Source organism: Staphylococcus sp. HMSC055A09 (genome assembly GCF_001809655.1).
Taxonomy (GTDB): domain Bacteria; phylum Bacillota; class Bacilli; order Staphylococcales; family Staphylococcaceae; genus Staphylococcus; species Staphylococcus capitis.
In genome coordinates, this window is the sequence record NZ_KV798362.1 from 1 (window position 1) to 57,671 (window position 57,671).

59 protein-coding genes and 1 pseudogene (1 of these 60 running past the window's edge) are annotated in these 57,671 nt (G+C 31.9%); 42 read left to right on the forward strand and 18 right to left on the reverse strand.

Features of this window, described 5'->3' with window-relative positions:
- On the forward strand, positions 1-1,408 hold a 1,408-nt coding region (locus HMPREF2642_RS02870), incomplete at its 5' end, for an LPXTG cell wall anchor domain-containing protein (RefSeq protein ID WP_141744473.1).
- Between the two features lie 47 nt (positions 1,409-1,455).
- On the opposite strand, the gene HMPREF2642_RS02875 is transcribed toward HMPREF2642_RS02870, so the two are convergent.
- Complete coding sequence (locus tag HMPREF2642_RS02875; RefSeq protein WP_064212373.1) at positions 1,456-2,745, reverse strand: aminotransferase class I/II-fold pyridoxal phosphate-dependent enzyme; 1,290 nt, start codon at positions 2,743-2,745, stop codon at positions 1,456-1,458.
- 193 nt (positions 2,746-2,938) lie between these two features.
- On the opposite strand from HMPREF2642_RS02875, the gene HMPREF2642_RS11805 reads away from it, so the two are divergent.
- The 7 genes from HMPREF2642_RS11805 to pmtD all read left to right on the forward strand — a co-directional run bounded on the left by HMPREF2642_RS11805 (position 2,939) and on the right by pmtD (position 7,171).
- Positions 2,939-3,034, forward strand: a complete 96-nt coding sequence (locus HMPREF2642_RS11805) for a Trp-rich small protein (protein WP_016898690.1) — start codon at positions 2,939-2,941, stop codon at positions 3,032-3,034.
- Positions 3,035-3,267: 233 nt separating this feature from the next.
- Entirely contained in the window at positions 3,268-3,438 is a 171-nt protein-coding gene (locus HMPREF2642_RS11525) for an SE1626 family protein (protein ID WP_023350009.1), read from the forward strand.
- A 177-nt stretch (positions 3,439-3,615) separates the two neighbouring features.
- A complete protein-coding gene (locus tag HMPREF2642_RS02880; RefSeq protein ID WP_002453644.1) occupies positions 3,616-3,993 on the forward strand; it encodes a PSM export ABC transporter transcriptional regulator PmtR in 378 nt (125 codons plus the stop codon).
- Complete coding sequence (locus HMPREF2642_RS02885; protein WP_070597649.1) at positions 3,993-4,892, forward strand: phenol-soluble modulin export ABC transporter ATP-binding protein PmtA; 900 nt, start codon at positions 3,993-3,995, stop codon at positions 4,890-4,892. Before HMPREF2642_RS02880 ends, HMPREF2642_RS02885 begins: the two co-directional genes overlap by 1 nt.
- The gene (locus HMPREF2642_RS02890; protein ID WP_049427668.1) at positions 4,889-5,548 is read left to right on the forward strand and encodes a phenol-soluble modulin export ABC transporter permease subunit PmtB; all 660 of its coding nucleotides are present in this window, start codon (positions 4,889-4,891) and stop codon (positions 5,546-5,548) included. Before HMPREF2642_RS02885 ends, HMPREF2642_RS02890 begins: the two co-directional genes overlap by 4 nt.
- A gap of 19 nt (positions 5,549-5,567) precedes the next feature.
- Complete coding sequence (pmtC, locus tag HMPREF2642_RS02895) at positions 5,568-6,440, forward strand: phenol-soluble modulin export ABC transporter ATP-binding protein PmtC (RefSeq protein ID WP_002435900.1); 873 nt, start codon at positions 5,568-5,570, stop codon at positions 6,438-6,440.
- A complete protein-coding gene (gene pmtD / locus HMPREF2642_RS02900) occupies positions 6,440-7,171 on the forward strand; it encodes a phenol-soluble modulin export ABC transporter permease subunit PmtD (protein WP_002435946.1) in 732 nt (243 codons plus the stop codon). Before pmtC ends, pmtD begins: the two co-directional genes overlap by 1 nt.
- Before the next feature lie 32 nt (positions 7,172-7,203).
- Here the strand turns inward: pmtD and HMPREF2642_RS02905 are convergent, their stop codons facing one another.
- Positions 7,204-7,767 (reverse strand): thioredoxin family protein, encoded by a 564-nt coding sequence (locus HMPREF2642_RS02905; RefSeq protein ID WP_023350010.1) that lies wholly within the window; start codon positions 7,765-7,767, stop codon positions 7,204-7,206.
- A 166-nt stretch (positions 7,768-7,933) separates the two neighbouring features.
- Between HMPREF2642_RS02905 and HMPREF2642_RS02910 the strand changes: the two genes are divergently transcribed.
- From HMPREF2642_RS02910 to HMPREF2642_RS02920, 3 genes are read left to right on the forward strand one after another with little or no spacing between them, the layout of a single operon-like run.
- Entirely contained in the window at positions 7,934-8,419 is a 486-nt protein-coding gene (locus HMPREF2642_RS02910; RefSeq protein ID WP_002435934.1) for a hypothetical protein, read from the forward strand.
- A gap of 50 nt (positions 8,420-8,469) precedes the next feature.
- Positions 8,470-9,027, forward strand: a complete 558-nt coding sequence (locus HMPREF2642_RS02915) for an HAAS signaling domain-containing protein (protein WP_070597650.1) — start codon at positions 8,470-8,472, stop codon at positions 9,025-9,027.
- Positions 9,024-9,860: a DUF4097 family beta strand repeat-containing protein gene (locus tag HMPREF2642_RS02920; protein ID WP_002435918.1), complete on the forward strand. Its 837-nt coding sequence runs from the start codon at positions 9,024-9,026 to the stop codon at positions 9,858-9,860. Before HMPREF2642_RS02915 ends, HMPREF2642_RS02920 begins: the two co-directional genes overlap by 4 nt.
- A gap of 98 nt (positions 9,861-9,958) precedes the next feature.
- Here HMPREF2642_RS02920 and HMPREF2642_RS02925 read toward each other — a convergent pair whose 3' ends face one another.
- Positions 9,959-10,999, reverse strand: coding sequence for a C45 family autoproteolytic acyltransferase/hydrolase (locus HMPREF2642_RS02925; RefSeq protein ID WP_047796473.1), 1,041 nt, complete (start codon positions 10,997-10,999; stop codon positions 9,959-9,961).
- A 410-nt stretch (positions 11,000-11,409) separates the two neighbouring features.
- On the opposite strand from HMPREF2642_RS02925, the gene HMPREF2642_RS11530 reads away from it, so the two are divergent.
- On the forward strand, positions 11,410-11,580 hold the full coding sequence (locus tag HMPREF2642_RS11530; protein ID WP_002435939.1) for a hypothetical protein: 171 nt from the start codon (positions 11,410-11,412) through the stop codon (positions 11,578-11,580).
- Between the two features lie 73 nt (positions 11,581-11,653).
- On the opposite strand, the gene HMPREF2642_RS02930 is transcribed toward HMPREF2642_RS11530, so the two are convergent.
- Complete coding sequence (locus tag HMPREF2642_RS02930; protein ID WP_002435923.1) at positions 11,654-12,052, reverse strand: YolD-like family protein; 399 nt, start codon at positions 12,050-12,052, stop codon at positions 11,654-11,656.
- 117 nt (positions 12,053-12,169) lie between these two features.
- On the reverse strand, positions 12,170-13,459 hold the full coding sequence (gene arsB / locus HMPREF2642_RS02935) for an arsenite efflux transporter membrane subunit ArsB (protein WP_064212374.1): 1,290 nt from the start codon (positions 13,457-13,459) through the stop codon (positions 12,170-12,172).
- 183 nt (positions 13,460-13,642) lie between these two features.
- Here arsB and HMPREF2642_RS02940 point away from each other — a divergent pair, with 183 nt between their 5' ends.
- Positions 13,643-14,671, forward strand: a complete 1,029-nt coding sequence (locus tag HMPREF2642_RS02940) for a 6-phosphogluconolactonase (RefSeq protein ID WP_049427673.1) — start codon at positions 13,643-13,645, stop codon at positions 14,669-14,671.
- A 119-nt stretch (positions 14,672-14,790) separates the two neighbouring features.
- On the opposite strand, the gene HMPREF2642_RS02945 is transcribed toward HMPREF2642_RS02940, so the two are convergent.
- From HMPREF2642_RS02945 to HMPREF2642_RS02955, 3 genes are all read right to left on the reverse strand, one after another.
- Positions 14,791-16,170 carry an aldehyde dehydrogenase gene (locus HMPREF2642_RS02945; protein ID WP_049427675.1) on the reverse strand — a complete coding sequence of 460 codons (1,380 nt, stop codon included), beginning with the start codon at positions 16,168-16,170 and terminating at the stop codon, positions 14,791-14,793.
- Positions 16,171-16,363: 193 nt separating this feature from the next.
- On the reverse strand, positions 16,364-17,290 hold the full coding sequence (locus HMPREF2642_RS02950; protein ID WP_002435938.1) for a manganese-dependent inorganic pyrophosphatase: 927 nt from the start codon (positions 17,288-17,290) through the stop codon (positions 16,364-16,366).
- A gap of 54 nt (positions 17,291-17,344) precedes the next feature.
- Positions 17,345-17,899: a cysteine hydrolase family protein gene (locus tag HMPREF2642_RS02955; RefSeq protein ID WP_049427679.1), complete on the reverse strand. Its 555-nt coding sequence runs from the start codon at positions 17,897-17,899 to the stop codon at positions 17,345-17,347.
- Between the two features lie 197 nt (positions 17,900-18,096).
- Between HMPREF2642_RS02955 and HMPREF2642_RS02960 the strand changes: the two genes are divergently transcribed.
- Entirely contained in the window at positions 18,097-19,182 is a 1,086-nt protein-coding gene (locus HMPREF2642_RS02960; RefSeq protein ID WP_002469717.1) for a glycosyl hydrolase family 28-related protein, read from the forward strand.
- 108 nt (positions 19,183-19,290) lie between these two features.
- Here HMPREF2642_RS02960 and HMPREF2642_RS02965 read toward each other — a convergent pair whose 3' ends face one another.
- Both HMPREF2642_RS02965 and HMPREF2642_RS02970 read right to left on the reverse strand, forming a co-directional pair.
- The gene (locus HMPREF2642_RS02965; protein ID WP_023350016.1) at positions 19,291-20,094 is read right to left on the reverse strand and encodes a prephenate dehydratase; all 804 of its coding nucleotides are present in this window, start codon (positions 20,092-20,094) and stop codon (positions 19,291-19,293) included.
- Positions 20,095-20,111: 17 nt separating this feature from the next.
- The gene (locus HMPREF2642_RS02970; RefSeq protein WP_070597651.1) at positions 20,112-21,179 is read right to left on the reverse strand and encodes a nitric oxide synthase oxygenase; all 1,068 of its coding nucleotides are present in this window, start codon (positions 21,177-21,179) and stop codon (positions 20,112-20,114) included.
- Between the two features lie 207 nt (positions 21,180-21,386).
- Between HMPREF2642_RS02970 and HMPREF2642_RS02975 the strand changes: the two genes are divergently transcribed.
- From HMPREF2642_RS02975 to HMPREF2642_RS03020, 10 genes are all read left to right on the forward strand, one after another.
- Entirely contained in the window at positions 21,387-22,856 is a 1,470-nt protein-coding gene (locus HMPREF2642_RS02975) for a nicotinate phosphoribosyltransferase (protein WP_049427683.1), read from the forward strand.
- Positions 22,849-23,670, forward strand: coding sequence for an ammonia-dependent NAD(+) synthetase (gene nadE, locus HMPREF2642_RS02980; RefSeq protein ID WP_047796465.1), 822 nt, complete (start codon positions 22,849-22,851; stop codon positions 23,668-23,670). Before HMPREF2642_RS02975 ends, nadE begins: the two co-directional genes overlap by 8 nt.
- 85 nt (positions 23,671-23,755) lie before the next feature.
- Positions 23,756-24,382 (forward strand): DUF2179 domain-containing protein, encoded by a 627-nt coding sequence (locus tag HMPREF2642_RS02985; protein ID WP_002453623.1) that lies wholly within the window; start codon positions 23,756-23,758, stop codon positions 24,380-24,382.
- Positions 24,366-24,545, forward strand: coding sequence for an NETI motif-containing protein (locus tag HMPREF2642_RS02990; RefSeq protein WP_002469715.1), 180 nt, complete (start codon positions 24,366-24,368; stop codon positions 24,543-24,545). Before HMPREF2642_RS02985 ends, HMPREF2642_RS02990 begins: the two co-directional genes overlap by 17 nt.
- Positions 24,546-24,826: 281 nt before the next feature.
- The gene (purB, locus tag HMPREF2642_RS02995) at positions 24,827-26,122 is read left to right on the forward strand and encodes an adenylosuccinate lyase (protein ID WP_002435899.1); all 1,296 of its coding nucleotides are present in this window, start codon (positions 24,827-24,829) and stop codon (positions 26,120-26,122) included.
- Positions 26,123-26,245: 123 nt separating this feature from the next.
- A complete protein-coding gene (locus HMPREF2642_RS03000) occupies positions 26,246-26,548 on the forward strand; it encodes a YerC/YecD family TrpR-related protein (protein ID WP_002435940.1) in 303 nt (100 codons plus the stop codon).
- Positions 26,549-26,853: 305 nt separating this feature from the next.
- Positions 26,854-27,543: a heptaprenylglyceryl phosphate synthase gene (locus HMPREF2642_RS03005; protein ID WP_002435967.1), complete on the forward strand. Its 690-nt coding sequence runs from the start codon at positions 26,854-26,856 to the stop codon at positions 27,541-27,543.
- Positions 27,543-29,738, forward strand: coding sequence for a DNA helicase PcrA (gene pcrA, locus HMPREF2642_RS03010; protein ID WP_023350019.1), 2,196 nt, complete (start codon positions 27,543-27,545; stop codon positions 29,736-29,738). Before HMPREF2642_RS03005 ends, pcrA begins: the two co-directional genes overlap by 1 nt.
- 7 nt (positions 29,739-29,745) lie before the next feature.
- A complete protein-coding gene (gene ligA / locus HMPREF2642_RS03015; protein ID WP_023350020.1) occupies positions 29,746-31,749 on the forward strand; it encodes an NAD-dependent DNA ligase LigA in 2,004 nt (667 codons plus the stop codon).
- A gap of 12 nt (positions 31,750-31,761) precedes the next feature.
- Complete coding sequence (locus HMPREF2642_RS03020; RefSeq protein ID WP_023350021.1) at positions 31,762-32,970, forward strand: CamS family sex pheromone protein; 1,209 nt, start codon at positions 31,762-31,764, stop codon at positions 32,968-32,970.
- Between the two features lie 73 nt (positions 32,971-33,043).
- Here HMPREF2642_RS03020 and putP read toward each other — a convergent pair whose 3' ends face one another.
- On the reverse strand, positions 33,044-34,579 hold the full coding sequence (putP, locus tag HMPREF2642_RS03025; protein ID WP_070597652.1) for a sodium/proline symporter PutP: 1,536 nt from the start codon (positions 34,577-34,579) through the stop codon (positions 33,044-33,046).
- Positions 34,580-34,958: 379 nt separating this feature from the next.
- On the opposite strand from putP, the gene gatC reads away from it, so the two are divergent.
- From gatC to dinB, 7 genes are all read left to right on the forward strand, one after another.
- Positions 34,959-35,261 carry an Asp-tRNA(Asn)/Glu-tRNA(Gln) amidotransferase subunit GatC gene (gene gatC, locus HMPREF2642_RS03030; protein ID WP_002435888.1) on the forward strand — a complete coding sequence of 101 codons (303 nt, stop codon included), beginning with the start codon at positions 34,959-34,961 and terminating at the stop codon, positions 35,259-35,261.
- Between the two features lies 1 nt (position 35,262).
- Positions 35,263-36,720, forward strand: a complete 1,458-nt coding sequence (gatA, locus tag HMPREF2642_RS03035) for an Asp-tRNA(Asn)/Glu-tRNA(Gln) amidotransferase subunit GatA (RefSeq protein ID WP_049427691.1) — start codon at positions 35,263-35,265, stop codon at positions 36,718-36,720.
- Positions 36,721-36,732: 12 nt separating this feature from the next.
- Complete coding sequence (gene gatB, locus HMPREF2642_RS03040) at positions 36,733-38,160, forward strand: Asp-tRNA(Asn)/Glu-tRNA(Gln) amidotransferase subunit GatB (RefSeq protein WP_070597653.1); 1,428 nt, start codon at positions 36,733-36,735, stop codon at positions 38,158-38,160.
- A gap of 240 nt (positions 38,161-38,400) precedes the next feature.
- Complete coding sequence (locus HMPREF2642_RS03045) at positions 38,401-39,351, forward strand: diacylglycerol kinase (protein WP_002435922.1); 951 nt, start codon at positions 38,401-38,403, stop codon at positions 39,349-39,351.
- Positions 39,352-39,438: 87 nt separating this feature from the next.
- Positions 39,439-40,806: a 23S rRNA (uracil(1939)-C(5))-methyltransferase RlmD gene (rlmD, locus tag HMPREF2642_RS03050; protein ID WP_070597654.1), complete on the forward strand. Its 1,368-nt coding sequence runs from the start codon at positions 39,439-39,441 to the stop codon at positions 40,804-40,806.
- Positions 40,807-40,957: 151 nt separating this feature from the next.
- Positions 40,958-41,500, forward strand: coding sequence for a DUF3267 domain-containing protein (locus HMPREF2642_RS03055; protein ID WP_049427700.1), 543 nt, complete (start codon positions 40,958-40,960; stop codon positions 41,498-41,500).
- Between the two features lie 158 nt (positions 41,501-41,658).
- A complete protein-coding gene (gene dinB, locus HMPREF2642_RS03060; protein ID WP_049427702.1) occupies positions 41,659-42,729 on the forward strand; it encodes a DNA polymerase IV in 1,071 nt (356 codons plus the stop codon).
- Positions 42,730-42,764: 35 nt separating this feature from the next.
- On the opposite strand, the gene HMPREF2642_RS03065 is transcribed toward dinB, so the two are convergent.
- Both HMPREF2642_RS03065 and ftnA read right to left on the reverse strand, forming a co-directional pair.
- Complete coding sequence (locus tag HMPREF2642_RS03065; protein WP_070597655.1) at positions 42,765-43,319, reverse strand: 3'-5' exonuclease; 555 nt, start codon at positions 43,317-43,319, stop codon at positions 42,765-42,767.
- Between the two features lie 311 nt (positions 43,320-43,630).
- On the reverse strand, positions 43,631-44,131 hold the full coding sequence (ftnA, locus tag HMPREF2642_RS03070; RefSeq protein ID WP_023350029.1) for an H-type ferritin FtnA: 501 nt from the start codon (positions 44,129-44,131) through the stop codon (positions 43,631-43,633).
- Between the two features lie 227 nt (positions 44,132-44,358).
- On the opposite strand from ftnA, the gene HMPREF2642_RS03075 reads away from it, so the two are divergent.
- From HMPREF2642_RS03075 to HMPREF2642_RS03085, 3 genes are all read left to right on the forward strand, one after another.
- Positions 44,359-45,672: a lipid II isoglutaminyl synthase subunit MurT gene (locus tag HMPREF2642_RS03075; protein ID WP_002435902.1), complete on the forward strand. Its 1,314-nt coding sequence runs from the start codon at positions 44,359-44,361 to the stop codon at positions 45,670-45,672.
- Positions 45,673-46,398, forward strand: coding sequence for a lipid II isoglutaminyl synthase subunit GatD (locus HMPREF2642_RS03080; RefSeq protein WP_002469718.1), 726 nt, complete (start codon positions 45,673-45,675; stop codon positions 46,396-46,398).
- A 228-nt stretch (positions 46,399-46,626) separates the two neighbouring features.
- Positions 46,627-47,169, forward strand: coding sequence for an immunodominant staphylococcal antigen IsaB family protein (locus HMPREF2642_RS03085; RefSeq protein ID WP_002435927.1), 543 nt, complete (start codon positions 46,627-46,629; stop codon positions 47,167-47,169).
- A 77-nt stretch (positions 47,170-47,246) separates the two neighbouring features.
- Here the strand turns inward: HMPREF2642_RS03085 and HMPREF2642_RS03090 are convergent.
- Positions 47,247-48,237: pseudogene (locus HMPREF2642_RS03090) on the reverse strand (aromatic acid exporter family protein).
- 173 nt (positions 48,238-48,410) lie between these two features.
- Between HMPREF2642_RS03090 and map the strand changes: the two are divergent.
- The 5 genes from map to vraR all read left to right on the forward strand — a co-directional run bounded on the left by map (position 48,411) and on the right by vraR (position 52,075).
- Positions 48,411-49,166: a type I methionyl aminopeptidase gene (gene map, locus HMPREF2642_RS03095; RefSeq protein WP_002435911.1), complete on the forward strand. Its 756-nt coding sequence runs from the start codon at positions 48,411-48,413 to the stop codon at positions 49,164-49,166.
- Between the two features lie 144 nt (positions 49,167-49,310).
- Positions 49,311-49,697, forward strand: a complete 387-nt coding sequence (locus HMPREF2642_RS03100; RefSeq protein WP_002453601.1) for a hypothetical protein — start codon at positions 49,311-49,313, stop codon at positions 49,695-49,697.
- Between the two features lie 14 nt (positions 49,698-49,711).
- On the forward strand, positions 49,712-50,413 hold the full coding sequence (gene liaF, locus HMPREF2642_RS03105) for a cell wall-active antibiotics response protein VraT (RefSeq protein WP_002435891.1): 702 nt from the start codon (positions 49,712-49,714) through the stop codon (positions 50,411-50,413).
- A complete protein-coding gene (locus tag HMPREF2642_RS03110) occupies positions 50,410-51,456 on the forward strand; it encodes a sensor histidine kinase VraS (RefSeq protein WP_002435929.1) in 1,047 nt (348 codons plus the stop codon). Before liaF ends, HMPREF2642_RS03110 begins: the two co-directional genes overlap by 4 nt.
- On the forward strand, positions 51,446-52,075 hold the full coding sequence (vraR, locus tag HMPREF2642_RS03115) for a response regulator transcription factor VraR (protein WP_002469716.1): 630 nt from the start codon (positions 51,446-51,448) through the stop codon (positions 52,073-52,075). Before HMPREF2642_RS03110 ends, vraR begins: the two co-directional genes overlap by 11 nt.
- Positions 52,076-52,139: 64 nt before the next feature.
- Here the strand turns inward: vraR and HMPREF2642_RS03120 are convergent, their stop codons facing one another.
- The 3 genes from HMPREF2642_RS03120 to HMPREF2642_RS03130 form a co-directional block, all read right to left on the reverse strand.
- Positions 52,140-53,393, reverse strand: coding sequence for a YihY/virulence factor BrkB family protein (locus HMPREF2642_RS03120; protein ID WP_002435884.1), 1,254 nt, complete (start codon positions 53,391-53,393; stop codon positions 52,140-52,142).
- A gap of 337 nt (positions 53,394-53,730) precedes the next feature.
- A complete protein-coding gene (locus tag HMPREF2642_RS03125) occupies positions 53,731-54,015 on the reverse strand; it encodes a hypothetical protein (RefSeq protein ID WP_002435890.1) in 285 nt (94 codons plus the stop codon).
- 6 nt (positions 54,016-54,021) lie between these two features.
- Positions 54,022-54,486, reverse strand: a complete 465-nt coding sequence (locus HMPREF2642_RS03130) for a low molecular weight protein-tyrosine-phosphatase (protein ID WP_002435947.1) — start codon at positions 54,484-54,486, stop codon at positions 54,022-54,024.
- 140 nt (positions 54,487-54,626) lie between these two features.
- Here HMPREF2642_RS03130 and HMPREF2642_RS03135 point away from each other — a divergent pair, with 140 nt between their 5' ends.
- The 3 genes from HMPREF2642_RS03135 (at position 54,627) to HMPREF2642_RS03145 (ending at position 56,721) form a co-directional block, all read left to right on the forward strand.
- Positions 54,627-54,833 (forward strand): DUF1128 domain-containing protein, encoded by a 207-nt coding sequence (locus tag HMPREF2642_RS03135; protein ID WP_049427714.1) that lies wholly within the window; start codon positions 54,627-54,629, stop codon positions 54,831-54,833.
- Between the two features lie 13 nt (positions 54,834-54,846).
- Complete coding sequence (locus HMPREF2642_RS03140; protein WP_070597656.1) at positions 54,847-56,088, forward strand: aminopeptidase; 1,242 nt, start codon at positions 54,847-54,849, stop codon at positions 56,086-56,088.
- A 102-nt stretch (positions 56,089-56,190) separates the two neighbouring features.
- Positions 56,191-56,721: an acyl-CoA thioesterase gene (locus HMPREF2642_RS03145; RefSeq protein ID WP_002453596.1), complete on the forward strand. Its 531-nt coding sequence runs from the start codon at positions 56,191-56,193 to the stop codon at positions 56,719-56,721.
- Positions 56,722-56,788: 67 nt separating this feature from the next.
- Here HMPREF2642_RS03145 and yfkAB read toward each other — a convergent pair whose 3' ends face one another.
- Positions 56,789-57,671: the 3' portion of a radical SAM/CxCxxxxC motif protein YfkAB gene (gene yfkAB / locus HMPREF2642_RS03150; protein WP_165764342.1), read on the reverse strand. 254 nt of this gene lie beyond the right edge of the window; 883 of the gene's 1,137 nt are visible here — the last part of the coding sequence; the start codon falls outside the window, past its right edge; it ends in the stop codon at positions 56,789-56,791.

Here is a 57,671-nt window from a genome sequence, read left to right on the forward strand (position 1 = left end):
AGTTACACCAAAAGGTGAATCAACAAAATTAGTGATCAATTATACAAATTCAGACGGCCAACCTGATTCAATCATCGCAAGCAAAAAAGAGGGAACATGGTCACTCAATAAAGAAGTGCCACATATTCAATTAGATGAATATACTGGAAAAGTCACACTAGGCCACCCAGTTGTACAAGCAGAAAGCGAAGTTGTAGCTACTGAAACAAAAGGTAATAGTAACACAAGTCCAGAAAGTAAAGTGACTATGCCACGAAAAGAGTCAACACCGGATTCTCCAACAATTGAAGCGAATGAAGAACGCGTCAATGTTGAAGTTACACCAAAAGGTGAATCAACGAAATTAATTATCAATTATACAAATTCAGAAGGTCAACCTGATTCAATTATCGCAATCAAAAAAGAGGAAATATGGTCACTCAATAAAGAAGTGCCACATATTCAATTAGATGAATATACTGGAAAAGTCACACTAGGCCACCCAGTTGTACAAGCAGAAAGCGAAGTTGTAGCTACTGAAACAAAAGGTAATAGTAACACAAGTCCAGAAAGTAAAGTGACTATGCCACGAAAAGAAGCAACACCAGATGCACCAATAGTTGAGAAAGATGAAAGTAAAGTAAATGTGAGTATAATACCAAGCGGTTTATCTACAAAAATTGAAATCGAATATATAAATCCAGAAGGGCAATCTGATACAATCATCGCAAGTAAAGATGAAGGTACTTGGAGCTTGAGTAAAGATATAACGGGCATCACTATAGAACCCGCTACTGGTAAGGTAACTATAGACTATTACGTTGTTTATCCTGAAAGTGAAATTACTGCAAGTGAAGTACATGGTAATAGCGACCATAGTAAATTAAATAGTGTGATTATGCCACGTAAAGAAAATGCACCTGAACCTCCAATTGTGACTGTAAATGAAAAAGAAGCTATAGTTATTATAAAGCCTAGAATTGAAGCAACTAAAGTTGAAATTAATTTTAAAAATAAAAAAGGTAAGGCGATATATATAAATGTTTATAAAAACGGTTCAGAGTGGTCTGTAGACCAAGTTATAGAAGGTATTATTTTAAACGCTCACACAGGAGAAATAAAAATAACTCATCTAGCTGTTAAAGATGGTAGTGAAATAATCGCTAGAGAGTATAAAGGCAATAGTGACGCAAGTATAGCTATTAGTATAAAAGCACCTACTAAAGTTACAAGTAAAGAAAGCTATAAAATTAAATCTTTAAAAGTGAAATTGAATGATAGAAGTAATGAAATGATGTATACCAAAAAGGATAAACTCTTAGAATTGCCACATACTGGTGAAAGTGAAAAAGCAAATAATACATTACTATCCAGTATTCTAATTCTTGGTTTAATGTTATTACGTAAATCACGTAAAAAAGAGATTTAAAAAAAGAAGAGTTGCTCTAAATATTTATGAGAGCAACTCTTCTTTTTCTATTTTAGATCATCAATAGCTTTAGCGATAGACTCAAACACGTGAGGAATATCGTCTTTTTCAACACAACTAAAGGCAATTCGAATATCCGTATCATTTAAGGCAATAATACCTATTGAATATTTATCAATTAAATGTTTGCGTAATATTTCTGGATCAACATGCTTAACTTTTAATGCCATGAAGTAACCTGAATTAAAATCATATGCTTTCCAATAGTCTGCATATTTCTCATCATAAACAACTTCCTTAGTAACTTCGTATCGATCTTTTAATGTTTGAATATTCTCCTCAATTTCTTTATCAAATTGTTTATTATTTTTTAGAACATGCTTGATAGCACTTTGGGATGGTAATGGCCCGCTTGAAATATTACTTCGAATTAAACCTTTAACTTTTGCTTCAAGTACATTTTGAGTTATTTCATTTTTAGTACCAAAAGTCATGAAGCCTACACGGAATCCCCAAGCAAAAAATTCTTTAGTAGCACCATCTAAGCGTACAGGTAAAATATTATAAGAATTCACCTGTGATAAAGCCGTAAAAATAGATTGTGTGTATACATCTTCATAGAATAAACCATAGTAAGCATCATCAACTACTGCAATCACTTTTGTTCCTTTATTAGCAAGTGTTTCAATAGCATTAACGATAGTTTTAACTTCTTCAGCTTTCGGTGTATAACCTGTTGGATTATTTGGATAATTTAGAATCATGATTACTTTATCTTTATTAAAGTTTTCTAAAGTTTCCACTAGTGAATCAGTTGTATAATGTCCTTCTTCATTGAAAATAGGATATGTTTCGATATTGGCTTTATGGCGAGTGTTGAACACTAGTTTATAGTTGCCCCAATTGTGCGTTGGTAATAAAATAGTATCATTTTCATCTACGAATAAGTCTGCAACTAAAGATAATCCATGAGTTAAAGCATTAGTCACGATGGGTCTACTTATCGCTTCTTTTGATAAATCAGGATTTTCATTTAGCATTTTAATTTGCCATAAGTCACGTAAGTCTTCAATACCTTGTGGAGGTGCATATGGAAAAACTTCATCTGGAGTTAATTCATTAAATATATTATTCAATGAATCAGCATACATTTTACCTTCATCATTTGTTGCCATACCAATCGTAGCATTATATTTAGTACTTTTGGCATCAGCAGATTGAGATAGAATACCTTTAGGATAGAACATTTCTTTACCTAAGTCAGATAACATGTCATATACTTCTGGATTGGATTGTTGTAATTCGTTATTTAAATTTTCGGCTAAAGGGCTTGTCATTTTCTAACCTCTCTTTAATAAAGTGTTTATATATATATTATCTTTAATTTGAATAAAGATAAAGCATTGATGATAGGGAATTAGGAAAATAAATTTTATCACTAATAGCGAACATATGTTCTATAATTTGTGTTAGAATATGTTTAGGTCATCAAATTATATGACACTAATCAATTCTGGGAGGTGTAGTATAATGACGTGGTGGCAAGATGGTTTAATAACATTGATTACAGGTGGCGTACTTGTCGTCTTTCGTATTTGGTTAGAAATTAAATGGAAAGACAAGTAGATGACCGAACACAAAAAACCCCAAGTCTGCTGGTACCAGACCTGGGGTTGTGTAGTATAATTCGTGGATACAAGTTTATTGTAACATTGTACTAAATTGACCGCAATCAATATTTAATTGTGGTAACTCCTAAATTTGATATCGTCTTCTAAATTATTGGAAAAGTTAAACTCATATACCGTTTTTATACCTGGTATTATTTGATATACTTTTTATGTGTTGAGGTGAATAAAATGAAGCACTTAACAAAAATATTCGTTGGACTAGCAATTGTGCTATTTGTAGTAGGCTATTATCTTCAAGCTACAGGTCATGAAGAGCAAGGAATTAAATTGCTACTTGCTGCAATTATGTTTATGATTTGTGCTTTTATCGATAGAAGTAATAAACGGAGAAAAAAATAGTGTACATTATTTAAGACTTAAGGGAAGTGTATCGTTCTCTTAAGTCTTTTTGTATATATTGTTTATACTCAATATTCTCTTGATATATAGGATTTTTCACAGAATTTAGTATATACACTTTACAAATCTGTATATATTGTATATATTATGTATATACAGAAGAAAAGGGGGACATCAATGAAATTAATTTTGAAAAACAACAGTGAATATCCCATTTATGAACAAATCAAGCAACAAATTAAAGAAAATATTTTGAAAGGTTATGTTGCTCCTGGCGAACACCTTCCATCAATGCGTGAGTTAGCTAAAGATTTACAAGTGAGTTTAATTACTACAAAACGAGCTTATGAAGATTTAGAAAAGGATGGATTTGTGACAACTATAAGAGGTAAAGGTACCTTTGTGAAGGAACAAGATAACTCAATTCTTAAAGAAAAGCAGTTCTTTGTAATTGAAAATTTGGCTAAAACAATGTCAAAAGAAGCAAAAACAATTGGGATGCCTTTAGAAGAATTGACTGAAATATTGTCTTTAATTTATGAGGAGGAAGACTGATGAATGCGATTGAGCTTAAGAATGTAAGTTATCAAACAAAAGATTTTCAGTTGAAAGATATCTCCTTTGAAGTTCCTAAAGGCTTTGTTACTGGTTTTATAGGTGGGAATGGTGCTGGTAAAACTACAGTTATTCGTTTAATTATGGATTTAATTCAATCTAAAAATGGTCAAATTTCTGTATTTAATGAACAAATGAAGGATAGTGCAGTAGAAATAAAAAATAAAATAGGCTTCGTTTATTCCGAAACGTATTTTAATGACAAATGGACCATTAAAAAGTTAGAGAATATCGTCGCCCCGTTTTATAAAAATTGGGATCATAAAATTTTTATGAGCTATCTTCAATTTTTTCAATTACCTTATAAGAAGAAAATCAAAACTTTTTCAACAGGTATGAAAATGAAATTGTCACTAGCTATTGCATTTAGTCACCATGCTGAATTATTCATCTTAGATGAGCCCACATCTGGACTAGATCCTTTAGTTAGAAATGAACTACTTGAGATTATTCAACAAGAATTAATTGATGAAGATAAAACAGTCTTCATATCGACACATATCATATCTGATTTAGAAAAAATTGCGGATTATATAGTTTATTTACGTGATGGTCAAATTATTTTTAATGAATCACGAGACACTTTATTTGAAAAATATAAAATTATTAGTGGTTCCAATGAAGACTTAGATGTGGAGTTGGAGGAATTGTTAATTTATAAAGAAGTTAGAAAAACTGGCTACATAGGCCTCACTGAACACTACCAAACATTTAAAGAATTATTTGGAAATAGAGTAGAAATTAAAAATCCATCAATTGAAGAACTAATGATATATTTAGAAAAAAATAAAAATCAACTAGATTTCAAATATCACCAACGAAATGAGAAACTAATATGAAACAATTATTAATAAGAAATCTTAAACTTCGAAGATGGACACTTTTGATTTATGGTTTATTACTCATATTCTTTCCGTTTTATCACTTAATCGATAGGCAACATTTACCGTATCTTGTTATTTCAGGACCTATAGGTATTATATTAACTATTATATGCTTAGTTGATGCTGGACATTTATTTAGAATCAATCGTAGATTAGGTGGATCTCAGTCTTACTTATTTTTTGGTAGTCTGCCAGTTTCAAGGAGAGATTTATTAAATGCAAATTACATCAGTTGCATAGTTTTAACAATTATTGGTGCAATAATCATAAGTTTATATGGCTATGAAACAAGTTCAATAAAGACAGATTCGATAACTTTTTCTACAACCTATTCTTTTATAATAGCGAATTTCTTTTCAATCCCTATCGCTTTTAATAAAAGTACAGAACAGAAACATAAAGACGTGCCTTATTTAGCATATGTATTTGGAGTTATCATTGTATTACCATTTGTCTTATCTACTTTATTTATCTTAATAAACGTTTTAGTTCACAAAGATAGTCATATTCCAGTTGTATATTCGTACTTCTTAAATTATGGCCTATTGATTATTAGCATCATAAGTTTAGTAGTGAATTATTTAATTCAAATTAGAAAAATAAAACATTAACCACTTAAGGGGGTCTACTATGAAATTAGAACAAATCACTAAAAAATATGGTCAAAATACAGTTATTGACGATATAAACTTTGATTTTGGAAATAGCCAAATAGTTGGTCTTATTGGTAAAAACGGTGTTGGTAAAACAACATTAATGAAAGTCATGAATGGTAATATTATTAATTACCAAGGGAAAGTTGATTTATCTAAAGATGAAAACGTAGGTTACTTAATCGAACATCCTAAACTTTATGACAACAAGTCAGGTTTATATAATTTAAAATTGTTCGCTCAAGTTTTAGGCAAAGGCTTTGATAAAGAGTATTCTGATCACATTATTGATGCTTTTGGTATGAGACCTTATATTAAGAAAAAAGTGAAAAAATATTCAATGGGTATGAAACAGAAATTAGCCATTGCGGTCTCTCTTATGAATAAACCAAAATATTTAATTTTAGATGAGCCTACAAATGGTATGGATCCAGATGGATCAATTGATGTTTTAAAAACTATCCAATCATTAGTCAAACAATTAGATATGAAAATATTAATTTCAAGTCATAAATTAGAAGATATTGAACTTATTTGTGATAGAGCTGTCTTCCTTAGAGATGGTAACTTTGTTCAAGATGTGAACATGAAAGATGGGGGACCAGAAGATAGTACAATCATTACTATTGAACATGATGATTTTAATAAAACTTTAGAATATCTAACTGAACATTATAAAGTGCAACAATCACAAAAAGATGCTGGTGAGATTATCATTAAAGCTCAAAGAGACTATAAACCACTATTAAAATCATTGTCTGAACAAGGTGTTTATCCTAAGTATATTGAAACGCGTAAAAGTTCTCTACGTGATACTTACTTTAATATTAATCAAAGAGGTGATAAATAATGAGAAGTTTACAGCTAGTCAAGTTCGATTTAATTAGTATTTTAAAAAGTCCTTTAACATATCTTGCATTAATACTAGTTATAGGAATGACAGTCTTCCAAGCAAGTATGCAAGCAGCATATAGCAAGTCTCATGAAGTAAATAACGAAATGGTCTTCGTACTGGCCAACTGGTTATTCTTATTCGCGGGATTATTATTTATCATTAAAACTATCACTAGAGATTATTCTCAAGGTACAATTCAATTATATATGAGTAAGGTAAGTAGTCGTATTGGTTATATTATTGCTAAAACAATTTCAATGATATTAATTTCTTTCTTATTTACTTTACTTCAATATCTTGTAATTATTGTTATTCAAGCATCTACAAAAGGTTCAAATGTTGACGGAGATAAATTCTTAAATAATATATGGTTTTACCTTATATTTTTCTTATTCTTTGGCTTATTCTTATTATTACTTACGTTAATTATTGAAAAGCCGGCAGTAATCTTTACTTTAGGTATTTTCTTATTACTTATCGTTCCATTTGTGCAACCTTTAATAGGTTTAATTCCAAATATTGGTGACGATATTCAAAAATCATTTAAATATATTCCATTTACTTATCTCACTGAGAAAATGACAGAGGAGATTAAATTCTCGCATTGGCAATGGTTTATTTCAATTGCTTCAATAGTAGTATTATTTGTAGCTAACATCTTATATGCTGCTAAACGAGATATTTAAGTTCAAAAATACTGAGGCTTTAGCCTCAGTATTTATTTATATAAAAGCTGATTAATTATGGAGTTATATACATTTTTCCAAAATGATGAATCTGTTTTAAATCTATTTGAAATAAGTAAGTGAGTTTCTTTAACTTTATCATCATATTGAGGATGATCTTTATCTGGTAATTTATCATTTCTCAAATCAACAACAAATTTTTCGACTTCCTTAGCTCTAGGTCCCCATACGGTTATTTGTTCATATGCACTGTTCATAAAAACAAAAATAGGAATCGATCTAGACTTACCATTTGTAAGATATTGATCAATTAAACGTGTGTCGTCATCTCTATGAAATACTCTAACTTCTAAATTTAATTCTTCACTTACACGTTTAAGTATTGGAAGGTTCATCATTGCATCACCACACCAATCTTCAGTGATGACTAATACCTTTGAGTAATTTGCATCTTTAAGCTTTGTAATACGGTCATCTTCTTCTGGTAATTTAAAGGATTTGTATATTGATAATAAATTATTTCTATTATCTTTCATTCGGTCAATGTACTCTTCTAGTGGCTGACTTTTTTTAAAATAAGTTTCTAAATTAGTCATAGAAATAACCTCCTTAATTATTTAGAATATTATAACAATTTTTTAACTTTAAAGATATTAAATTAACTCAATCATAATTTAATTATGAATGTGACTAAGTTGTTAGATGAAACTCCAAATTTCATATGCTATATTTAATAGAACAAGAGTGAAAGTGGTGACTCAAGTGCGTATACAAAACAGATGGGTGATTTCAACCCTTTTTTTAATTGGAGCAATTATTCTACTTTTCGGAATTATGTACTATAGAAGTATTAAAACAGTAGATTTATCCAATTATACTGTGAATGATATAGGTTTAAATGATCGTTTTAATCAGAAAGGGTATGTCATTAATAAAAAAATTAAATTAGATCGATTTAAATTTTATAATGACGAAAAGCATAAGGATTTAACGGTTAAAGTGAAAAATAAAAAGCACATTGTTAAAGGAATTGTTTTAATCAAGGATAAAAGTGTTAAAACGAATTTCGGAGTTAGAATAGGTGACTCAATTGATGATGTTATTAACGAGTTAGGAGATAGTTATAAAAGACATATGGTTGGTAAGCATTATAAATCTATTACATATACTGACCGCCAAAATAAAATGAAACTGAATATATTATATAAAGATGATATCGTAAAAAGAATAGAGTTTTTCAGTAAATGATAAATCTTGATAACTATTCTTTAATTCAAATTCAGGAAGAGTGACGATACATGGATAAAATTACTTTTTTAAATGAATTAGAATTAGCTTTAGATGATCTTCCTAGACGAGAAAAAGATAATAAAATGTACGAATATGAAAATTTATTCTATGAAGAAGAGTTAAAAGGTAGAAGTGAAGAACAAATAGTGAATAAATTGAAAGATCCGTATGATATAGCAAAAGAGATAAAAGCTAAAAGTGCTATCAGTTATGCTAAATCAAAACCAACAATCCAAAACATAACTAGAGCTATTATAGCCTCCTTAAGTCTAGGTATACTTTCATTATTTATTATATTAGTTCCAGTAGCGATTATTGCATTTCTGATTTTACTTTTGGTGTTTACAGCAGTCTGTTTACTATTCTCCCCATTGATCCTTATTAGTTATTCGATAATTAATGGGTTTTATAATTCACTGAGTAATATATTATTCTCTATCTCTTTAACAGGTTTAGGAATTATTTTTATTGTTTTAACATTAAAAATTATTGTATTAGTACATAATTTAATATTGAAATATTTATCATGGTACATTAAAACAGTTAAAGGAAGCGTTAGGAAATGAGGAAGCTTTTCATTAGCGGTTTAATTATATTTGCAATTTTCTTTATCAGTGGAACAGTTACTTGGTTTGCTTTTGATAAAGCTAAATATGAAAAGCAAAACTATAATAAGACTTTTAATAATCATTTCAGTCAGTTGTCAGTAAGTACAATTGGTTCTGAAATAAACATTGTTAAAGGTAATAAATTCAAAGTGGATTATCAAGGTGATAACGATGTATATGTATCTAAAAAAGGTAAAATGCTCAAAGTTACCGAGAAACGTGCTACTAATAGAGGATACGGATTAAACTTTAATCCTTTTCATTATAATAAGAAAAAACTCACCATTACAGTACCAGATAAACAATTGAAAGATCTTAGCGCTAAATCCGTAATAGGTGATGTACATTTGAGGAATTTTAATGCATCAAGTGCCACAATAATAAATAGTCGTCACTTTTCTATGGAACATTCAAATTTAAAATATTTAAATGTGGATGGTTCAAATAGCTTAGCTTATATTTGTGATTCATCAGTTAAAAAAGGAAACTTAAAAATCGATACTGGTAAGTTGACTCTTAGCCGTAGCGAATTCCAAGATTCAATCTTCCTATTGAATGAGGGAGATATTAATATGAATAAAATGAAATCTTCGAATGATATTAAAGCTTCAACAAAAAAAGGAGATATAAATTATAACTTTGAAGCTAAGCCTAAAAACACACTACTTAAGTTACATCCTGGACGTGGTGAAAAAGTAGTCAATAATAATAATTTTAAAGATGGTAAAGTAGGTAAGAGTAAAAACATTTTGGAATTTTATACGGTTGATGGTGATATTGTCATCAATTAAGTAACGCATTTTTTATTTAAATATTTGATTATTAACCCATAAATGAGTGTTGTACAATCACTCATTTATGGGTTTTATTCTATTTTTGAAAAATTATTTTAATATGTGGCAAATGTTAAATCGGTATCAATTTTTCCGTTTAGTTGATTTATTGTTAGAGTATTATTTTTAAGCCATTGATAAAAGTCTATTTTAGTCGGAGAACTATTTTCTCCAAGTCCTATCCACGTTGTTAAAGTTTGAGGTTCGTATAACGATGTGTGAATTGTTCCAGACCAACTCTTAAATAATTTACTATAAATATTATATTGAGGGTCATTAAATAATTTAAAAGCATTTTCTTTTCTTAAATCACTTCTTGTGGTGTTAATCACTCTCTCCAACCGTTCTTTAGATTCTTTAGTGTAGTTACGATTTTCATGTGTTAATAATTCAAAGTGATTCGTACATATAGGTTCATATCTAATATCTATAGAACGAGGTGTTACTTCGACAATGGCATAATTAGATTCTTTATCCATTAAAATATAACTAAAAGAGCTTCTATGAGGTAATTCTTTTAAAAGTTGTATAGCTTCATTAACGTTTTTACAATATTCAAGTATAAGTCTACCTATCATGTAGCATACAAAGCCATTTGCTGGTTTCTTGCGATGCATAAAATTATAAGCCATTGATAAACCATACTCATTCATTCCATCCATCCTGCCAGTTACTCTAGAAGTAGGTCCTATTTGAGCTAAACCACTATCATTTGGTTTGTATAGTAAATATCGACCATCATAAGTAGAGGGATGATAATCATAATTACGTAGTAAATAGTCTTTCCCTTTAAAAACTGTACAACCACTATCTTTTAAATCAGTAAAACGATAGTGTCCAAAATTTAATATAATTTGTTTAGTAGGTAGATTCAAAACGTCTTGCATACCTATTAGCTCGTCCCAAATTTTAGGAGCATAAATTTGAAAAATATTATATGTTTCTCTGACATCGATATCAAATCTTGGATTTCTTTTTTTCCATTCTTTTTCACGATTTTTTAATAAAGGAGTTCTTTGTAACCATTTCGCTGTTTCGACTCCTAAGTCATAATGAGAACCACGAAAAGTCATGATATCGGATTGAACATTTTGCATGTTAGTCATCCTTTCATTTCAAATATTTACTTTAATGTAATCGTAAATTAACTTAATGTTAATTGAATTACTATGGATGAAATATTACAATCGAATTGTATTTTAGTGAGGGAATTTTTTAATCTATGGGAGTGATATCTATGATTTCAGATAGTTGTAGAGCGATTGCTGATTCTGTTAAGTCATGGTGGTTAAGTTAATATTTATTTATAAGAGTAACAATTGGTTTGGAATCTCGTTATTAATTTCAGTTTGATTATTTAAATTAATCTTTAATTGACATATTACCATAAATATATATTTAGTTGAGAATGATTAATTTTTGAAACGGGTATTTATTTATTGATAGAGATAAGTATGCTATCATAGTGAATTGTAGATATGCATATTAATTTTAGAGGTGAAAAGTAATGTGGAACTTTATTAAAGGTTTATTTAAATTTGTATTTAGCTTATTAGCTATCACTACAGTTGTAGTAGGCGTAGGTGTAGTTGCCTTTGCTTATATCTTCAAAAAAGATTTCGAAGATATTGAAAGAAAAACTAAAGAAATTGTTTCAGATATTGAAAATAATAATTAATTAGTTCTAATAGTTTAGTACTAATTTGAGATAATTGTTGGCAATGCTTTAATAAGCTATTGCCAACTTTTTTTTATGAGAAAGTAATATCAACAATATCTAAAATAGGGACTTTCTGATGATAGGTAGTACCTGGCTTTATCCCTTCAATTTCAAGATTTAATGAATCAATGCGATGTATATTAAGATTAACAAAATTAATATAACCTTCTTCATAATATTTTATATTAACAGGTTGAGATTTTTGTAATGCTTCGTGCAAGCGGATATTTAATTGAGCTAATTGATCGTCTGAAAGTACTGGTCTATCTATTTTATTTTGATCAATCATGTATTGATGGATAGTTTCGAATTGTTCGGGTAGCGTAGCGAACGGCGCCCATTTAACCATGCCACGACCAGCCGGAATATTCCTATCTAACATTTCACGTGGAATATTTCGATAATCCGTTTCATTCTTTATATCCGTCATCTTTAGATCACCTCGTTCGATATAATTCTATTATACGAACATTTGTTCTATTTTGCAATACAAAATTGCTGGCTATATTTTTGTGATTTTAAGCCAGCTTGAGAGTGTATTCAATTTTTAAAAAATAATTAGAGTAAAATAGAGTCCTAGTAACGTTATAAATAGTACAGGAATAGTAATCACTATACCTGTTTTAAAATATGTTCCCCATGATATTTTAACACCTTTTTGAGTTAATACATGAAGCCACAATAAAGTTGCTAAAGAGCCAATTGGAGTGATTTTTGGACCTAAATCAGAGCCAATAACGTTTGCATAGACCATACCATCTTGAATTAATCCTTCAGAATTAGATTGAGCAATAGCAATTGCATCTAATAAAACAGTGGGCAAGTTATTCATAATAGAAGAGAGGAAGGCTGCAATGAATCCCATACCCATAATACTACTGAATAGCCCATGGTTTGAAATAGAATTCAAAATATTCCCTAGTACTAATGTTATACCTACATTTTTCAATCCATACACTACAAGATACATACCAATTGAAAATATAACTATATTCCAAGGAGCTTCTATTAAAACTTCTTTAGTATTAACTGCTTTAGAACGACTCGCTAAGAGTAGGAATACAAAAGCAATAATTAATGCTATGAAAGCCACGGGAACATGAATAAACTCACTTGTTAAATAACCTATTAATAAAATAATAAGAATAATCCAAGACGTTTTAAAAAGTTTCTTATCTCTTATAACTGATTGAGGTGTGGCTAAATCTTCAATATTTGTACTTTTAGGAAGAGATTTTTTAAAATAAAGCCAAAGCACAAATATGCTTGCTAAAAATGAAAATAAATTTGGAATTATCATTCTTAAAGCATATTGAATAAATGTGATGTTAAAGTAGTCAGCTGAAACGATATTGACTAAATTACTGACAGTGAGTGGTAGGGAAGTGGTATCGGCTATAAATCCACTTGCTATAATAAATGGGAATATTGTTTTTTTATCAAAACCTAAGCTCCTTACCATAGCTAACACTATTGGTGTAAGAATAAGCGCAGCACCATCATTGGCAAATAGAGAAGCTACTACAGCACCTAAAGTCATTATAAAAATAAACATTCTAAGGCCATAGCCTTTTGAAGCAATAATCATATGCAAAGCAGCCCATTCAAAGAAGCCAATACGGTCTAAAATGAGTGATATTAAAATTATAGCAACGAAAGTTAACGTTGCATTCCATACTATATTTGTAACTGTAACAATATCAGTTAGAGATACAACGCCTGTAATAATAGCTAAAAGTGCACCAGCTACAGCAGTAATTCCTATATTTAATCCTTTTGGTTGCCAAATAACAAAAATTAAAGTTATAACGAAAATAACAATAGCTATAAAGGTCATAAATGATTCACTCGACTTTCTCTATGCAAGAGTAAATAGATTATAAATTTAATGAACATACTATAGAATATCAATTTCCATATATTTTTTCTATAGTGGAAAGTGCAAAAGTTTTAATTGTAAATCGCTGACACTTATAGTTAAAATTAAACCAATAATGATTAATTTTACGGAGGGATAAATATGACTATTGGATATATTGGTTCTTATACTAAGCAAAATGGTAAGGGAATTTACCGTTTCGAATTAGAAGATTTAAAAGGGACAATAAAAGAAGTTCAAACAGGTTATGAAATAGAGGCGTCTACATATTTAACTAGAAATGAAAACTATTTATACGCCATTACTAAAGAAAATGAAAATTGTGGTGTAGCAAGCTTCAAAATAACGCAAAATAGTGATTTAGAACTAATTAATAAATGTTTAGCATCTAAAAATGGAACAGGATGTTATATACAAATTTCAAGTGATAACAATTATTTATTTGAAGCTGTTTATGGTGCTGGAATTGCACGAATTTATAAGTTAAATAAAGATACTGGAGAAATTGAAAAACTTATTGAAGAAATTGAACATGAATATCCAACAGGTCCACATGAAAGGCAGGAATCCCCGCATGTCCATTTTTTAAATGAAACGCCAGATAATAAATATGTAGTAGCAACCGATTTAGGCTCAGATAGAATCGTTGCTTATACATATGGTGACCAAGGTTTAAAAGAATATGCTGTTTCACAATTTAAAGAAGCGGATGGCACAAGGCACATTACTTTTAGTAAAGATGGTAAATACGCATATGTAGTTCATGAATTATCTAATTATGTAAGTGTAACTGAATATAATGATGGTGAATTTAAAGAAATTGAGAGACATCTTACAATACCTCAAGATTTTAAAGAAGAATCGAAATTAGCTGCGGTAAGATTATCTCATGATCAGAAACATTTATATGTAAGTAATAGAGGTCATGATAGCATAGCTATTTACGAAGTTGTTAATAACGGAAAATCATTAAAAATGGTGGATATTCAACCGACTAAAGATGAATTTCCTAGAGATTTTAATATTACGCCGGATGATAACTTAATAGTATGTGCTCATCAAGAAGGTGAGTCTAAAGTAACTGTGTTTAAAAGAGATAGTGTCACAGGAAAACTTGAATTTATTGATGACCACGAAAGTGCACCTGAAGGTGTTTGCGTCTTATTCTAAATGATTAAGCTCCATATGTAATTAATAAGCGATGCCATTCTAAAAGGTACACTAAAATTTTACCTTTCAGAAATGCATTCACACCAAATTACATATGGAGCGTTATTATAGTTAATTATTTAATTTTTAAAGAAGGCTTTAATATATTTAAATTTGCCTTTATAAGGCGGGAAATAGATACTTGATTCTAAACGTGTAGATTTAAATGTATATGATTTCATATGACTAAAGGTATCAAAAGAATATTTGCCATGATATTGACCGATACCTGAAGCCCCAATGCCACCAAATGGTAAATTAGGATTTGCTAAATGCATAAGTGTATCATTTATAGCTCCGCTACCGAATGATAATTCCTCTAATACGCGGTGTGTAGAATTTTCATCCTCACTAAAAAGATATAAACTTAAAGGTTTAGATTTACTCTGAATAATTTGAATTGCCTCATCGAAATCATCATAAGTAATAATTGGTAGAATAGGACCAAAAATCTCTTCCTGCATAACTTTATCTTGTAGATTAACATTGTCTATTAATGTAGGTTCAATATATAAATCTTCTTCAAAGCTTTTACCACCGAAAATAGTTTTACTCTCATGAGTTTCTAATAATTCATTTAAGCGGTTGAAATGTTTTTGATTAACAATTCTTCCAAAATCAGGACTTTCTTTGATGTTTTCCCCATAAAATTCTGTAATTGTTTGTTTTAGTGCATTAATAAAATCATTTTTTACTTTTCGATCAATTAGTATATAATCAGGTGCTACGCATGTTTGTCCTGCATTCGTAAATTTTCCGAAACTAATTCTTTCACTAGCGACTTTTAAATTTGCAGTTTGGTCAATAATGACTGGAGATTTACCACCTAACTCTAAAGTAACAGGTACCAGATTTTTAGCAGCCGATTCATAGATGATTTGACCAACTTTTTCGCTACCAGTGAAAAACATATAGTCGAACGGTAAATGAATTAATTTTTGAGTTTCCTCAATGCCACCTTTCACAACTGAAATATAATTCTCTTCAAAAGTTTCTTGAATTATATCTTGAATTACTTCTGCTACGTTAGGGGTAAGTTCAGAGGGTTTAACAATGGCAGTATTACCTGCAGCGATGGCTCCAATTAAAGGTTCGAATACTAGCTGTACAGGATAATTAAAGGGACCAATAATTAAAACAGTACCGTAGGGTTCATTTTTGATATAACTTTTAGTTGGAAATAAATAAAGCGGTGTTTCAACTTGTTTAGTTTTAGCCCAATTTTTTAGTTCTTTTCTGGCAAGTTTAATGCTTTTTAGTAATATACCAATTTCTGTAGCATAAGCTTCTACTTTGCTTTTTCCTAAATCTTTATTAAGTGCTTCTAGTAAAGCTTGTTCATGATTTTTGATACTTTTACTTAAAGCTTTTAATTGGTGCTTCCTAAATTTTAAATCTTTAGTTTTATTTGTTTTGAAAAATTGCTTGCTAATATTAAATTGTTGTTCAATATCGTTCATTTTAAAGTTTTACCTCCCTGAAATTTTTATGGTAGTAAAAGAGGTCTATGTACTCACTTAAATTTTTAATTAGGAAAACAATAAGACACTTAACAAATTTATACCCCAAAAAAGCTCTATTAATGTTATTTTTTATAATAAAAAAGGAGCATTTTAAAATGCTCCCAAATTCATTTAAAATTAATTCAAATAATTATGATAATACTTCAGTAATTTGAGGTACCACTTGTTTCTTACGAGAAACTACGCCAGATAAGAAGGCCATACCATCATCTAATTGAACATTAAATGCTTCGCCTACTTTATCTTTTTCAGCGCCGACAACTAAAATTTTAGAATCACTGTTGATAATATCAGTTACTACAAGTACGAATAAGTCATATTTTTCGTTTGCGCTTATCTCTAACATTACTTTTTCTAATTCATCTTTACGGTTAAGTACTTCGTCGATATCTACAGTGTTAACTTGTGCGATACGAGTGACATAGTCGCCCATAGTAAATGATTTAGCATCCATACCTAATAGGGTTTCTGCAGATTTATCAGTAGTAGAAGCACCAGCTTTTAGCATATCTAAACCATAGCTATCTAAATCAACATTGGCAATTTCTTTTAATGCTTGAGCTGCGTTAACATCTTCTTCAGTACATGTAGGTGATTTAAATAATAAGCTATCTGAAATTATAGCTGAAATCATTAAACCAGCAATTTCAGGTTTAATTTCAAATCCACGTTCTTTATACATTTTGTATAAAATAGTAGCAGTACATCCCACTGGTTCAGCTCTGTAATAAAGTGGGGAAGCTGTTTCGAAATTTGCGATACGGTGGTGATCAATCACGTGTCTTACAGATGCGTCAGCGATTGAATCAGCACTTTGTTGAAATTCGTTATGGTCAACTAAAATAACATCTTCATTATTTAAGTCTTCAGATAATAATTCTGGGGCTTCTACTTTAAAGTAATCTAAAGCGTATTGTGTCTCAGCACTAACTTCACCTAATCGGTAAGCTTTTGCTTCAGAGTTACCAGTTTGTTGTTCAAAATCAGCCATGATAATAGCTGAAGAAATTGCATCTGTATCTGGATTTTTGTGCCCAAAAATAAAAGTTTTTGTCATTTTCAATATCTCCTTATTCATTTATATTTAATCACATTTTAGCATGATTTTAGTTTAATCTTCTACCTTAGCACCTAGTGAGTTTTGGAAATGCGCTAGTGCCCAAATATGCCCTTCTTGGTTAAAGGATGCTACACCTCGGCTTGGAATTGTGACGTTATAACCTAAGTTATAGGCTGAAATCGCTGTATGTAACACACATATATCCGTGCAAACACCTACAATTTCTACATTTTTAATATCACGTTCCCTCAACAAACTATCTAATGGTGTACCATAAAATGAATCATATCTTGTTTTATCCAAGTAATGGACTTGTGAATTATGCTTGTTTTTCTCGTATATTTCACCAACTTTTCCATATAAACTACGGCCATTTGTTCCATAAATGTTATGAGGTGGAAAAAGTTGTGTCTCAGGGTGGTATAGGTCATTCTCATAATGGACATCCATTGTAAAAAAGATATCTTCTTGATGGTTAAGATACGTTTCAATTCTTCTTAAAATATAATCCTCTATTTCTTGACCAGGCTTCCCACAAGTAAGTTTTCCATCATTCGCAATAAAATCAATAGAATAATCCACTATAATTAGTGCGTTTTTATTCATTAAAACATCCTCCCTCTAATGTGTTTAAAAAGCACTATATTGGTATATTTATATATAAATAAGACTTTTTGATGTGTATTTATACTAAAATTAATTTTTAAAATAAATACAATATCATTAATGAAATATAACTTTAGTATATAGAGTTCACATCAAGCATACAATCATTATTTTTTATAAAACGGGGGGATTACCGAATGTTCATTAATGCCAGGGAATTTGGTTTAACTGGAGAAAATAAATATAAAGACACAAGAGCAATTCAAAAAGCATTAAATTATGCCAAAAAAGGTAAACACACTGTTTTTATCCCTAAAGGTACATATCATATTAGAAAAGCTTTAGTCATTTATGATTCTACAACGTTGCTACTCGATGATGAGGCAGTTCTTTTGCGAGTAGGGAAAGATGCATTGCTAAAAAATGGTAAACCTTATATTTTTTACCATAAATATTCTGGAAATAGTCATATTTATATTAAAGGTGGCACGTTTGATATGAATGGGGGCGACTTTCCATACAACAATACTGCTATGAGTATAGGTCATGCTGAAGATATTCAACTTATCGGCGTAACCTTTAAAAATATAGTTGGTGGACATGCATTAGATGCATGTGGTTTAAATGGCTTACATATTACAGATTGTTCATTCGAGGGTTTTCTCGACATAGATGGAGATCGTTCATTTTCAGAAGCAGTTCAATTAGACATTCAAGTGCCAGGTGCATTTCCTAAATTTGGCACAACTGATGGTACAATTACTAAGAATGTTGTTATAGAGAATTGTTATTTTGGTAATTCTGATCATCCGAAAATGAAAGCATGGAATCGTGCAATAGGTTCACACGCAAGTCGCTATAATAAATTTTATGACAATATTCATATTAGAAATAATGTGTTTGATAAACTAAAAGAATTTGCTTTAACACCGCTAAAGTCTAAGAATACATTTATTTCAAAAAATGAATTCAAATCATGTAATGGTGGTATACGATTTCTTGGCGTGAAAGATGGTAAAAATGCAGCAGACCCTCAAACAGGTCAAGTTATGGGTACACAAGCAGGGGAAAATTTCAATGTGATTGGTAATACCTTTACAGGAAAGATGGAGAGAGATGCAGTTCATATAAGGAGTTATAATGATGTGAAACATCAACATGTATTTATAGCAGGTAATCATTTCGATGATTCAACGCAAACTCTACATCTAGAGGATATAAAAGATCTAACTCTTAATCAGGAAGAGGAATTTTTAAAAGTCGAAAAAATTAATGTCGAATAGCTATGCAACTATATTAATAAATCTTAAGCATCATTAAAAAATAAATAAATTAAACAATAAACCCGCTAAATAACTTTTGTTTAGCGGGTTATTTAAATATTTGAATTTCTAAAATCTTTTATTAAACGAACCTATTAAATTCACTGTAAAATCTAACGTTTTTAAAATAGTAATTACTTTATTAACATCGTTGGTTACAGGTGTGTCTGCTTGTACGAAGAAGCGGTACATTCCCAATTGAGTTTTTAAAGGTCGTGATTCAATCCATGAGAGGTTGATATTAAATAATGCAAAGGTATTTAATACACTCGCTAACAAACCAGGTTTATCATACTGAGGGGTAATTAAGAACATGGTTGTATTAGTATCATCTTCAAAGTGTGTATGATTTTTAACAATTAAAAAGCGTGTGACATTATGCGGATAATCTTGAATATGCAAATCAATAGGTTGATATCCATAAGTTTCTCCACTACCTAAAGGCGCAATAGCACCTATACCTTTGGCTATTTTATCTAAACTTTGAATTGTACTGTCTGTATAATCGTACAGAAATTGATGTTGGTGTATATAATTGGTTGTTTGACTGATAGCAGGCGCGATTGAGTAGACTTTTTTAATGTCATGTAAACTATCAGAAGGATAGCCATACAATGCAAAATCAATATCTAAGTGAATTTCACCATGAGCATAAATTTTTTGTTCAGCTAATGCGTCAGCTACGATGTTAATCGTACCTTCGATAGAATTTTCTATGGGAACGATACCGATTGAGTTATCGTCACTTGAGACTGCTTTGATCACTTCGTGAAGGTTTGACTTAGCTAAATATTCGATATCATTTTCTAAAATAAGTTTTTGTGAAGCGAGATAAGAGAAAGTTCCTTTAGGTCCTAAATAATATAATCGCATGTTTCACTCCTAAAATTTTAATGAAAAGGGCACTTCATAGGTTCATTCTTTTTATAGTAGAAATTAGTTGATCGCATCGTATTATCATAACCATGATGATAGTTAGATGTTAACGTTGGCGATAAAGGTGGTGCTAACCATGACCATTTACCAGTCACGTGTCTATCATGCTTAAGTTCATTTCGTTCAAACATTTCAAACTGCTTTGAGGCAGTTAAATGGTCGACAATAGAAACGCCCTCAGCTTTAAAGGAATGATATACGGCATAGTTTAATTCTAAAAGTGCTCGATCCTTATTAAATGAATTATTTTTAAGTGTATCAAATTCGAAGGCTTCTGCAACTTTTTCTAAAAGATTATAACGATAACTATCTATGAAATTACGTACACCTATCTCAGTTACCATATACCATCCATTAAACGGTGCAGTAGGATAAATGATTCCGCCAATTTTTAAATCCATATTGGAAATGATTGGCACTGCATACCATTTTAAATTTAAATGTGCTAATTTTGGATACTGGTCATGAAATATAGGTACCTCTTTAATAAGATGTTTTGGATACTCATGAAATTTTAGTGCTTCATTAGGCATTTGATATATCAAAGGTAATATATCGAAATCTGTACCCTCACTGCTCCATCCTAGATGTTGAGCCAATCGTGTCACTTTTTTCTCAGATGGATCTCCTGCTTTGTCATAACCTGCGTAACGAATAAGCTGATTATTATATATTTTAGGGCCATTTTTGGGTGAATAAATTGTAATAAGTGGCTTGATTTTACCATTATTACTCGCTTTATTTATATGTTGGTGAATTGTATCAATGAATTCTTCTTCATTTTCAACATGACGCGCATCTTCCACATTTAGAGATTCCCAAAATAGTCTCCCAATACAACGATTAGAATTTCTCCATGCCATTTTCGATCCATATACCAATTCTTCATAAGTATGGGTGTAGCTTCCTGTTTCTTTAATTTCTTCTTCAATTTCATTAAGTCTTTGTTGAGTTTCACTTGAGCTATAATTTAATTCATTAAACATGGTTTGAATAAATGATTTAGCTTCATCTAATAACATTTAAAACACCTCATCCGTATTATAATCGAGGTTTTAAAAATACTCAGTTAAAATATTCAATTGTCATGAATTTGTCGTTGAGAGTTTTGTGACAACCAAATTTAAAAACTATTATAACATTCTGACTTCTTAGGTAAGTCGTTTACTTTCACAATGTGAATTATGATAAACTAGTCGTAAATGACTCGGTTGATTGGAGAGATTTGAGTGTACCAATTTAAAGATGACAGCTTAATGCTACAAAATGACTTATATCAAATTAATATGGCGGAAAGCTACTGGAATGACGGCATTCACGAAAGAACTGCTATTTTTGATTTATATTTTAGAAACATGCCTTTCAACAGTGGTTATGCGGTTTTTAATGGTTTAAAACGTGTAATTGACTTTATAGAGAATTTTGGTTTCTCTGATGCTGATATAGACTATTTAAAAACAATAGGCTATAAAGATGATTTTCTAAGTTATCTAAAGAATTTAAAATTTACAGGTAATATTCGCTCTATGCAAGAGGGGGAATTATGTTTCGGTAATGAGCCATTAATAAGAGTTGAGGCTCCTTTAATTCAAGCTCAACTTATTGAAACAATTTTATTAAATATAATTAATTTCCACACACTTATAGCGACTAAGGCGAGCAGAATCAGACAAATCGCTATGAATGATACATTGATGGAATTTGGAACTAGAAGAGGTCAAGAAATTGACGCTGGCTTATGGGGGGCTCGCGCAGCCTTTATTGGTGGATTTGACTCAACTAGTAATGTAAGAGCGGGTAAGCTATTCGATATACCAGTTTCAGGTACGCATGCGCATGCATTAGTTCAAACATATGGTGAGGAGTATACAGCATTTAAAAAATATGCTGAACGACATAAAAATTGCGTCTTTTTGGTAGATACTTTCCATACATTAAAATCGGGTGTGCCTACAGCAATAAAAGTAGCTAAAGAGTTGGGTGACACTATCAACTTTATTGGAATTAGATTAGATTCTGGAGATATTGCTTATTTATCTAAAGAGGCAAGACGTATGTTAGACGAAGCTGGCTTCACAGAAGCTAAAATTATTGCTTCAAATGATTTGGATGAGCAAACAATAACAAGTTTGAAAGCACAAGGAGCTAAAGTGGACGCATGGGGTGTGGGAACTAAATTAATTACTGGTTATGATCAACCTGCACTCGGTGCAGTATACAAACTAGTAGCCATTGAAACTGAGGATGGTACTTTTAGTGATAGAATCAAGCTTTCTAATAATGCCGAAAAAGTAACGACTCCTGGTAAGAAGAATGTCTATCGTATTATTAATAAAAAGACTGGAAAAGCAGAAGGTGACTATATTACGCTTGAAGGAGAAGATCCATCAACTGAAAAACCTCTCAAACTATTCCATCCAGTACATACGTATAAAATGAAATTTATTAAATCATTTGAAGCGAAAGATTTACATCATACCATCTTTGAAGCTGGTAAGTTAGTATATCAACTTCCTACCGAACGTGAAGCTCAGGCATATTTAACTAAAAGTTTAGATACACTTTGGGAGGAAAATAAGCGTTACTTAAACCCTCAAGAATATCCTGTAGATTTAAGTGCTAAATGTTGGGAAAACAAACATAAACGTATCTTTGAAGTAGCAGAACGTGTTAAAGAGATGGAGGAAGATCATGAGTAAATTACAAGATATTGTTGTTAAAGAAATGAAAGTTAAACAACAGATTGATAGTGAAAAAGAAGTAAATGAAATCAAACATTTCATTAAGTCTTATGTTCAATCTCATTCTTTTATTAAATCGCTAGTACTTGGAATTTCTGGAGGACAAGATTCTACATTAACAGGAAAAATTGTACAGTTAGCTGTAAATGAATTACGCTCTGAGGGACGTGAATGTAAGTTTATAGCAGTTAAATTACCGTATGGTGTACAAAAGGATGCTGATGAAGTAGAAGATGCACTGCAATTTATAGAACCTGATGAAACAGTTACAGTTAATATCAAACCTGCAGTAGACCAAAGCGTCCAATCTCTTAAGGAAGCGGGTATCGAATTGACAGATTTTCAAAGAGGAAATGAAAAAGCTCGAGAACGTATGAAAGTTCAATTTTCGATTGCTTCAAACCAAAGTGGAATCGTTGTTGGAACTGATCATTCTGCTGAGAACATTACTGGTTTCTATACTAAATATGGTGATGGTGCGGCTGATATTGCTCCAATTTTTGGATTGGACAAAAGACAAGGTAAGCAGTTATTAAAGTATTTAAATGCACCAAAACATTTATATGAGAAAGTACCAACTGCAGACTTAGAAGATGATAAGCCACAATTACCTGATGAGGAAGCTCTAGGTGTGACTTATGATCAAATAGATGATTATCTCGAAGGTAAAGATATACCCGCTGAAGCGCGAGAAACTATTGAGAAACATTATGTTAGAAATGCGCACAAACGTGAACTTGCATATACTAGATATACTTGGCCTAAAAACTAAAATTTGAAATAAAATTATTCTTAGTGACAAAATAATGTGTGACTGGTAAAATGATTTGGATTTATAGTTAGAAAAGAGGAATAATATGTCGGCAATCGCTCATAATCCATGGCTAATGGTATTGGCCATATTTGTAATCAATGTCTGTTATGTCACATTCTTGACGATGAGAACCATTTTAACATTGAAAGGCTATCGTTACATTGCTGCAGTGGTAAGTTTCCTTGAGGTACTTGTATATGTTGTTGGTTTAGGATTAGTTATGTCTAGTTTAGATCAAATCCAAAACATTTTTGCATATGCATTAGGCTTCTCAGTTGGAATCATCGTTGGTATGAAGATAGAAGAAAAACTAGCGTTAGGTTATACCGTAGTCAATGTGACTTCGTCAGAGTATGAATTAGATTTACCTAATGAATTAAGAAATTTAGGTTATGGTGTAACTCACTATGAAGCGTTTGGACGTGATGGTAGTCGAATGGTTATGCAAATTTTAACGCCACGTAAATATGAATTTAAGCTTATGGATACCATAAAAAACCTTGACCCTAAAGCGTTTATCATTGCTTATGAACCTAGAAATATTCATGGTGGATTCTGGGTTAAAGGGGTACGCAGACGTAAACTTAAAGCTTACGAGCCAGAACATCTAGATGTTGTAGTAGAACATGAAGAATTAGAAAGTGCGAAGACAAATGAGCAAAAAGTTTAAAGTTGAAGATAATGAGACCATTGCTGATTGCTTAGCTCGTATGCGCGAAGAAGGTTTTATGCCAACTCGTAGAATGGAAAAACCAGTCTATAAAGAAAATAAAGATGGAAGTATAGAAGTGCTCAAACAGGATATAATTTTTGTGGGTAAACCTATTAATTAAATCCATAATGCAAATTTCAATTGTGGTGCTTTTTAAAATTTTGAGTAGAACGGATATTTGTTTTGAAAGTCAGATATCTATTCTACTCTTTTTTTATAGTTAATTGAGTTTCTAAAGTAATTACAATAAAATATGAATATAAGGAAAAAACATTTATACATTTAGCTATAGTTTTGTTAAACTATAACCAACGAGTTAAATACGAACTTTTTTGAAAAAATCAAGTTTAATGTACAGTTTTTAAAATCTGCAATAATACATACGATTGGAGTTATTAAAGAATGATTGAACGCTATTCAAGAGAAGAAATGTCTAAAATTTGGACAGATCAAAATCGCTATGAGGCATGGTTAGAAGTAGAAATATTAGCATGCGAGGCATGGAGTGAATTAGGATATATCCCTAAAGAAGATGTCAAAAAAATTCGTGAAAATGCTAAAGTTGACGTTGATCGTGCAAAAGAAATTGAACTGGAAACACGTCATGATGTTGTAGCTTTTACAAGACAAGTGTCTGAAACGCTTGGTGAAGAAAGAAAATGGGTTCACTATGGTCTTACTTCAACAGATGTTGTAGATACCGCATTAAGCTTTGTTGTTAAACAAGCGAATGAAATTATTGAGAAAGACTTAGAAAGATTTATTGAAGTATTAGCTAATAAGGCTAAGAATTATAAATATACATTAATGATGGGGCGCACACATGGTGTCCATGCTGAACCGACTACTTTCGGTGTTAAAATGGCACTTTGGTATACAGAAATGAAACGTAACCTTAAACGCTTTAAAGAAGTGCGTAAAGAGATTGAAGTGGGTAAAATGAGTGGTGCAGTAGGTACATTTGCTAATATTCCTCCCGAAATTGAAGCATATGTTTGTAAGCACTTAGGCATTGATACTGCACCAGTTTCTACTCAAACATTACAAAGAGATCGACATGCATACTATATTGCTACTCTAGCGTTAATTGCTACTTCCTTAGAGAAATTTGCAGTGGAAATCCGTAACCTACAAAAAACAGAAACACGTGAAGTAGAAGAAGCTTTCGCTAAAGGACAAAAGGGTTCATCGGCTATGCCGCATAAACGTAACCCTATTGGTTCTGAAAATATTACAGGTATTTCACGAGTAATTCGTGGATATATTACTACAGCATATGAAAATGTACCTCTTTGGCATGAGCGAGATATTTCTCATTCATCTGCAGAAAGAATCATGTTACCAGATGTAACAATTGCTTTAGATTATGCATTAAACCGATTCACAAATATTGTAGATCGCCTTACTGTATTTGAAGATAATATGAGAACTAACATTGATAAAACATTTGGTTTGATTTTCTCACAACGTGTATTATTAGCTTTAATTAATAAGGGAATGGTTAGGGAAGAAGCCTATGATAAAGTTCAACCAAAAGCAATGGAATCTTGGGAAACTAAAACACCATTTAGAGAATTAATTGAACAAGACGATACCATCACAAATGTTCTATCTAAAGAAGAATTGGACGAGTGTTTCAATCCTAAACACCATCTTAATCAAGTTGATACAATTTTCGAGCGTGCTGGATTAGAATAAAAATGATAAACTAAATGTGATAAATGCGACTTAAATCCTATACTTTTTTCATTGAATCTACTACACTTTAACTAATTAGTACGTTAAAATGATAAAATAATAAGTGTATAGGGGTTGTTCGAGATGCAAATTGAAAAATTACGTGGGCAAGCATTGGATGAATTATTTGATGCGATCCTAGCGCTAGAAAATAGAGAAGAATGCTATCAGTTTTTCGATGATTTATGCACTGTGAATGAAATACAGTCGCTATCTCAGAGACTTCAAGTTGCTAAAATGATTAAACAAGGTTATACGTATGCAACGATTGAAGACGAATCTGGTGCATCAACTGCAACGATATCTAGAGTTAAGCGTTCGTTACAATGGGGTAATGATGCATATACTATGATTTTAGATAGACTTAATATAGAAACAAAGTCATAAAAGCATTTGAATGATTTAGTAAATGTTCTAAGAATTAATTTTTATGTTTTATATATTTAGGCTTCAAGAAGTGTTAATCCACTTTTTGAAGTCTTTTTAATATTTGTGGTAATAAGTGGTTAATCAAATATATTATCAAGATGTGCAAGATATAAAGATTTAACTTTGAAAAATCTAAGATTCAGTTATCTTTAAAATCATTAAGTTTTATCTGAAATGATGTATTATTATCTTTTTTACTCTTTAGAACTTAACACTTAAAAATGCTATAATTTAGGGTATGTTAAATAAAGGAGTTTCAGAAAATGTATGACATAACAAAGTGGAAACATATATTTAAACTAGATCCGGCTAAGTCAATATCTGACGATGATTTAGAAGCAATATGCATGTCAAATACAGATGCAATTATGATTGGTGGTACGGATAATGTAACCGAGGATAATGTCATTCATTTAATGAGTAGAGTGAGACGTTATCCATTACCACTTGCATTAGAGGTTTCAAATGTTGAAAGTGTAATGCCTGGATTTGATTTTTATTTTATTCCTACAGTGATGAATAGTAATGATACAACATATCATAATGGTATTTTATTAGAAGCTCTCAAACAATTTGGTCATGTAATAAACTTTGAGGAAGTAATATTTGAAGGGTATTTAATACTGAATTCAGATAGTAAAGTTGCACGCAAAACTGGAGCTCAAACGGAATTAAATATTGAAGATGTTGAAGCATATGCGCAGATGGCTAATGAACTCTATCATTTCCCTGTTATGTATTTAGAATATAGTGGGGCATATGGTGACATAGAAAAAGTAAAGGCCGTATCTCAAATGCTTACTGAAACACAACTCTTCTATGGTGGGGGTATCTCAAATTTAGGTCAAGCTCAAGAAATGGCTGACTTTGCAGATACGATTATCGTAGGAAATATTATATATACTGATATTAAAAAAGCGCTAAAAACTGTAAAAATAAAGGAGTCTAATTAATGAATTCGCTAGTAAAGAATATGAATACAGAACAAAGTGAAGCTGTAAGAACGACTGAAGGGCCATTGCTTATTATGGCTGGCGCGGGGTCAGGGAAAACACGCGTATTAACACATCGTATTGCTTATTTATTAGATGAAAAAGATGTGTCTCCTTACAATATTTTAGCGATTACTTTTACGAATAAAGCAGCTAAAGAAATGAAAGAACGTGTTGAACAATTGGTCGGAGAAGAGGCTCAAGTTATTTGGATGTCCACATTCCATTCTATGTGCGTGAGAATCTTAAGAAGGGATGCAGATAGAATTGGAATAGAACGCAATTTCACTATCATTGATCCTACTGACCAAAAATCTGTTATTAAAGATGTTTTGAAAAATGAAAACATAGATAGCAAGCGTTTTGAACCAAGAATGTTCATTGGAGCAATAAGTAATCTTAAAAATGAATTGAAAACACCAGATGATGCTCAAAAAGAAGCAAATGACTTTCACTCACAAATGGTTGCTACTGTATACAAAGGTTATCAAAGACAATTATCACGAAATGAAGCATTAGACTTTGATGATTTAATAATGACTACAATAAACCTCTTTGAACGTGTTCCTGATGCGCTAGAATATTATCAAAATAAGTTTCAATATATTCATGTCGATGAATATCAAGATACAAACAAAGCGCAGTACACTTTAGTGAAATTACTTGCTAATAAATTTAAAAATCTTTGCGTTGTAGGTGACTCAGATCAATCTATCTATGGTTGGCGTGGCGCTGATATACAAAACATTTTATCTTTCGAAGAGGATTATCCTGAAGCGAAGACCATTTTCCTAGAGCAAAATTATCGTTCTACTAAAAATATATTAAATGCAGCTAATGAAGTGATTAAAAACAATTCAGAACGTAAACCTAAGGGATTATGGACTGCAAATACAGGTGGAGACAAAATCCAATATTATGAAGCGATGACAGAACGTGATGAAGCTGAGTATGTTGTGAAAGAAATTATGAAACATCAAAGAAATGGTAAGAAGTATAGCGATATGGCAATACTTTATAGAACTAATGCACAATCACGTGTACTAGAGGAAACATTCATGAAATCTAACATTCCATACACTATGGTTGGAGGTCAAAAGTTCTATGACCGTAAAGAAATCAAAGACTTACTAAGCTATTTACGCGTAATTGCGAATAGTAACGATGATATTAGTTTACAGCGTATTATTAATGTTCCTAAAAGAGGGATAGGGCCTTCTTCAGTTGAGAAGATTCAAACCTATGCAGTTCAAAGCAATATAAGTATGTTCGATGCATTAGGAGAAGTGGACTTTATTGGTCTCTCTAAGAAAGTTACACAGGAATGCATTAACTTTTATGAGACAATAACTCATTTAATAAAGGAACAAGAATTTCTTGAAATAAGTGAAATTGTAGAGGAAGTCTTAAAAAAATCAGGTTATCGTGACATGTTAGAGAGAGAACAGACACTTGAATCACGTAGTCGTTTAGAAAACTTAGATGAATTTATGTCTGTACCGAAAGACTATGAGGAAAATACACCATTAGAAGAACAATCTTTAATCAATTTCTTAACTGATTTATCACTTGTCGCTGATATAGATGAAGCAGATACGCAAAGTGGTGTAACGATGATGACTATGCACTCTGCGAAAGGTTTAGAGTTTCCAATTGTTTTTATTATGGGTATGGAAGAATCACTATTCCCTCATATTCGAGCTATTAAATCAGATGATGATCATGAAATGGAAGAGGAACGTCGAATTTGTTATGTGGCAATTACCCGTGCTGAAGAATTATTATATGTCACGAATGCCACTACAAGAATGTTATTTGGACGTTCACAATCCAATATGCCTTCTAGATTTTTAAAGGAAATTCCAGAAGAGTTACTTGAAAGTCATACTGGTAATAAACGACAAACAATCCAACAACCAAAAGCTAAACCACAACAGAAAAGAGGATTTAGCAAACGAATGACTTCACCTAAGAAACAAGTTTCATCTTCAGAATGGAAAGTAGGAGACAAGGTGACTCACAAAGCTTGGGGTGAAGGAATGGTTAGCAATGTAAATGAGAAAAATGGTTCGGTAGAATTGGATATCATATTTAAATCTGAAGGACCTAAACGTTTACTTGCTCAATTTGCGCCAATAGAGAAGAAGGAGGACTAATAAGGGGATGAAAGATTTACAATCTCGTGTAAATGAACTACATGATTTATTAAACCAATATAGCTATGAATATTATGTACAGGATAATCCATCTGTACCAGATAGTGAATATGATAAATTATTACATGAACTTATAGATATTGAAGAGAAGCATCCCGAATATAAGACTGCTGATTCACCTACTGTACGTGTAGGTGGAGAGGCGCAGTCCTCATTTGAAAAGGTAAATCATGATACACCAATGTTAAGTTTAGGGAATGCATTTAATGAAGAAGATTTAAGAAAGTTCGACCAACGTATTAGAGAAAATATCGGAAACGTCGAGTATATGTGCGAACTAAAAATCGATGGATTAGCTGTTTCTCTCAAGTATCAAAATGGTAGATTCGTTCAAGGATTGACACGAGGTGATGGCACTACTGGAGAGGATATTACTGAGAATTTAAGAACTATCCACGCTATACCATTAAAAATTAAGGAACCACTTAATTTTGAGGTGCGTGGAGAAGCCTATATGCCTAGACAATCATTTATGAATCTAAATGCGGAAAAGGAAGAGAATGGTGAACAACCTTTTGCGAATCCAAGAAATGCAGCAGCAGGATCTTTAAGACAACTTGATTCTAAACTTGCAGCCAAAAGAAAGTTAAGTGTCTTCTTGTATAGCGTAAATGATTTAACTGAGTTTGATGCAACAACTCAAAGTGGGGCTTTACAAGAACTTGATGACTTAGGTTTTAAAACAAACCAAGAAAGAGAACGAGTAGCTGATATTGATGGTGTTCTCGACTATATAGAGAAATGGACTGAGAAAAGAGAGTCTTTATCATATGATATTGACGGTATTGTTATTAAAGTAAATGATTTAGATCAACAAGAGGAAATGGGGTACACACAGAAATCTCCAAGATGGGCAATTGCCTACAAATTTCCTGCTGAAGAAGTCGTTTCAAAACTATTAGATATCGAGTTAAGCATAGGGAGAACTGGTGTAGTAACTCCAACAGCTATTCTTGAACCCGTTAGAGTAGCAGGTACAACTGTTTCTAGAGCGTCTTTACATAATGAGGACCTCATACATGAAAGAGATATTCGTATTGGTGACAGTGTAGTAGTTAAGAAGGCTGGTGACATCATTCCTGAAGTAGTCAAGAGCATATTAGATAGACGACCAAAGGATGCCAAGACATATCATATGCCAACACATTGCCCAAGTTGCGATCATGAGTTGGTTAGAATAGAGGGTGAAGTTGCACTTCGTTGCATCAATCCTAAATGTCAAGCACAACTTATAGAAGGACTAATACATTTCGTCTCTAGACAAGCAATGAACATTGATGGACTTGGAACAAAAATTATTCAACAATTATATGAAAATGAGTTAATCAAAGATGTTGCAGATATCTTTTATCTTAAAGAAGAAGACTTGCTTCCTTTAGAACGTATGGGTAATAAAAAAGTTGAGAATCTATTAGCTGCTATAGAGAAAGCTAAAGATAACTCACTTGAACATTTATTATTTGGTCTAGGTATCAGACATTTAGGTGTTAAAGCAAGCCAAGTTCTAGCAGAGAAATATGAAACGATGGATCGTTTATTAAATGTGACTGAGGAAGAACTTGTAGCGATACATGATATAGGTGATAAACTAGCTCAATCTGTTGTCACTTATTTAGAAAATCAAGATATTCGTGCTTTAATTCAAAAATTAAAAGACAAAAATGTTAATATGAATTATAAAGGAATTAAAACTACAGAAATTGAGGGCCATCCTGAATTTAATGGTAAAACTATTGTATTAACTGGTAAACTAGAACAAATGACAAGAAGTGAAGCTACACAATGGTTAGAAATGCAAGGGGCTAAAGTAACAAGTAGTGTTACTAAAAGTACAGATATTGTTATAGCCGGTGCTGACGCAGGTTCTAAACTTGCTAAAGCTGAAAAGTTTGGTACAGAAATTTGGACTGAAGATGAATTTGCTAAAAAACAAAAAGAATTAAATAATTAGAGGAGTACGTCGATGAAGCGAACAATTATTTTACTCATTTCGACAATATTTTTATTAGCTGCATGTAATAACAATCAAAAAGATAACCAATCTGATAAAGATGAAAGTGGAAGTAAGAATAGTCAAAATACGAACCAAGTAAAACAAATTGCAACAGACAAAAATGTTCAAGGAGATAATTATAGAACAATTTTACCTTTTAAAGAAAGCCAAGCGAGAGGTCTCTTGCAAGATAATATGGCAAATAGCTATAACGGTGAAGATTTTGAAAGTGGCTTATTGACTTTAAGTAAAGAAGTATTCCCGACAAATAAATATCTTTACCAAGATGGACAGTATTTAGATAAGAAGACAATTAATGCCTATTTAAATCCTAAATACACGAAAAAAGAAATTGATAAGATGAGTGAGAACGAGAAGAAAAGTAAGAAAGCGAATGAAAACCTTGGTCTTAATCCTTCACACAATGGTGAAACAGACGAAGAAAAAATAGCAAAACAATCACCAGCTTATCTTTCAAATATACTAGAACAAGATTTTTATGGTAATAATGATTCTAAAGCTAAAAATATCAAAGGCATGACGATTGGACTAGCTATGAATAGTGTTTACTATTATCAAAAAGAAAAAGATGGAGAAACATATAGTAAAAAATTAGATGATAAAGAAATTGAAAAACAAGGTAAACAAATGGCAAGTGAAATGTTATCTCGCTTACGTGAAAATAGCGATTTAAAAGATATACCAATTCATTTTGCAATTTATAAACAATCAGGCCAAGATTCTATTACACCAGGTGAATTTATTGCTGGTGCAACTGCAGATGATGGTAAAACAAAAATTAATGAATGGGACGCTATTAAAGAAAAATCAGCCTTGCTTCCTTCCTCAACTGCAGAGGATTATAATGAAACATTAAATAATAATTTCAAACAATTTAATGATAATTTACAATCTTACTTCTCTAACTTTACTCAAGCAGTAGGTAAAGTGAAATTTATTAATAAGAAACCAAAACAATTAACTGTTGATTTACCAATCGATTATTATGGGCAAGCTGAAACTATTGGTATTACTCAATATGTTACAGAGCAAGCTGAAAAATATTTTGATAATATTGATGAGTATGAAATTCGCATCAAAGATGGTAATACACCTCGTGCATTAATTAGCAAATCGAAAGATGATAAAGAACCACAAGTTCATATCTATCATAATTAATATAGTTATAGGCGCCTTCGACTAGTATAAGTGATAAAGTCGAAGGCGCCTATTTTAATGTTTAATTTAGAATTTATTCTCGAACGATTTGCTTCACTTTGTTTAAATCATTTTCAACGAAAGTATCTGGCTTCTTAGTTAATTTACTTACAAAATAAGTAACCATTACGCTGATGATAAAGCCTGGAATAATTTCGTACATTCCAAATAATTCGTTGACCGAAGCAAGTGGTTTAATCCATGCTATCCAAATGATAACGACTAGAGAACCTGCAATCATACCACTCACGGCTCCAGCACGTGTGAGGTCTTTCCAATACAGTGAAAATAGTACAAGTGGGCTAAATGCAGCACCAAAACCTGCCCAAGCATTACCCACAAGGTTAAGAATTGTGTCATTTGGATGCCAAGCGATAGCTATTGCAACAATGGCAACAACTAGTACTGACAAACGGCCTACCATTACAAATTCTTTTTGATGAGCTACTGCTTTATCTTCACCCCGTACAAGTTTATAAAAATCTTCAGTTAAAGAACTAGATGTTACTAATAGTTGGGAAGAAATAGTGCTCATAATTGCAGCTAAAATTGCCGCTAACAAGAAACCACCAACAAGAGGGTGGAATAAAACTTGGCTCATAACAATAAATAGTGTTTCTGGATCTTCTAATTTGATGTGTTTTTCAGAAATAAACGCGATACCTGTTAAACCAACTCCCACTGCACCAAGTAAACCTACTGCCATCCAACTAATTCCTAAACGTCTTGCTTTAGGTAATAACTTATGAGATTTAATAGACATGAATCGTACTATGATATGTGGTTGTCCAAAGTAACCAAGCCCCCAAGAAAATAGAGATATAATACCAATTACAGTTGTCCCTCTAAATAAATCTAAATTTGTTGGTTTCATTTGTGCCACTTCATGAAACGTGTCCCATCCATTTAATTTTAAAAGGGCAACAATAGGTACCATTACCATTGCTATAAGCATAATCACGCCTTGGAAAAAGTCAGTTATTGATACAGCTAAATAACCTCCGAAAAAGGTGTATAGGATAACGATGACTGCAACTAATATCAATCCAAAATGGTAATTAAGTCCGAAGGCACTTTCAAATAATTTACCACCTGAAACGAATCCAGAATGAGTGTATAAAGTAAAGAAGACAACAATAATTAATCCGGAAATAATTTTAATCACATTTTGTTTATCATTCAATCTATTCTTGAAGAAATCAGGTAAGGTGATGGCATCCCCAGCAATTTCTGTATAGACTCGTAATCTAGGAGCGACGACGAAATAGTTTATATAAGCACCAAGTGTTAAACCTATTGTTATCCATATGGCAGAAAGACCTGTGCTATAGACTGAACCTGGAAGTCCCATAATCATCCAGCCACTCATATCAGAAGCACCTGCTGATAGAGCTGTAATATTTGGTCCTATATTACGTCCTCCTAGCATAAATTCACTTAAATTGCCCGTAGCTTGTTTGTAACCGTAAAAGCCGATAACGAGCAGAATAATAAAGTAAGCAGCAATCATAATGTATGTTTGCCAATTCGCATCGACTTGGTTACTGAGTGTAGAACCTAATGTCAGCATATGAAACACTCCCTTTACTTTGTTTTTAAATAAGTTATTTGTAATATTATACATGATAATGAAATGTTCAGAAAAGTAAAAATTCAATATTTGTAAAATAATAGCTTTAATACCAGTATAGAAAGCGCTTACTCGAAAGTTTGAAATTAACTTTCGATTGTATAAAATTGCATATTATTTAAAATTTAAAAGTAGAAGTTGTATGAATGTTATTATGTAAGATTGAATTAACTTAAATATGTAACCTAATTTAAGGAAGTTTATAAAGGCTGATATATCAAGCCTTTATTTTATCTAACATCGTTATAAAAACTTAGATTTTTATAGCGAAATTTGATACAATTTGATGATGAATGAGTATTAAGGAGGCTTTTATTTAATGACTAAAGTTACACGTGAAGAAGTTGAACATATTGCTAATTTAGCTAGACTTCAAATTTCTTCTGAAGAAACAGAAGAAATGGCTAATACCTTAGAAAGTATTTTAGATTTTGCGAAACAAAATGATAGTGCTGATACTGAAGGTGTTGAGCCAACTTATCACGTATTAGATTTACAAAACGTGTTACGTGACGATAAAGCAATCGAGGGCATTCCTCAAGAATTAGCATTGAAAAATGCAAAAGAAACAGAAGATGGACAATTTAAAGTGCCATCCATCATGAATGGGGAGGACGCTTAAGATGAGTATTCGCTATGAATCTGTTGAAAAATTAACAGAAATGATTAAGAACAAAGAAATTAAACCTTCTGAAGTTGTTAAAGATATTTATGCAGCTATTGAAGAAACAGACCCAACTATCAAATCTTTCTTAGCTTTAGATAAAGAGAATGCTATTAAAAAAGCAGAAGAACTAGATGATTTACAAGCAAAGGATCAAATGGACGGTAAATTATTCGGTATTCCTATGGGAATTAAAGATAATATTATTACCAAAGATGTAGAAACTACATGTGCGAGTAAAATGCTTGAAGGATTCGTACCAATATACGAGTCTACTGTAATGAATAAATTACATGGAGAAAATGCCGTACTTATTGGTAAATTAAATATGGATGAGTTTGCAATGGGTGGTTCAACTGAAACATCTTACTTTAAGAAAACGTTAAACCCATTCGATCATACAGCAGTACCTGGAGGTTCTTCTGGTGGTTCAGCGGCAGCTGTTGCAGCAGGTTTAGTACCATTTAGTTTAGGATCTGATACAGGAGGTTCTATCAGACAACCAGCAGCATATTGTGGTGTCGTAGGTATGAAACCTACATATGGACGTGTATCACGTTTTGGGTTAGTGGCTTTTGCTTCTTCTTTAGATCAAATTGGTCCTATTACACGCAACGTTAAAGATAACGCAATTGTACTTGAAACTATTTCAGGTGTAGATGCAAATGATTCAACTAGTGCACCAGTAGAAGATGTTGATTTCACTTCAGATATTGGTAAAGATATCAAAGGTCTTAAAGTAGCTTTACCTAAAGAATACTTAGGAGAAGGTGTAAGTGAAGAAGTCAAAACGTCTGTTAAAGAAGCTGTTGAGACGTTAAAATCTTTAGGTGCTGAAGTAGGAGAAGTTTCATTACCTAACACTAAATATGGTATTCCTTCTTATTATGTAATTGCATCATCTGAAGCATCTGCAAACTTAGCTCGTTTTGATGGCATCCGTTATGGCTACCATTCAAAAGAAGCTCAATCGTTAGAAGAGTTATATAAAATGTCAAGATCTGAAGGCTTCGGAGCTGAAGTTAAACGTCGTATCTTCTTAGGAACATTCGCTTTAAGCTCAGGTTACTACGATGCTTACTATAAAAAGTCTCAAAAAGTGAGAACATTAATTAAAAATGATTTTGATAAAGTATTTGAAGAATATGATGTAGTGGTAGGACCAACTGCGCCAACAACTGCATTTAATTTAGGCGAAGAAATTGATGATCCATTAACTATGTATGCAAATGATTTACTAACAACACCAGTTAACTTAGCTGGTTTACCTGGTATTTCTGTTCCTTGCGGACAATTTAACGGACGACCAATTGGTTTACAATTTATCGGTAAACCTTTCGATGAAAAGACGTTATATCGTGTAGCTTATCAATATGAAACACATTACAACTTACATGACGCATACGAAAAATTATAAGGAGTGGAAACCATGCATTTTGAAACAGTTATAGGACTTGAAGTTCACGTAGAGTTAAAAACAGACTCAAAAATGTTCTCTCCATCACCAGCACATTTTGGAGCTGAACCTAACTCAAATACAAATGTTATCGACTTAGCATATCCAGGTGTATTACCGGTTGTAAATAGACGTGCAGTAGATTGGGCTATGAGAGCTTCAATGGCTTTAAATATGGATATCGCTACAAATTCTAAATTTGACCGTAAAAACTATTTCTATCCTGATAATCCAAAGGCATATCAGATTTCTCAATTTGATGAACCAATTGGTGAAAATGGTTATATTGATATTGAAGTAGATGGAGAAACTAAACGTATTGGTATTACACGTCTTCACATGGAAGAAGATGCGGGTAAATCAACACATAAAGATGGTTATTCTCTAGTTGACTTAAACCGTCAAGGTACGCCTTTAATTGAAATTGTTTCTGAACCTGACATTCGTTCACCTCAAGAAGCTTATGCTTATTTAGAAAAGTTACGTTCAATTATTCAATATACAGGTGTTTCTGATTGTAAGATGGAAGAAGGATCACTACGTTGTGATGCTAATATTTCATTACGCCCTTATGGACAAGAAGAATTTGGTACCAAAACTGAATTGAAAAACCTTAACTCATTTAACTATGTAAGAAAAGGTTTAGAATATGAAGAAAAACGCCAAGAAGAAGAATTACTTAATGGTGGCGAAATTGGGCAAGAAACACGTCGCTTTGATGAATCAACTGGTAAAACTATTTTAATGCGTGTTAAAGAAGGTTCTGATGATTATCGTTATTTCCCAGAGCCAGATATTGTACCTTTATATGTTGATGAAGAATGGAAAGAACGTGTACGTCAAACGATTCCTGAGTTGCCAGATGAGCGTAAAGCTAAATATGTGAATGATTTAGGTTTACCTGAATACGATGCACATGTCTTAACACTTACCAAAGAAATGTCAGATTTCTTTGAAGGTGCCATTGAACATGGTGCTGATGTTAAGTTAACGTCTAACTGGTTAATGGGTGGCGTAAATGAATATTTAAATAAAAATCAAGTCGAATTACAAGATACACAATTAACAACTGAAAATCTTGCAGGAATGATCAAATTGATTGAAGACGGTACTATGAGTAGTAAAATTGCTAAAAAAGTCTTCCCAGAACTTGCAGAAAATGGTGGAGATGCTAAACAAATTATGGAAGATAAAGGTTTAGTACAAATTTCAGATGAAGCGACGTTATTAAAATTCGTTAATGAAGCTTTAGATAATAATCCTCAATCTGTAGAAGACTATAAAAACGGTAAAGGCAAAGCTATGGGCTTCTTAGTTGGACAAATTATGAAAGCTTCAAAAGGCCAAGCTAACCCTCAAAAAGTTAATGGTTTATTAAAACAAGAATTAGATAAACGCTAATCCGTCACATATCATTTTCAAAGCTTCTATTACATGTCAACAAACATGTGATAGAAGCTTTTTTAGATTAAAAGATCCAAATAAACATCTTTGATGTTAAAGTTCTTAAAAATAAAATCATTTTGAGCCTCTCTAAAATTAATATTGTCGATAAGTTGAGAGAATTAGTAATAAATACTTTTAACTGATGTTTAAATCATTTAATATAATGTATGAGTATATGAAGTCGAGGGATTAACTATGAGAAAACGTGCAAGAATTATATATAACCCGACATCAGGGAAAGAACTATTTAAACGCGTATTACCAGATGTATTAATTAAATTAGAGAAAGCTGGCTATGAAACAAGTGCGTTTGCTACTGAGAAAGCTGGCGACGCAACAATAGAAGCGGAAAGAGCATTGAGTAGTCATTATGATTTGTTAATTGTAGCAGGTGGTGATGGTACTTTAAATGAAGTTGTTAATGGTATCGCTGAGCAACCAAATCGTCCTAAATTAGGAATCATTCCAATGGGCACTGTCAATGACTTTGGGCGTGCATTACATTTACCAAATGATATTATGGGTGCTGTTGATATTATCATAGAGGGTCATACTACTAAAGTAGATATCGGTAAGATGAATAACCGTTACTTTATTAATTTGGCAGCAGGAGGTAGACTCACTCAAGTCTCTTATGAGACGCCAAGTAAACTTAAATCTATTGTTGGACCTTTTGCATATTACATTAAAGGGTTTGAAATGTTACCACAAATGAAGGCTGTAGATATTCGTATTGAATATGATAATAAGGTATTCCAAGGGGAAGCATTGCTCTTCTTACTTGGTCTGACGAATTCTATGGCAGGATTTGAAAAGTTAGTACCTGATGCAAAATTAGACGATGGATATTTCACTTTAATTATTGTGGAAAAAGCCAATTTAGCTGAGCTAGGACATATCATGACTTTAGCTTCCCGTGGTGAACATACAAAACATCCTAAAGTAATTTATGAAAAAGCTAAGTCAATTAATATTTCATCATATACCGAAATGCAATTAAATGTTGATGGTGAATATGGTGGTAAATTGCCAGCGAATTTCTTAAATTTAGAACGTCATATTGAAGTATTTACGCCTAAAGATGTCTTTAATGAAGAATTATTAGATAATGGTTCAACACCTGATATTACCACTGAAAAGCAGTAAACTATAACTGAGCAATTAGAATATTAATAAGAAGGTTAGGAGACCCAGAATTGATATCCTAACCTTTTTGTATGTGGGGGAAATATTTTGGAAACATTAAAAAAGAATGAGGTGCATACTGGAAAAGTTATCGATTTAACGCATGAAGGGCATGGCGTTGTAAAAATTGATCGTTATCCAGTGTTTGTGCCTAATGCTCTTATAGAAGAAGAGATAGAATACAAATTGATTAAAGTGAAAAAGAATTTTGCAATTGGTAAACTTCTTGAAGTAAAAAATAAAAGTAAAGATAGAGTTGAGCCTCCTTGCGTATATTATTACAAATGTGGTGGATGTCAGTTGCAACATATGACTTATCAAGCTCAATTAAATATGAAAAAAGAACAAGTTGTTAATCTATTTCATCGTAAAGGTCCTTTCGAAGATACACCGATTCAGCCTACGTTAGGAATGGAACAACCATGGAGATACCGTAATAAATCTCAGATTCCAGTAGGGAAAGATAAAGATAATAAAGCTATCATGGGATTCTATAGACAACGAAGTCATGACATTATCGTTATGGATAGTTGTCTAATTCAAGATGAACAACACCAAAATATTATGAACTATGTAAAACATTGGTTTAATGAACTTAATATGAGTATCTATGATGAAAAAAATAAAAGAGGTTTAATGAGGCACTTAGTCATTAGAACGGGGTATCATACTGATGAAATAATGGTCATCTTTGTTACAAATGGTAAGAAATTTAAAAATGCGAATGTATTAGTGCAAAAACTTATCTCAGAATTTCCAAATATAACAAGCATTAAACAAAATATTAATGATACGCATTCAAATGTCATTATGGGACCTCAATCTGTAACGTTGTATGGTAAAGATAAAATTGTTGATGAGTTAAGTGAGGTTACATTTAATATATCAGATCAATCCTTCTATCAAATAAATTCTGCCCAGACTGAGAAACTCTATCAAAAAGCGATTGATTATGCTCAATTAACAGGAGAGGAAATTGTATTAGACACTTATTGCGGTATTGGTACAATAGGTTTGTATATGGCTCCTCAAGCTAAGCATGTTTATGGTGTTGAAGTAGTACCATCTGCTATTAAAGACGCACAGGAGAATGCGACTAAAAACCAATTAAACAATACGACTTTTGAATGTGGGAAAGCTGAAGATGTTATTTTAGAATGGAAAGCACAAGGAATAAAACCTGACGTAGTGATGGTTGATCCACCAAGAAAAGGTTGCGATGAGACGTTTATTAAAACGTTGCTCAAATTAAATCCCAAACGCATTGTATATATTTCCTGTAATCCATCTACTCAACAAAGAGATGCGCAATTATTATCAGATAATTATCATTTAGTTGAAATAACTCCAGTGGATATGTTCCCACAAACAACACATATAGAAACTGTGGCCTTATTTGAACGCAAAGAGAATTAAAAAATCTCAAAGATAGAATACAATTAATTGCAAATGTGTATTGAATGTTAAGGTATTATTACAAGCAACTTACTTTCTTGAAAAGAGTCTTTTTTAACCAAATTAAAAGATGTATACTATGGTTGAAAAATAGCGAATTGGAGGGTTGGTTGTGCATAAAATAGATTTATCAGAGAATAAATTTCAACTTCAGCGATTTATTTTATTGCAAATTGTATTTGGATTATTTGTCGTATTATTTACTTATAAATGGGCTTATAAAGTGACTCATCTGATTGAACAAAATATAGTGATGAACCTGTTCTATGGATTCATAGGTTTTATTATATTATTAATTGTTCATGAGCTTATTCACAGATTACTATTTATACTATTTTCAAAAGATGAAAAACCTTCAATTAAATACAATAAACGATCCATCATCATGCAATTCTCCAATACATGTTTTAATAGATGGCAATTTACAACAATTATGTTAGCGCCACTTGTGATTATTAGTTTAACATTACTTATACTTATTCAAATGTATTCTTACTCATCACTCATTTTCATGTTTAGTATACATATGAGTTACTGTATGATAGATGTATTTCTAGTAGCACTTGCATTAACTAGTAAATTTAAATACGTTCAAAAATATGATGAAGGATTATACTTATATCAAAGTAAACCAACCCAAGCAAATCATGAATAATAGATTAACCACTTGTTCAAATAGACGAGCAGGTGGTTTTTATTATTGAAACCATTCTAGAGCATACATTTTAAAGTGTGCACAATACATGTAAAATATTTATTTAAAGCGTATAATAATATCAAGCTATTTTAAAAAATGGAAAGTGAGGTGAGACTTTGGCAGAGAGAAGGATTATTCACATTGATATGGATTATTTCTTTGCGCAAGTAGAAATGCGAGATAATCCTCAACTTAAAGGCAAACCAGTCATTGTAGGGGGTAAAGCGAGTCATCGTGGCGTAGTATCAACTGCATCTTATGAAGCAAGGAAATATGGTGTGCATTCAGCAATGCCAATGTCTCAAGCTCATAAACTTTGCCCAAATGGATATTACGTAACAAGTCGTTTTGGTGCATATAGAGAAGTTTCACAACAGATTATGGATATCTTTCGAATTTACACAGAAATTGTAGAACCTATGTCATTAGATGAAGCATATTTAGATATCACACATCTTGTTCGACCAGATATGCCCGCGTCTAGAATTGCGAACTATATTCGACGTGATATCTACGAACAAACGCAATTAACTGCTTCAGCTGGTGTATCATATAATAAATTTTTAGCCAAATTAGCGAGTGGTATGAATAAACCAAATGGTATGACCGTTATAGACTATCAAAATGTATATGAGATATTAATGAATTTAGACATAGGTGAATTTCCTGGCGTTGGGAAAGCTTCAAAGAAAGTTATGCATGATAATGGCATCTTTATAGGGCAAGATTTGTACGACAAAGATGAATTTGAACTAATTCGTCTATTCGGGAAAAGAGGCCGCGGTTTATATAATAAAGCTAGAGGTATTGATAACAATGAAGTGAAAGCTACCCGAGTGAGAAAATCAGTAGGAACTGAGCGCACCTTTTCAACTGATGTAAATGATGACGATGAAATTTTGAGGAAAGTATGGGAACTTTCTGGTAAAACTGCAGAAAGATTAAACAAATTACAGAAATCCGGTAAAACAGTAACAGTAAAAATTAAAACCTTTAAATATGAGACGTTATCGAAACAAACAAGTTTAAGAGATTCTGTTCAATCAGAAAACGACATTTATAATATAGCTTATACACTCTATAATGATTTAAAAGATCCTGATATACCTATTCGACTTATAGGCGTAACAGTGGGAAATTTAGAGCAATCAAGTTATCGAAATATGACAATATATGATTTTATATAAAAATAGGCTGATGTTCACTTAGTTATAGTGTACAATCAGCCTTTATCTTTAAGATTCTTACCGTAGATTGAAAGCATACTTGGTAAATCATCATAGTGTTTGAGTAACCTAAATGTAATCATTGCACACGCTTTAGCATCATTGAGTGCGTCATGATGACCGTGGAAATCTAATTGATAATGATTCATCAAATGCTTAAGACCATACCTGTAAGCATCAATTGTTCGTTTGGCTAGCTGATATGAACAAAAATAAGTCATCGAAGGTGTTTCAATATTTAAGCTTTTTAAACTCTGATGTAAGACATTCATATCAAAAGCCGCATTGTGTGCAACAACAGGTAATTCATTTATGAATTGAAGCATATAAGGGTAAACATATTCAAAACTTGGTGCATCTTCAACGTCCTCAGGTCTAATACCATGAACATTTATATTTGTTTCAGTAAAGTAATCAAAGGGGTTTACTAGTGTGTAGAATGATTCAGTAATTTTATTATTGATGACTTTAACCATACCAACTGAACAAATACTCGTACGCTTACCATTTGCGGTTTCAAAGTCTAACGCTACAAAAGCATTATCAGCCATTCATATTTTCCTTCCTGTATCATTTTCAATTAATATAAATTCTTTAATTATATATTTTATAACACTTCTTTTTACTTTCCTAGTAAAGTGGTTTTAATTTGATCTACTTTTATAAACTAACTCTAATTTCATTAGTTAAAATTTGTGAGTTCTTGTAAGTTCTATAGATGTTTTCTTAAATAATATATATATAAAATTAGCCCAGCCATGCGTTTTAATGAATCACATGATTGGGCTATAAGGATATGTTAATAACTAAGGTTAATGTCATAGTTATCATATCTTGTTGAATTTAAGACAAGAGTTACGAATTATTCTTCGTCAAAAGAGCGATTAGCAAGTTCTTTCTCATATAAGTATAATGTATTGCAATCGTCACCGATACGAGTTAAGTAATCAATGTGTGTTTCGAATGTTGATTCTTCTTCAACTTGTTCATCTAAGAACCAATTTAAGAATGAAATTGTAGCATAGTCTTTATCTTTATGCGCTAAATCAGATAGGTTATAGAAACGTTTAGTAACATCTCTTTCTTGTTCTAAACCATCTTTAAATGTTTCTAAAATAGATGAGAATTCTACTTTAGGAGCTTTAATTGTATCAAAAACTGCATGTTCACCACGATCGTTAATATAATCATAGATTTTTTTACCGTGGAATCGTTCTTCTTTAGCTTGTTCAATGTAGAAGTTAGCAAAACCTTCATAAGATTCTTTATCGCAATAAGCTGCCATTGCCATATAAGCATGAGCAGAGAAATATTCGTGGTTCATTTGTTCGTTTAATGCTTCAAGTAATTCTTTACTTAACATCTCAATCACCTCTTATAAAAATTGAATTAATTAATTACATATATGAGTATAACAAACCTTTTCTCAATAGTAAATAATAATTATTCTAATCTAGAGATAACCATTCTCATTTGCAGATTAAAATAATTCTAATCTGTAAAACGGCTATTCTTTTCGAATTGAGAATCTTTTTTGTTATACCCTTTACATGTTATAATTATGCGAGTGGAATTAAGAGGAGGAAACGCATGAGACAATGGACTGCAACTCACATGGCTAAGTTAGCTCGTAAGGCAAGCAGAGCTGTTGGTAAGAAGGGAACAGACTTGCCAGGGCAAATTGCAAGACGTGTGGATCAAAATATATTAAGAAAATTGTCTGAACAAGTTGATGATATCGTATTTATTAGTGGTACTAATGGTAAAACAACAACATCTAACTTAATAGGGCATACTTTAAAAGAAAATCAAATTAAAATTATACATAATAATGAAGGTGCAAATATGGCTGCAGGGATTACGTCTGCATTCATTATGCAAATTTCAAAAGACACTAAAATTGCTATCATTGAGATTGATGAGGGCTCAATACCTCGAGTTCTTAAAGAGGTTACGCCATCAATGATGGTATTTACAAACTTTTTCAGAGACCAAATGGATAGATTTGGCGAAATAGATATTATGGTAAATAATATAGCGAAATCGATAAGCAATAAAGGTATTAAATTATTATTAAACGCTGATGATCCATTCGTAAGTCGATTGAAAATCGCAAGTGATTCTCTTGTATATTATGGTATGAAAGCACATGCACATGAATTTGAACAAAGCACCATGAACGAAAGTAAATATTGCCCAAATTGTGGGCGATTATTACAGTATGATTATATTCATTATAATCAAATTGGTCATTATCATTGTGAATGTGGATTTAAACGTGAAGAACCTACATATGAAGTTTCAAATTTTGAAGTTTCACCATTTATCAATATGACGATTAATCATTTTACTTTTAATATGAAAATTGCAGGTGACTTCAATGCATTTAACGCTTTAGCGGCATATTCAGTATTAAGAGAATTGGGACTTAATGACGAATCAATTCAAAAAGGTTTTGAAACATATACTTCTGACAATGGCCGTATGCAATATTTTTCTAAAGGGAATAAAGAAGCAATGATAAATCTTGCTAAGAACCCTGCAGGAATGAATGCTAGCTTATCAGTTGGTGAACAGCTTGAAGGTAAGAAAGTTTATGTAATTAGCTTGAACGATAATGCTGCGGATGGCCGTGATACATCATGGATTTACGATGCTGACTTTGAGAAGTTAAGCAATCAAGATATTGAAGCTATCATTGTCACTGGTACACGTGCTGAAGAACTACAACTACGTTTAAAACTTGCTGAAGTGGATGTTCCTATAATTGTTGAGAATGATATCTATAAAGCTACGGCTAAAACAATGAACTATACATCATTTACGGTAGCTATTCCAAATTATACTTCTTTAGCGCCGATGCTAGAGCAATTAAATCGCTCATTTGAAGGAGGTCAGTCGTAAATGAATGAACTTACGGTATATCATTTTATGTCTGATAAATTAAATTTATACAGTGACATTGGGAATATCATCGCACTAAAACAACGTGCTAAAAAGAGAAATATCAAATTAAATGTTTTAGAAATTAATGAAACAGATGGTGTAACATTCGATAATTGCGACATATTCTTCATTGGTGGCGGCAGTGATCGAGAGCAAGCTCTTGCAACTAAAGAACTCAGTAAAATTAAAACCTCACTTAAAGAAGCAATTGAAGATGGCATGCCAGGCCTAACAATTTGTGGTGGTTACCAATTCTTAGGAACGAAGTATATTACTCCTGATGGAACAGAACTTGAGGGATTAGGAGTTCTTGATTTCTATACTGAGTCACGAACTGACCGTTTAACAGGTGATATTGTGATTGAAAGTGATACATTTGGAACCATTGTTGGTTTTGAAAATCATGGCGGTAGAACATATCATAACTTTGGTACACTTGGACAAGTGACTCACGGTTATGGTAATAATGATACTGATCGTAAAGAAGGAATTCATTACAAAAATCTTTTAGGTTCTTATTTACACGGTCCAGTATTACCTAAAAATCATGAAATGACAGATTATTTACTTGAAAAAGCGTGTGAACGTAAAGGCATTCCATTCGAACCTAAAGAATTAGACAATACTGAAGAAGAAGCAGCTAAACAAGTATTAATTAACCGAGCTAAGAACAGCAAGAATTAAATCATTGTAATTATAATTTAGAGTTAGAATAATAGCTAAAGCAGCTATTCTCTAGCTCTTTTTTATTTTCAACACTTAGGTTGCTTGAACGTCTTTAAAATTTTATTTTAGGACAGTAAAGTGATAGAAGTGTGAAGATAAGAAATATAGGTTTGATATTGTTTTATAGTTGATATACTAAGCGTGTACAAGAGAACTTTACTTTATACAATTTATAGGAGTGAGAAAATGAAAGGTTTTAAAATGATGGGTTTAACACTTGCAGCATCATCGATTGCTTTTTCACTTTCGCAAGTTGCACACGCTGAACAAATGGTTAATGGGGACAATCACTTATCGAGTTATAATCATCAATCATCATTAAATCAAGATGAATACGTACATAATGGTAATGCCGGTCAAAATGCTTCTTATCTTGCAACTAAAAGTTTTGTTAATGCTTTGGATAATGGGCAGTTAAATTTTAATGGTTATAAGATTGAACAAGATAATGAAGATAATATTGAATACAAGCATGTGTATGATCAAGAAATTAGAACAACAAGTGAGGATACGGCTACAAGTATCAGATTTAAAGTAACAGATCAATCATTGTCTTTAGATCAAATGAAAGATGTTTATTCAAATGATGAATTAAATCATTTACCACACTCAAGTACAGATTCTAATGATGGTGTATATGTATATCATGGCGATAAAATCAAATTACAATTTAAAGTAGAGAACGGTTATGTTACTTCAGTGACAATTGGTCAAGGTGAAACAGAATAATTTTAAAGTTTAGAATAAAGATACCTCAGAACGGTTATGATTAAGTAACCATTCTGAGGTATTTACTGTTATATTAATTATTTAGCATAGCGAGAATCTAAAATTTTATAAATTAATAGTATCTCATAAATAAGGTGGCTCTTCATTTGATTTTGGTCAAATTCTTCTAAACGCTTCACAGAGGTTTTTAACGTCGAAGCTGATTTCTTGTGCCGTTTAAAACCTCCATGACTTATTATTTCACTAATACTATTACTAATATTTATTATCGCCATCTTTTCTTCTGGAGCGAAAGCAATATGAGTATTTTTAGGTAGATAAATGATATTGGATAGATGAGAGATAAACAAACGATTATTATACGCGCGATTGGTTATTTTATTTAGTAATTTCCAATCATCTTCTTTATTTTTATGATAATGAAGTTCATCTCTTTGATAACTCGTTAAAGTCTCAATCTTTTGAGCAATAATGTTTAATTTTGAAAGTTGTCTATTACTTTTCTCAGAACTAAACTTTCCTAATAATAACTCTTGGCAACGGTTATAAAATAAGTCGTACATTTTTTTTCTCAGACATTGATAGTTGGTCTTCAAGTTGTTGATAATATTTAGGGGGCAGAATGATAAAGTTAACTAATCCTGCTGTGACAAGTCCAATAAGAGCGGTTAATAATCTTGAAAAGAAATTAAAATAATACGCTTCATGAATACCAGGAATCATTGCTACTGAAGTGAGTACTGCAACAGTAGTACCAACTTGTAAGTTGAATTTCGTACAAACTAAAATGGTAAACGTTGCAGCAAGTGCATAACTTAATGGTGATTGATCTCCAAATATATAGGTGAATACTACAGCAAATAAAGCACCTATAACTGTCGCGGGTAAACGTTTATAGCCTTTCTTAATTGATGCCTTTGCTGTAGGTTCAATAGTTACAATTGCTGTTAAAATAGCGAATATTGGAGTGAGATGAAGCAACATACAAAATAATGATGTTAAAAAAGTTGCAAGTCCTGTTTTAAGCGTTCTAGCTCCAATTATATGTCTATACCATTTTACATTCATAGCTATCTGACCCCTTAGTAGGAAAAGGGAATTCGAAAAGCATATACTTTATACAAATTCTCTTTCTCTAAAAATATTTCATATAAATCTAATTATGTACCATTCAAGTTTAGTATATCAAAAAAAATTTGCTATAATAAGATGAAATAAAATTTAAAAAGGAACGGGATAAAATGATTGTTAAAACTGATGAAGAATTACAAGCATTAAAAGAAATAGGATACATTTGTGCTAAGGTCAGAGACACAATGCAAGCAGCAACTAAACCTGGTGTGACTACACGAGAGTTAGATAATATTGCTAAAGATTTGTTTGAGGAGCATGGTGCAATTTCGGCCCCAATTCATGATGAAAACTTTCCTGGGCAAACATGTATTAGTGTAAATGAAGAGGTAGCCCATGGTATTCCCGGTAAACGTATTATTCGTGAGGGAGACTTAGTCAATATCGATGTATCAGCGTTAAAAGATGGTTACTATGCTGATACAGGCATCTCATTTGTAGTGGGAGAAGCAGATAATCCTCTTAAACAAAAAGTATGTGATGTAGCAACAATGGCTTTTGAAAATGCCATGACGAAAGTAAAACCTGGTGCCAAATTAAGTAATATTGGTAAGGCGGTTCACGCTACAGCACGTCAAAACGATTTAACAGTAATTAAAAACTTAACTGGTCATGGTGTGGGTCAATCGTTACATGAAGCACCTAGTCATGTAATGAATTATTATGATCCAAAAGACAAAACTCTATTAAAAGAAGGTCTTGTTATTGCAGTAGAACCTTTCATTTCATCACGAGCTACATTTGTCACTGAAGGAAAGAACGAGTGGGCATTTGAAACTAAAGATAAGAGCTTTGTGGCTCAGATTGAGCACACAGTAATTGTTACTAAAGACGGTCCATTATTAACTACTAAAATCGATGACTAGGAATTTAAAATACATTTAATATCTTGCGGAGAGTTCTTTACCACTCGTCGGACTAAAGTATGAATTCAATATGGTTCCGGAGCCTATTACGTTAGGTTTCGGAATTGTTTTATACTTAGGTTTAATTAATGACGAGGTGGTAGTATGAATTATATGGATTTATATTTACAACAATTTCTCAAATCAACAATTAAAAATAGTATTGATGAATACAAAATGATACTGGATAAAAAATTAAAAAGTATCGAGAGTTATATCAATTATTTAAGTGAGAAAAGAGTTCAATTAAAGAAGTTAATTGACAGTCTCACCCTCTCATTGGAAAATAAATATATCGATATCGTCAATAATCATGACATTTATTGTGCAGAGGAAATTCATGATGTAGAAATTGAAAAAATTAAAACAAAGTTAGATGATATTGAAGCTTATTATGCAAGAATTGAAGCAGATTTACATTTACAATCTAAAGAGAAAATCACTACAGAAAATGAGTGTAACTTAATTTATCATATGAGTGCTGTAGCATAGAAAGGTGGCGAAACATGACACACAAATATATATCAACTGAAATGTTGATAATTTTTACAGCTTTAATGATTATCGCCAATTTTTATTATATATTTTTTGAAAAAATTGGCTTTCTTCTCGTCTTATTATTAGGATGTGTGCTCGTGTATGTAGGATATGTCTATTTTCATAAAGTAAGAGGTTTGTTGTCCTTCTGGATAGGGGCATTGCTTATTGCGTTTACTCTATTGTCTAATAAGTACACAATTATTATTCTTTTTATTTTCTTAGTGGTACTTATCATTCGTTACTTAATTTATAAATTTAAGCCATTAAAAGTTATTGCAACTGATGAAGAGGTAACGTCACCTATATTTATTAAACAAAAGTGGTTCGGGGAACAACGTACACCAGTTTATGTTTATAAGTGGGAAGATGTACAGATTCAACATGGCATCGGTGATATTCATATTGATATGACAAAAGCAGCTAATATTAAAGAAACGAATACGATTGTAGTACGTCATATTCTTGGCAAGGTCCAAGTGATTGTTCCACTAAACTATAATATTAATCTACATGCGGCTGCATTCTATGGTACTGCTTATTTAGAACAACAATCATACAAAATTGAAAATAACCATATTCAAGTTGAAGAAAAAACTAAAGAAGACAACTATACTGTCAATGTTTACGTTTCAACGTTCATAGGAGACGTTGAGGTGATTTATAGATGAATCACTACTTGAGAGCAATTGGTTCAATGCTAATACTTGTATATAGCATGCTAACTGCTTTTTTATTCATTGATAAGGTGTTCGTCAATATTATTTATTTTCAAGGGATGTTTTACACCCAAATTTTTGGAATACCAGTATTTTTATTCCTAAATATATTAATCATCTTACTATGTATTATCGTTGGCTCTGTGTTAGCGTATAAAATCAATCAACAAAATGATTGGCTTAAGTCACAAATTGAAAGGTCTATTGAAGGTGAAACAGTAGGCATAAATGATCAAAACCTAGAGTTATACAGTGAAACGTTAGAAATTTACCATACTTTAGTTCCTTTAAATCAAGAATTACACCGATTGAGAATGAAAACGCAGAATATGACCAATGAAAATTATAATATGAATGATGTAAAAGTGAAGAAAATTATTGAAGACGAACGTCAACGTTTAGCAAGAGAACTACATGACTCAGTTAGTCAGCAACTATTTGCAGCAAGTATGATGTTGTCAGCGATTAAAGAGTCAAAATTAGAACCACCTTTAGACCAACAAATACCTGTACTAGAGAAGATGGTTCAAGACTCTCAGCTCGAAATGAGAGCATTATTATTACATCTAAGACCTATTGGTTTGAAAGACAAATCATTAGGAGAGGGTATTAAAGATTTAGTCATTGATCTTCAAAAGAAAGTCCCTATGAAAGTTGTTCATGAAATTCAAGATTTCAAAGTACCAAAAGGGATAGAAGATCATTTGTTTAGAATCACCCAAGAGGCTATTTCTAATACATTACGACACTCTAATGGTTCTAAGGTAACAGTTGAATTATTTAATAAAGAAGATTATTTACTACTTAGAATTCAAGATAATGGTAAAGGTTTTAATGTAGATGAAAAATTTGAACAGAGTTATGGATTAAAAAATATGAGAGAACGTGCTTTAGAGATTGGTGCCACATTCCATATCGTATCGTTACCGGATTCAGGTACGAGAATAGAAGTTAAAGCACCATTGAATAAGGAGGATGAATCAAATGGCGATTAAAGTATTGTTTGTTGATGACCATGAAATGGTTAGAATTGGTATTTCAAGCTATCTATCTACACAACAGGATATTGAAGTAGTTGGAGAAGGTGCTTCTGGTAAAGAAGCTATCGAAAAAGCCCATGAGTTGAAACCAGATTTAATTTTAATGGATTTACTTATGGATGATATGGATGGTGTAGAAGCTACTACTGAAATTAAAAAGGATTTACCTCACATAAGAGTAGTAATGTTAACAAGCTTTATCGAGGATAAAGAAGTTTATCGAGCATTAGATGCTGGGGTAGATAGTTATATCTTAAAAACGACTAGTGCGAGTGACATTGCTGACGCGGTACGTAAAACATATCAAGGGGAATCTGTTTTTGAACCAGAAGTACTTGTAAAAATGAGAAACCGCATGAAAAAACGTGCTGAGTTATATGAAATGCTTACAGAGCGTGAAATGGAAATTTTATTATTAATTGCCAAAGGTTACTCTAACCAAGAAATTGCTAGCGCCTCTCATATCACTATTAAAACTGTTAAAACACACGTAAGTAATATATTGAGTAAGTTAGAAGTTCAAGATAGAACTCAAGCTGTTATTTATGCTTTCCAACATAATTTGATTCAATAACTAACAATGAAAAAGGCGAAAGTCACTTAAATAATTGTGACTTTCGCCTTTTTTAAAACGTTATTTATGAATTTTTACCACTATTGTCGTTATCTTTTTTAAATTTATCAACAATTTTATCTTTAAATGTTTCATGATCTTCAGGTTGTTCATTATTTGGATTTTTATCAACGTCATAATTTTCATCTTTATTCACTGGTGTATTGTTATTATATTCATATGTTGTGTCTTCATTATAATGATTTTGGTTGTTATCATCGTGATGAAGAGCTGCTTCTTCAGGTGTGTGGCCTTTGATTACTGTTCTTTGGTGTATAATAGCATTAATTTCTGCACCAATAATGATAATAAAGCTTGTGATATATAACCATAAGAATAAAATAATGATACCAGCTAAACTTCCGTATGTTTTATTATAATTACCGAAGTTTGAGATATACCATCCAAATAAGAATGAACCGACTAACCAAATGATTGATGTAAATAGGGCACCTGGAAGTACAGAGCGTAATTTCGTTTTCACATTTGGTGCCACTGAATATAATACAGTGAATAAAATGATTATTATAATTAGAGGTAAGACGATTCTTACTAAATCAAATACCCATTCTACTTGTTTATCTAATCCTAAAGGTCCAAATAAGAACTTGCTTATTACTGGGCCTAATGTAATGAGCACGATGGCCACTACGAACACAATACCTAATACTAGTGTATATAACACACTTAGAATCTTAAGTACGAAGCCATTTCTAGAATCCTCAACGTCATAAGCGACATTAAATGAATTAATAATCGCAGACATTCCATTAGATGCTGACCAAATGGCTAAGATTAAACCAATTGATAGGACGCCACCATTAGCACTATCAGAAATACCACTAAATATTTTTGTGATTACGTCGGCGGTACTTTGGTCAGGTACATACTGGCTGACCTTTTGATTAATCTGATCAGTGTTAATCGTTATAAACTGTCCCAATAAAGTCAGTAAGAAAATGAGCATTGGGAACATTGCCAACACGAAGTGATAGGTCATTTGCGCTGCTAGTCCTGAAGCATCATCTTTTCCTATTCTATAAATTAAGTAATTGAGGAAATTAGAATCTTTCGTGTATTTGGCAGGTTTATTTAACCTTGATAGAAAGAATACTTGATTCTTTTTCTTAGGTGATTTTGATTGAAACTGTTGAGGTTCAATATATGTACGGTCGACTTTAATCTGTTTATCTTTTTCACCATTTTTTCCTTTCCCATGTTCCTCATGTTCCTTAGCCGAATTTAGGAACTTTGAAGTTGTTTTTTCTTGTTTTGACATAACTATCTCCTTTGCTTAATAAATTCGAGAAATGTATGAAAATATATTCCCAATTTACTATAGATATCAAACAATAAATGTAAAATTTCTTTACTTTTATTAAAAGTATTCTTAACATTTATAGCTAAATATTATTGTTATTCAACATTTTCGCTTAAAATTTATCGAATGACAATAGCTATGAAGCAATTTATGCTCTAGCTACATATATAGAATTATTATTTCACATTGAAGTACTAGTACTTATTATTAAAATTCATAAAAAAAAACACTGTTAAAAGTAGAGTAAGACTCTAACTTTAACAGTGTTTTAGTTTAAAATTTCATTATTAACCGATTATTTACCTAAACGTTGGTTTTTACGATTAACAAAAGTTTCTTTAGCGTCTTTAATAGAACGCTCTAATTCAGGATTGTTACGACGGATTTCTTCAATCGTATCTTTCCAATACATTACTTCATCTTTAATGCTATTAATTTTAGACGGTTTGCGTGAACGATTACCTTCCTTAACGTCTTTAAATGATTGAGTTAAAGAATTACGTGTTGATTTATCAGCTAATGTTGCAGCACCGCCGATAATAGCACCGATTAGAATACCAGGAATTAATTTATTTTCCATAGTTGATTACCCCTCTTTCAAATTTGCATCTTTGACGATATAGTCAATTAAGTTGTCACAAGATGATTGTACCATTTCAAATACACCTTCAAAATTATTAGTGTAATATGGATCCGGTACATCACTCTCTTCCATGTTACTAAATTCTAGCAATTTGAACAATTGTCCGCGTATATGAGGATTAATTCGTCTTATATTATCCACGTTACTTTGGTCCATTGCTATAATATAGTCAAAATCATCATCTGGTTCGAATAGTTCACTTATCATATTATCGAAGGGGATATGATGTTCTTTCAATATCGCTTGAGTACCTTCGTGAGGTGGTTCACCGAGATTCCATCGACCTGTTCCTCTTGAGTGAACTGTAATACCTGAAATGCCTCTGTCTTGTAGTCTTTGTCTCATGATCGCTTCAGCCATTGGAGAACGACAAATATTACCGAGACATACAAATGCTACGTCTACCATTTATATTCCTCCAAACTATGTAACTATATCCCCATTTTAAAGAGTATTTAAACAATAAGAAAGTACTTAACCTCAAATTCTATTAAAGTTTAATAAAGTGTGGTAATTTGATAGAATATTGAACAAAAGAGGTGAATCACGTGTCATTATCAAATGAAGAAATGATTGCAGAAATCAGAAAGAAATTAAATATTGTAAATCAAGGTTTACTTGACCCAGATAAATTCCAGTCTTCTAATCATGAAGAAATTACTGAAATACATGATTTTGTAATGTCTAAAGATTCATTTTCACCAAGTGAAGTGACAGCAATTGCAGATCATTTAGGACAACTTAGACAAGATTAGGGGAGGAATCATTATGGATAACTATAATGAAAAGTTAAGACAATATGCAGAATTACTCGTTAAAGTAGGGATGAATGTTCAACAAAATCAACCTGTATTTATTCGTTCATCAGTTGAAGCGTTAGACTTAACGCATTTAATAGTTGAAGAGGCTTATAAAGCTGGTGCCTCTGATGTTCGTGTGAAATATTCAGACTCAAAACTGAAGAGACTTAAATTTGAACATGAATCTGTAGAGTATTTTGAGAATAGTGATTTAAAACAGTATGATGTTGATGAAAGATTGGATTATGTTGAACGTGGAGCAGCTAACTTAGCACTCATTGCGGAAGATCCTGACTTATTAAATGGTATCGATGGCAATAAATTAAAAGCTTTTCAAGCTCAGTATTCTAAAGGGTTCAAACCATATATGGAAGCGAGTCAGAAGAATCAATTTCCATGGGTTGTGGCAGCCTTTCCTTCTAAAGACTGGGCTCGCCGAGTTTACCCAGATATGGATGAAGAAAAAGCTTATGAAAAATTTATTGATGAAGTGTTTGATATTGTACGTGTAGATGGCAATGACCCAATTCAAAATTGGGACAAACATGTTAAATCTTTAAGTGTACATGCCGAAAGACTACAAAAGAAAAATTATAAGGCACTCCATTATATTTCTGAAGGTACAGACCTCACAGTCGGTTTACCGGAAGGACATTTATGGGAAGATGCAACGAGTTATGTCAACGGTGACGGCCAACCTTTTATCGCGAATATTCCTACAGAAGAAGTGTTTACAGCACCTGAAAGAAATAATGTGAACGGTTATGTTACTAACAAGTTACCATTAAGTTATAATGGGAATATTATTGATGGTTTCACTTTAACGTTTAAAGATGGTGAAATTATAGATGTTAAAGCCGAAAAGGGCGAAGCGGTGCTCAAAGACTTAATTGAGACTGACGAAGGTTCAAGAAGACTTGGTGAAGTTGCATTAGTACCTGATGATTCACCAATTTCAAATCGCCGTACCATTTTTTATAACACGTTATTTGATGAAAATGCATCTTGTCATTTAGCAATTGGATCTGCGTATGGTTTCAACGTCAAAGGTGGAACTGAAATGTCTACTGAAGAAAAGTTAGCCGCAGGTCTTAACGATTCAAATGTACATGAGGACTTTATGATAGGTAGTTCTGATTTAACGATTTATGGTATCTTACATGATGGTACTAAAGAGTTAGTTTTTGAAAATGGAAATTGGGCAAAGTAAGTAACATTATAGTAGATTTTAACAAGTTTTAGATATAAAAAATTAAGATATTAATTACTAGTAGTCTTTTTTCTGGTATATCAATATGGGGAGAAATTAAATATGTCTAACGAGAATAGAAAAATGAAAGCAATGTCGGAAGCGAAATGTATTAAAAATAGACAAGTGTTTCCACAAGATACCAATCATCATCATACGATGTTTGGTGGGTCATTAATGGCAAATATTGATGAAATTGCTGCCATTACTGCTATGAAACATGCTGGAGCGCAAGTCGTTACTGCTTCAACTGATTCTGTTGACTTCTTGAGACCTATCAAAACTGGAGATATTTTGTCTTATGAAGCAATGGTTTCTTATGCTGGCACAAGCTCTATGGAAATTTGTGTACAAATCATCATTGATGATGTTTTTAATAATGAGCGCCATTTAGCAGCATTAAGCTTTTTAACATTTGTTGCGCTTGATGAAGATGGTAAACCTACAGATGTTCCAGGCGTATATCCTGAAACAGATGTAGAAAAATGGTTCCACGAAAGTGCACCACAACGCGTAGAGAGACGCAAAGAACGTCGCACTGAAAGTAAGAAAACAATCGAATATTTATCTGAAGTCAGACATATTGAAAAATAATATTAATAAAGCCAAAAGAAGATGAACTCATCTTCTTTTGGCTTTTTGCATCTATAATGTGAATTTATTAAGAAAAAATATGACGCGCATGCATTTCTTTTTCTTTATGTTTGAAGTCGGTTTTAGGATAATACATATTTTTTACTAATACGTTAGGTCCAAGGCATTGATATTCAGGACAATGGCAGTTGAGTGATTTTGCTAATTCTGAATCTAGCCATTGGTCAAATACGTCTGTTAATTTATCTTTCTGTATATTTGAAATTGTACCGTTTTCATCACCGAAATCAGTAACAATTACATTACCAGTAAAAACGTTAACGTTTAATCTACTACGGCCGTCTGGATCGTTTCGCATTGTCACGTTTTTAGCATCTCTTAGTCTTTGCAATAATTTTTGATCATTTTCATCATTGATACATGGATAAATAGGTAAAGTTCCAAATAGCATCCATATATCTTCATCTCGAATATCAAGCAAGTGGTTAATAGCATCTTTCATTTCTTTTAAAGAAAGTACATTGAGTTGACTGGCAAAATCAGCAGGATACATCGGATGAACCTCATGACGGCTACATTTCATATCATTTACGATTTCATTATGAATTTTGTCTAAGTAAGGTAGCGTACTTTGATTAAGCATCGTTTCAGCAGAAACAAACATTCCTTGTTCAGATAAAGTGCGAGAGTTATCAAGCATTTGTTCATATAATTTAAGTTTAGCTTTTAATGGTGGTTGCTTCTTCATAGCCCCAAAGCCTACATCAGTAAATTCTTGAATTGTACCCCAGTTATGAGAAATATGCATGACATCGATATACTCAGCAATTTCAAGATATCTATCCTGAGGTAATGTTAAATTAGAATTCATTTGAACATAAATTCCACGATCAAATGCATATTTAAGTAAAGGTTTAACCACATTTTTAATTGATTTCTTAGAGAACATT

Bases quoted from the DNA above. Each gene is read 5' to 3' on its own strand.
- HMPREF2642_RS02875 (WP_064212373.1), bottom strand. From the start codon at position 2,745: ATGACAAGCCCTTTAGCCGAAAATTTAAATAACGAATTACAACAATCC.
- HMPREF2642_RS11805 (WP_016898690.1), top strand. From the start codon at position 2,939: ATGACGTGGTGGCAAGATGGTTTAATAACATTGATTACAGGTGGCGTA.
- HMPREF2642_RS11525 (WP_023350009.1), top strand. From the start codon at position 3,268: ATGAAGCACTTAACAAAAATATTCGTTGGACTAGCAATTGTGCTATTT.
- HMPREF2642_RS02880 (WP_002453644.1), top strand. From the start codon at position 3,616: ATGAAATTAATTTTGAAAAACAACAGTGAATATCCCATTTATGAACAA.
- HMPREF2642_RS02885 (WP_070597649.1), top strand. From the start codon at position 3,993: ATGAATGCGATTGAGCTTAAGAATGTAAGTTATCAAACAAAAGATTTT.
- HMPREF2642_RS02890 (WP_049427668.1), top strand. From the start codon at position 4,889: ATGAAACAATTATTAATAAGAAATCTTAAACTTCGAAGATGGACACTT.
- pmtC (WP_002435900.1), top strand. From the start codon at position 5,568: ATGAAATTAGAACAAATCACTAAAAAATATGGTCAAAATACAGTTATT.
- pmtD (WP_002435946.1), top strand. From the start codon at position 6,440: ATGAGAAGTTTACAGCTAGTCAAGTTCGATTTAATTAGTATTTTAAAA.
- HMPREF2642_RS02905 (WP_023350010.1), bottom strand. From the start codon at position 7,767: ATGACTAATTTAGAAACTTATTTTAAAAAAAGTCAGCCACTAGAAGAG.
- HMPREF2642_RS02915 (WP_070597650.1), top strand. From the start codon at position 8,470: ATGGATAAAATTACTTTTTTAAATGAATTAGAATTAGCTTTAGATGAT.
- HMPREF2642_RS02920 (WP_002435918.1), top strand. From the start codon at position 9,024: ATGAGGAAGCTTTTCATTAGCGGTTTAATTATATTTGCAATTTTCTTT.
- HMPREF2642_RS02925 (WP_047796473.1), bottom strand. From the start codon at position 10,999: ATGCAAAATGTTCAATCCGATATCATGACTTTTCGTGGTTCTCATTAT.
- HMPREF2642_RS11530 (WP_002435939.1), top strand. From the start codon at position 11,410: ATGTGGAACTTTATTAAAGGTTTATTTAAATTTGTATTTAGCTTATTA.
- HMPREF2642_RS02930 (WP_002435923.1), bottom strand. From the start codon at position 12,052: ATGACGGATATAAAGAATGAAACGGATTATCGAAATATTCCACGTGAA.
- arsB (WP_064212374.1), bottom strand. From the start codon at position 13,459: ATGACCTTTATAGCTATTGTTATTTTCGTTATAACTTTAATTTTTGTT.
- HMPREF2642_RS02940 (WP_049427673.1), top strand. From the start codon at position 13,643: ATGACTATTGGATATATTGGTTCTTATACTAAGCAAAATGGTAAGGGA.
- HMPREF2642_RS02945 (WP_049427675.1), bottom strand. From the start codon at position 16,170: ATGAACGATATTGAACAACAATTTAATATTAGCAAGCAATTTTTCAAA.
- HMPREF2642_RS02950 (WP_002435938.1), bottom strand. From the start codon at position 17,290: ATGACAAAAACTTTTATTTTTGGGCACAAAAATCCAGATACAGATGCA.
- HMPREF2642_RS02955 (WP_049427679.1), bottom strand. From the start codon at position 17,899: ATGAATAAAAACGCACTAATTATAGTGGATTATTCTATTGATTTTATT.
- HMPREF2642_RS02960 (WP_002469717.1), top strand. From the start codon at position 18,097: ATGTTCATTAATGCCAGGGAATTTGGTTTAACTGGAGAAAATAAATAT.
- HMPREF2642_RS02965 (WP_023350016.1), bottom strand. From the start codon at position 20,094: ATGCGATTATATTATTTAGGACCTAAAGGAACTTTCTCTTATCTCGCT.
- HMPREF2642_RS02970 (WP_070597651.1), bottom strand. From the start codon at position 21,179: ATGTTATTAGATGAAGCTAAATCATTTATTCAAACCATGTTTAATGAA.
- nadE (WP_047796465.1), top strand. From the start codon at position 22,849: ATGAGTAAATTACAAGATATTGTTGTTAAAGAAATGAAAGTTAAACAA.
- HMPREF2642_RS02985 (WP_002453623.1), top strand. From the start codon at position 23,756: ATGTCGGCAATCGCTCATAATCCATGGCTAATGGTATTGGCCATATTT.
- HMPREF2642_RS02990 (WP_002469715.1), top strand. From the start codon at position 24,366: ATGAGCAAAAAGTTTAAAGTTGAAGATAATGAGACCATTGCTGATTGC.
- purB (WP_002435899.1), top strand. From the start codon at position 24,827: ATGATTGAACGCTATTCAAGAGAAGAAATGTCTAAAATTTGGACAGAT.
- HMPREF2642_RS03000 (WP_002435940.1), top strand. From the start codon at position 26,246: ATGCAAATTGAAAAATTACGTGGGCAAGCATTGGATGAATTATTTGAT.
- HMPREF2642_RS03005 (WP_002435967.1), top strand. From the start codon at position 26,854: ATGTATGACATAACAAAGTGGAAACATATATTTAAACTAGATCCGGCT.
- pcrA (WP_023350019.1), top strand. From the start codon at position 27,543: ATGAATTCGCTAGTAAAGAATATGAATACAGAACAAAGTGAAGCTGTA.
- ligA (WP_023350020.1), top strand. From the start codon at position 29,746: ATGAAAGATTTACAATCTCGTGTAAATGAACTACATGATTTATTAAAC.
- HMPREF2642_RS03020 (WP_023350021.1), top strand. From the start codon at position 31,762: ATGAAGCGAACAATTATTTTACTCATTTCGACAATATTTTTATTAGCT.
- putP (WP_070597652.1), bottom strand. From the start codon at position 34,579: ATGCTGACATTAGGTTCTACACTCAGTAACCAAGTCGATGCGAATTGG.
- gatC (WP_002435888.1), top strand. From the start codon at position 34,959: ATGACTAAAGTTACACGTGAAGAAGTTGAACATATTGCTAATTTAGCT.
- gatA (WP_049427691.1), top strand. From the start codon at position 35,263: ATGAGTATTCGCTATGAATCTGTTGAAAAATTAACAGAAATGATTAAG.
- gatB (WP_070597653.1), top strand. From the start codon at position 36,733: ATGCATTTTGAAACAGTTATAGGACTTGAAGTTCACGTAGAGTTAAAA.
- HMPREF2642_RS03045 (WP_002435922.1), top strand. From the start codon at position 38,401: ATGAGAAAACGTGCAAGAATTATATATAACCCGACATCAGGGAAAGAA.
- HMPREF2642_RS03065 (WP_070597655.1), bottom strand. From the start codon at position 43,319: ATGGCTGATAATGCTTTTGTAGCGTTAGACTTTGAAACCGCAAATGGT.
- ftnA (WP_023350029.1), bottom strand. From the start codon at position 44,131: ATGTTAAGTAAAGAATTACTTGAAGCATTAAACGAACAAATGAACCAC.
- HMPREF2642_RS03075 (WP_002435902.1), top strand. From the start codon at position 44,359: ATGAGACAATGGACTGCAACTCACATGGCTAAGTTAGCTCGTAAGGCA.
- HMPREF2642_RS03080 (WP_002469718.1), top strand. From the start codon at position 45,673: ATGAATGAACTTACGGTATATCATTTTATGTCTGATAAATTAAATTTA.
- HMPREF2642_RS03085 (WP_002435927.1), top strand. From the start codon at position 46,627: ATGAAAGGTTTTAAAATGATGGGTTTAACACTTGCAGCATCATCGATT.
- map (WP_002435911.1), top strand. From the start codon at position 48,411: ATGATTGTTAAAACTGATGAAGAATTACAAGCATTAAAAGAAATAGGA.
- HMPREF2642_RS03100 (WP_002453601.1), top strand. From the start codon at position 49,311: ATGAATTATATGGATTTATATTTACAACAATTTCTCAAATCAACAATT.
- liaF (WP_002435891.1), top strand. From the start codon at position 49,712: ATGACACACAAATATATATCAACTGAAATGTTGATAATTTTTACAGCT.
- HMPREF2642_RS03110 (WP_002435929.1), top strand. From the start codon at position 50,410: ATGAATCACTACTTGAGAGCAATTGGTTCAATGCTAATACTTGTATAT.
- vraR (WP_002469716.1), top strand. From the start codon at position 51,446: ATGGCGATTAAAGTATTGTTTGTTGATGACCATGAAATGGTTAGAATT.
- HMPREF2642_RS03120 (WP_002435884.1), bottom strand. From the start codon at position 53,393: ATGTCAAAACAAGAAAAAACAACTTCAAAGTTCCTAAATTCGGCTAAG.
- HMPREF2642_RS03125 (WP_002435890.1), bottom strand. From the start codon at position 54,015: ATGGAAAATAAATTAATTCCTGGTATTCTAATCGGTGCTATTATCGGC.
- HMPREF2642_RS03130 (WP_002435947.1), bottom strand. From the start codon at position 54,486: ATGGTAGACGTAGCATTTGTATGTCTCGGTAATATTTGTCGTTCTCCA.
- HMPREF2642_RS03140 (WP_070597656.1), top strand. From the start codon at position 54,847: ATGGATAACTATAATGAAAAGTTAAGACAATATGCAGAATTACTCGTT.
- HMPREF2642_RS03145 (WP_002453596.1), top strand. From the start codon at position 56,191: ATGTCTAACGAGAATAGAAAAATGAAAGCAATGTCGGAAGCGAAATGT.